Raw genomic sequence first — 56,036 nt, forward strand, 5'->3', positions numbered from 1 at the left:
AGCGGGATGCGAGCCTGATGGAGTGGCTGGATACCCTGTGAAATAATGCGAAGGTCGTGGTGACAAGTGCCCTTGCTTTGCGGGCCTACACCGCGTTCCTTCGCATTATCGCTTCCTCGCGATAAGCGCTCTTATGCGCAGCTGCGCATAAGATCGCCCACGCGTCCGCATAGGTGTCGTAGATCTCGATCTGCGCGGCGGTCAGCTCATGGCGCATAATGTCATATTCGACACCTGCGAAGCTCAGTGCGCGGGCCATGTAGAGGCCGGTGGCCTTGAGATCGCGCGCGACCAGCTCCATCGCGGCGATCCCGCCTTTGCTGATGCTGCTGATGAACTGCTCCCGGTCGGGGAAGGCGGTCCCTGGGCCCCAGAGCCCCAGTCGGACCGCATAAGCGAGGTTGTTGACGACAGAGGCGCCGGTGGCTGAAGCATAGAGGACGCGGGCCGCGGGCAATTGGTTCTGGAGGAGCACGCCGCAGATTCCCTGCTGGGATCCATCCTTGGTGCCGAGAGCGCCCTCCCCACCCGCAACGCCGCCCATCTCGTGGGCCTCGTCGAAGGCGATGACACCGTCAAAATCGGCCCCGGCCCAGTCAACCAGCTGCTTCAGGCGACCGTAGTCACCACGCATCGAACGCAGCGTCGGATAGCTGACGAACAGCACGCCCTGGTCGAGGCTGATCGGCTCATCGATCTTCCAGTTGGAGATGGGCTGAATGTCGCCGTTAAGGCCGCCAAGGGCCGTCCAGTCGCGTCGCGCGTCTTCGAGGAGCGGCGCATTCTTCGAGACCCAGATGTTGCGGCGGCGGCCCTGGAGCCAGTTGTCGAGGATGCAGGCCGCGATTTGACGACCCTTCCCCGCCCCCGTGCCGTCGCCCAGGAAGAAGCCCTTACGATAGGAATGGCCGTCTTCGGCCAGCACGAGGCCGACACCTTCCTTGTCGGGTCTGAAAGTGCCTGGGATCCACTGGGTCCAGGCATGCCCCGCGTAGACGACCGTCTCGAGTTGGGAGGCGGAGAGCAGCCGCTCGGCGACGGTGCGCTCGGGCAGCGCCGGCACATACTCTGGGACCGGCGCCGGGATCGAGCCCATGGCGACAGATTCGACGAGCGGCGTTGGATGCTCGCCAGCGCTCGCGAAGCTGATACGGCTCGGTCGATATGGAAGATAGACGCCGCTCTGCTCGAGCAGCGGCGCCGGCGTCTCAAGTTTCGCATATTCGACGGGGAGCACGTGGTTGCGTGCCGGGGCATGGTAGGCGCGGGGCGCCGGACGGCTGCTTTTGACGGCCCGGAAGAGCGAAACTCCACCTGAGCGCTTCGGCGCCGACGCTCCGCGATCGGGCTTCGCCGACGATCGTTCGGGGATGATCAGGATATCGAGCAGCTCGGCAACGGACGAACGCTGGATGAGCGCGGGGGGCGACCGGCCGGGGACCTTGTCGATGACAAACAACCGCACGGCGATCGAAGTCCCATGCTTCAGGTAGCACTTCTCGAGACGGACGGCCGCCAGGACGCTCACGTCGCGCAGGATCGTCTCATATTGCTCACGCATGCGTGCGCTCGGGCCAAACCAATCGGGCATGATGGCAACGAGCCGGCCGCCCGGTTGAAGACGGCGCAGCGCCGCTTGCAGATGACGGACTGCGGCATAGTCGTCGGCGCCGCGGCCGACCGACCTCGAAAAGGGCGGGTTCATCAGGATGAGGGTTGGTCGATCGACGCTTGCGAGGGTGGAATTGATGGTCGCACCATCGTGCCCGGTGATCGATGCTGAGGGGAAAGCCGCCTTCAATCGGCCACGGCGGAGCGGATCGAGCTCGTTCAGATGGAGCGATTCGACGTGACGGAGCTGCGCGACCAATAGGCCGTTACCCGCGCTCGGCTCGAGCACGATGTCGTCGGGCTGGACGTTGGCGAGAAGCGTCATAACCGCAGCGATGTCGACAGGTGTCGAGAATTGCTGCCATTCGATCTGATCCTCGCTGCGAACCGTCTGAGTGGGCAGGCGATCGGACAAATCGATCAGCGCGCGGACGTCGCCGAACGCCGCAATTTTTTGGGCGCTCGACTGAAGATGGATGGCAAGGGCATGCTCGAGGAGTTCAAAGCTGGCGCGTTGTGTCCAGCGACCGTCGGCATCAGAACCGCCGAAGGCCTTGGTCATCGCGTCGTTGAGGTGACGACGCTGAATGGCCTCGTCGGAGCGCAGACGGGGTAGAAGGAGGCGCACGGCCTCGCGCTCAGCCTGGGCGGCCGCTTCGAAGAGATCGGACATGGGTGTGGTCTCCAGAGTGGGCTGCACCCTCGGCAGCGACACCCTTTCGATCCCCCTCCCCTCTCCTCCGGCGCTTCGCGCCTAGACGCGGCTCTGCTGCGCTCGGGCATCGAGCGCCTTTGCCCAATCCTTGTAGATTGGCGGCGGGGGCGCGCGTTCGATGATGAGGCCCGACCGGGCGTAATGCGCTTGGGCACTTTCGGCTGCCCTGTGCCCTTCGGAATCGTTGTCCTCGGCGACCAGGAGCGTTGTGACCGTGGGCGGAATGACGAGCTGGTTGAGCCGACGTGCGCCGAGTGAAGCCCAGCACGGGAGGTTGCTCAGGCGCGCGAAAGCGTCGGCCGTCTCAAAGCCCTCGGCGATGGCAAGGGTGTTGCCCCCTGCCCCGCCCCGCCAAGCGCCGTGCCCCGGGGCGCCAAGCATGACCTTGCGCGTGTAATGGGCGGTGTCGGGGTTCAGGAATATGCGTTGAATTGCGACCAGACGGTTTCCCTCGCGCACCGCTACCAGGAGAGCGGGTTCGAAGATCGTCTTCGGCTTGGGCAGGTAAGGGCAACGCGGATGGAAGCGAAGATCGCGTGGTGGTGGGAGGAGGTTCCGGCACTGGAGGTAGCGCTCGGCAAGGGTGCCCGGAACGTCGACCGCCTCATTCCAGATTCTTTCGACGTTCATCGGCCGCGGCGAGTCCGCCAAGGCGGGTGGCGGATAATGGCGACCCGGGCGAACAAGGCGCAGTTCACGCAGGACGTCTTCGCGCGAGCATCCTGCGAAACAGGTGACGAGAATGCCGCGATCCCCTTGCCGAATCGACAAGCTTGGATCGCGATCGCTGTGTGCGGGACAGCGGCACATCGCGACATTGCCGCTCCACGTGCCGCCCAGGGCCCCGACAATGTCGACTATCTCCTGCGATGGCCGTCTGGCTGTAAGCGGCATAATTCTACCTCCTGCTTACACGCTCGGCCCCTCCTTTCCTCTTTTCGGTCGGTCTGAGACTTGGAGACAGATTCAGCCTGCGCTCGCCTCAACGCGAACGGCTCGGAGATCATCGGTTAGTCGTCGCTTCGATTCGCGCGGCGTTCAGCATAGGCGACGACGAACTTCTCCCAGATCCGCAGCCACTCTGAATCGGTGCGCGGCCGGCTAAAATCGGGGCATCCCTTGCGGAATGCAGCCGCCATGTCATCCACTGACCACGGATGGCCCTTGGTCAGCGCGATCTGGCGGAAGACGGCCTCACGCGTGCCGTATGAGAGAGACCCGGCGGGGAACGGAAGAGTCGGCGCATCGTCCTTCGCGGGCGCGGACTTCGCTGCATGGGCCGGTTTGACCGATGATCTCGGTGCCGTTTTCGGAGCCTCGCCCCCGACGAGTCGAAGGTGCGGCCCCACGAGCTTGCGCTCCAGCGGTGCCGGTGACGGATGAAGAATGACCTTCCGCCCGGAGAGATCGACATTTGCGTTGGGATAGACCGCCGACACGATCTGCATGGTTTCGCGGACGGTCTGTCGGAAGCGCTTGCTGTCGGCCTCGTTGCCAAGGTGCTTGGCGAGCTGGTCCCATGAGATAACCTGGCCCTTGTCGGATCCAATCCGCGGGAGTCGGTAGGCAAGGTAAGTGTAGAGATCGAGCGCCGTTGGCGTACCCTTGAGCTCGCGGATGGCGATCTCATTGAGTGGCACGGCATGGTCGATGAGGTGCGAGTAGAACGCCTCGGACATACGGATTTCGCGCGCGAATGAGCCGTTCTTGTCGAGCGAACCGGCATATTCGTTGGAAATCTTGACGTCCCGGACAGCGAAGGCGTTGTCTTCCGTGTCGGTGCCGTCCCAGCGGATCTGCCACTCGCACGCCAGCAGCCGATCCACCTGCTCTCGCATCAGGTTGGCCGTCCCGCGTGGTCCATAAGACACGGTCTGGTAGCCAAGGCGGCGCATCCACTCGGTGAAATTGCGGCCAAGATAAACGTCCCGCGATTGCTTCATGACCGCCTGAGAGAGGAGGTAGATCAGGGCAACGCGTGGATAGGCGCCATAAGGCACACCAAGGCTTCGCATGACGGACTTGCCGTCGACATTCTGAAGCACTGGCCTGGGATTGATGGCCAGCGCATATTTGCCGTCCTCACGGACGATGGGCTGAGTGTCGTCCTTGGGCCGCTTGGTTGGCAGCGACATCGCACAAAGCGCGGAGTGGAGGAAGGCAGGAACCGGTTCTTCGTCCTGGACGCGCAGGAATGCGTCCAAGGTGAGCTGGGTGCCGGCGGTGGTGGCGAGCTTGCGGACGCTCTCCTCGCCGCCGTTGAGCATGGCTAGTGCGTACTGATGCCCCAGCGGCCTATGCTGATCCCCATTCATGGTCTGCCCTTCCCCCCGAATCGACCGGGGGCTGTGATGGGCATGTCTCAACAGGTTTGAGGCGTGAAATCAACCCCGTTGGCAGTTTGGGAGGGGAAAAGGCCGCGAGAGTTGCAGAAACACCGATGATGTCGGTGCCGTTCTGCGCCCTCCCCCTGCCCTCCTTCACCCAAAATCGAAAAATCAAAACGATTCGCGAATCGGTTTTTTATAGGGTGATTCTAGTAATAGGTATGGGCTCTGAGATCATCGGTCGGCTCGCACCGAGATCATCGCTGATACGCACCGAGATCATCGCAAAGTACCGAGATCATCGGTGGTTATCCACAGGTAGCCGTTTGTCGCCACAATCCCAGCGCCAGACTTTGCAGCAACACGCAAAGGCACGGAGATCATCGGTCGCAGCCGCCGCCGATTGGCCAGAAAGCGCGCACATGCGCAAGGGGCTCGGAGATCATCGGTCAACTTGTAAGTCTGGTGGCCATTTCCTTGCTCGAAACTGCCAACGTGGCTATCATGGCGCATCAAACCCACAGAAGCGGACTGAGATGGCTACCGACCCCTCCCTAGCACAGCCGGACGACCTCATCGAAGGTGGTCTGGACGTGCTCCACAGAAAGTCGTTGACGATCCTCAAGCGCATTCGTGACAGCGCGGTTGATCCCGAAACCGGTCAGAAGAAGGGTCCGACCTTCCCGATTTCGAAAGCTGCTGCACTGGTCGGGCGGACGGCATCTGCTGTCCGGGAAGCGGAGCGCGACGGCCGCCTCCCCGCTCGAGGGCGGACGGGCTCCGGGCATAGGCTGCAGTATACGCTCGAAGAGCTTGATCATATGCGCGAGGTGTTTGGAACGCGTCCCTGGCGCGAGCCAACCGATACCCCGGCGATCATCTCGGTCTGCAACTTCAAGGGGGGCGTCGGCAAGTCGACGATCGCGCTGCATCTCGCCCAGCATTTTGCCATCAAGGGCTACCGGGTCCTGTTCATCGACTGCGACAGCCAGGCGTCTTCAACCATGATGTTCGGCTATCGCCCCGACGTGGACCTCGACGAGGAAGACACGCTTTACGGGCATTTTCACAATCCGGAGCTGCTTGGCGTTCGCAAGATTATCCGCAAGACGCACTTTCACAACCTCCACCTGATCCCGTCGAACCTGCGACTTTATAATCTCGAGTATGAGATCGCCGGGCACATGGCGCGAAATCAGAACATGGAGATCATCGACCTGATCGCGCAGGCCATTGATGAGGTGGTCGATGACTATGACGTCGTGATCATGGACCCGCCGCCGGCATTGGGCATGGTGTCGATGGCTGTGCTCCAGGCCGCTAACTGCATGGTCATTCCGGTGCCGCCGAGCCTTGTCGACTTCGCCTCGACGGTATCTTTCATCGACATGACGCGAACGACGATGAAGCAGCTCGAGCAACTCGCGGGGCGGGGAAGGCCGGCCTACAACTTCATCCGGCTGGTCGGCAGCCGCGTGGACGAGAGCAAGTCGATGCACCGGGAGATACTGTCGATGATGCGGCAGGTCTTCGGTGGCTCAATGACGCAGTCGGTGATGGTCACCAGCGCCGAAATCGACAATGCCAGCTCCAGGATGAAAACCGTTTTCGAACTCGACAAGCCCGTCACGTCGCACGAGGTCTACAACCGCTGCATGAAGCATCTCAGCGACGTTTGCCAGGATATTGAGCAGGACGTTCTGCGCACCTGGGCGAGCAGGGCAGGGGGCCGAATTTAGGGAGAGTTGCCACGTGGCAACTCCGATATTTCTCACGTCGGCGAGCACGGGCAATCGGGGAGTGAGACGAAGCCGGATCACCGAGTTGCCACGTGACAACAAAGTGGAAGAACCCAATAGAAGCAATATGTTAGGTAGGAATACCATGTCAGATCGCACACGGCAGGAACGTCAGTGCAAGCGCCTGGGGGCGGCGCAGTTGCCACGTGGCAACTCTGGCCTGTTGGCACCCGTCGGCGAGGGCAAGAGAGAAGGAGAAACGGGCCGATGAGCAAGGGCAACAAGGGCTTCGGCTCGATGTTCACAGAGGGGCTCGACGACGAGGAGAACCTCGATAAGGCGACCCCTGCGGACGGCATCATGGCAAGTCGCAGCCAGACGCTCGCGCGCATCGCGACGGGGAAAACGGTCGCCGACCGGACGGAGTGGGTCGATCCGGAGCGGTGCCGCCCATGGCGGATGCACAATCGCGATCTGGATCATTTGAACGAAGATAGCTGCCGCGATCTCATCGACTCCTTCCTCTCCGCCAAGAAGCAACGGATCCCCGCTATCGTTCGGCGTCTGAAAGATGACCCGAACTTCGACTTCGAGATCATCGCCGGCGTCCGCCGTTGGTGGACGGTGAAATGGCTGCGAGCGCATCACCACCCGGAGTTCGAGTATCTGGTGACGATCCAGAGTGTCACGGACGAGGAGGCGTTCCGGGTTTCAGATGTCGAGAACCGCTCGCGTAAGGACATCTCGGATTGGGAGCGGGCCAAGGAATATACGGTGGCGCTCGCGGAGTTCTACGAGGGCTCGCAGTCGCAGATGGCCGAGCATTTAAACCTTTCCAAGTCGTGGCTGAGCCGGCTTCTCGACGTTGCGCGCTTGCCCGAACCAGTTGTCGCGGCGTTCTCCGATACGCACGACATCACGGTACGCGTCGCGCGTGACATCAAGCCGCTTACCGGAGATCCGAAGGCGCTGGCGAAGATGCGCGAAGAGGCTGAACGCATCGAGGAAGAGCGCAGCCAGAAAGGCTTGAAGCTGAGCGGGCCGGAAGTCGCGAAGCGGCTCGTGAAGGCGACTGTCGCGCCAGCCGTGAAGGCTGCCGCCGAGAAGGAGATCACCGGCAAGGGGGGCAAGGTCATCCTGCGCTATACGAAGGCGCGGGGAGGGGGGCTGACGATCAAGGTGCCGCCGAAGGCTGAGGCGTCGCCCGCCGAGCTTTTGAAGGCGATCGAGGGGCTGCTGTCGTAGGGTGATGGAGCGCGGCGTCTGGCGAGGTCGCCGCCTTATATGGCGTCCCGCTTATATTTGTCGGCGGTGCTCTGCGTCACGGAGTGGCGGCTTCGCAGGCCGAAGTTCGCGCGGATGAAGTCGCCGGCTTGACGCGTCCTCGCGCCTACGAACGCCTGGGCATGTCCCACGGTCGACCGGTTCTGCCGCGTGATCAGTTCTCGCTCGGGTAGGCTCACGATCCGATTTGCCAGCGTAGTGGACCCGGCAGCAACGAAGAGGGTCTCCGGTCCGATCGGAAGAGTGACATAGGACGAGGCACTACCAAGCCAGGCGAAGCTGACCGGCACGTCGAGCGGCCAATCGGAGACGAACAATTCCCGGCGATTGTTCGTCTTGATTATGCGCCAGTCCATGTTGATGAACGCTCGTCCGCGATCCGCGTCGTCGATGACCAAGCGCAGGACTTCCATCTGAAGCGCGCTCACGGCCTCGGGCGGCAGCGCCCCATCTTCGCCGCGCAGCACGGACTTCGCGGCCTCTGCGCTTGCGAGAGCGCCGACGGCGTCCTTCATGCCGCGCATATCCAGCGGTGTCCGGAACCACAGCGACATGACGAACCGGCCCCAATCCGAGCATTGCGCGTCGCTGAGCGAGTTGACCTTGCCGTCGAGGAGCAGCGCGTGAACCTTAGCCGCAGCGTCATCGATCACCTGCATGAACAGGGTTTCCATCTGCTGGGCATGCTCGGGCGGGAACCCGATCGTCTTGTACAGGTCCCGCTCGAAGCAGACGCTCTTGGGTGATGCAGGACTGCTCTCGATCTCCCCGATCCGATTGCGCCGATAGCGCAGCAGGGTGTCGCCATCCTTCCACTGGTCGAGGAGGAACTGCGGGATGAAGTGATGCCGGGACGGAGGGTTCTGTGGCTTGGATTGCACGGTGTCTGTGGTTCAAGAGGGATGAGCAAGTGAGGCGAGTAGCTTGCGCGCGCCTTGCGGGGTGACCTTCAACAGGCGCGCGACAGCGGCCGGCTGAAGGCCCGGATAGGCAAGCTGCAGGCGGGCAAGGAGAGGGGCCTTGCTCCGCTTCGTGACGGCCAGATCGGTCTGGATGCGCGACGCCGCACGCTCGATCGCGTCGAGGTCGCGCAAGCCAGCATGCGCCGTCCGACCGATCGCCTGGGCCAAGGTCTCTGCCAGATCGGCGGGGGAGGGGGGCAGAAACTTGGACATCAGGATGAACGAGGGGATCACGCGGGTCGTGAAGCCAGCGCGGCACAGCATCCGCGGTACGGCGGCGGCGATCAGCCAGTTTCGATCGCGTCCACGGGGAGGCAGCTCGAGAGCGCGACCATCGACGCTGACGACATCCCAGCTGCCTGGTGCCGCTGGTTCGGTCAGCGCGAACAGCTGGAAAATGCGGTTGGCGACAGAGAGGAGGTCACCGGAAGGGAAGGGGGCGTCCGCCACGGTTCGCAGCTGTCGCCACATCGGCCCGAAGTGCGCCAAGTCTTCGGCCGCATAAACCTTCGCCTCGGTGCGGTCATCGAGTACCGTACGGAGCACGTTGAGCGTGGCGCGGCCGAGCGAATCCTTGAGATCCTCGTCGCGGCTGAGCGCAAGGTGGAAGACGGCGGCAACCGAGATCGGATCGTTGAGGCCTTCGGAAGCGCGGGGAGGGGGTGTGCGGCCGGCGATCCAGTCCTGCAGGTCGCGCACCGCGATCGGCACGCCGGCGAGGCCGGCCAGGACGGTGGCGCCTTCCAGGCGCGAGCGCGCGAGAAAGATGTCGGCGCATGGACTACCGTGCAATCGGCCATCGAGGCGCCCGAGCAGGAGCAGGCTGTCGTCGGCGCGCAGGTTGTCTGTCCGCGTCATAGGATGGCGACAATGCCATGGCGGGAAACCAAAGTCAGCAGTTCGTTTCTACATCCGTGACCTCCCGAAAGTGGACATTCGATAATTGCAGTTATCACATAAGCGGATTTGACCGTTCTTTATAAGGTGGGCTACAAGCGCGGCTGAGGAGCGAGGCGCGTCGTGAGCACCGAAACCGCCCGGGAAGGGCCAGAAATCCCCGTAGCGCCGCCTGAGGCTGTCCTGCCGGCCGTCAGGGCGCCGGCCGACCTTGCGTGGACGATCGTGCAGATGCGCGCCGGCGAGCGCATCACCGTCAACGAGGGCCTGATCGCCGCCTATCAGGCCGCTTCATCGCCCCATAGCATCCGTGCGCTCAAGTCCGACGTCGAGGCGTTCGATGCGTGGTGTAGGCGCAACAACCGGATTGCACTGCCGGCGACGGCCGAGACGGTGGCCGACTATCTCGACTCGCGGGCAGGCAAGGGGAGCCGCCCAGCCTCGCTATCCCGCTACAAGGCGTCGATCGCCAAGATCCATCAGTTGCTCGAACTCAAGGACCCAACCCCCGCGCCGCTGGTGAAGCTGCGGCTGCAAGCGGTGCGCCGTGAGAAGGGCGCAGCGCAGAAGCAGGCAAGGCCGCTGCGGTTCAAGGGGCCGGTGCGCGACGTGGAACGCGACAAGGCGCGTGGTCTCAACGTCCGGGCGCTGCTCGAGAGCTGCGGAAACGATCTGCCGGGGCTGCGCGATCGCGCGCTGCTGTCTGCCGCCTATGACACCGGCCTGCGTGCGTCCGAGTTGGTAGCCGTGGCCATCGAGCATATCGAAGAGGCGATCGATCCCGAGGCGCGGCTGCTGCAGATCCTGCGCAGCAAGGGCGATCAAGACGGGGAGGGGGCAACCGCCTATCTCAGCCCGCGTACCGTGTCGGCGATCGCGGCCTGGACCGAAGCGGCCGGGATCACGGCGGGGCCGCTGTTCCGGCGGGTGCAGGTGCGGCGCTACAAGGCGCGCGCCGCCGTGCGCGGTCGGCCGATCGACAGCATCTCGGGGCGGGAGACCTGGGATCTGCGCAAGACGCTGCCCAGGCCTGCGGTGAAGGCGCGGGTCGAATATGACATCGGCACCGTCGCGCTGCACCCGGGTTCGATCGGGCCGATCTTCCGCTCGATCATCCAGCGCGCGTTCGATCGTGGCGCTCTGCCCGACCTCACAGCCGAGGATCTGGCGCGGCTGCTCAAGGGCATCAGCGCGCACTCGACGCGGATCGGGCTGAACCAGGATCTGTTTGCGAGCGGAGAGGATCTGGCTGGGATCATGGATGCATTGCGGTGGAAGTCACCGCGAATGCCACTCGCCTATAATCGCAACCTTGCTGCAGAGCAGGGCGCAGCGGGCAGGCTGATGGCGAAGATCGGCTGATGGGGTCGCTGGTCGACTCGATTGCAGGAGGGCGTCGCTCCCCAAGCAACCTCATCGGACCGGCATGAGCTTATGGAGCTGGCCGGTGGCCCTTGCCAGCAGCGGCACAATGGTCCGTGTTTCAGGGAAGGGGGCTTGAGATCGCCTTGATGGCCTTCAATCCCGTTCCAAAACGAGCGATCGCGTCCCTGTTTCTCTCCAGCTCGCCATAGGGCAGATAGGCGAAGTCGAGATCGGCAATACGGCTGAAAGCCGGGCGACGGAGTTGCGCGCGAACGTCCTGCTCGCGCGCATTCGGTGCGACCAGGAATAGCCCGGCGGCAGCGTGCAGATCGCTCCCCGACAGCGCCAGATCGAGCATGCGCACGATCCCCGAGTAGATCGAGGTCGAATGTTCAACCTCGAACGCGGCGGCGACGCCGTCGCCACCCTTCGCCAGCCACAACACGTCGATGAGGCGGATCGAGTCCGCTCCGGGAGAGGTCGCAATGGCGTCTGGAAGGCGCTCGAGGCATCCCTGTCCAAGCGGGCAGCCAGCGTGAAGTCGACCGCGGTCATTGGCGGCGATCCACACATCGTAACCGAGGGCATGGCCGAGGTCGCGCAGCCAGGCCTGGATTTCGGCGTGCGTGCGATCGGTTTCGCCCTGCGCGGCGGCTGTCTTGTCGAGCCGGCTTGCCTCCGCTCTGGCATGTTCCAATCTGCCGAGCCAGTCGTCGGCCGCCGTTGCGTCATCCTCCAGCGGTGGCGCGGGATAGCGGCCCGAGCCAATGTCGAACAACAGTCCGCCGATCGCGCCGAGATCGTTGGAGAGCAACTCGCGGTAACGGTCGTTGAGGTCGAGGATGCCGGCGCGCATGGCGAGAAAATGATCCCATGACCCGAGCTTCACCTTGGCGCCGGTGACGGCATTGTAGCCCTTGACGATCGCGGTATTGAAGGGCGGCACCAGCGTCGGGTGAAGGAAATAGAGCAGGTTGGCCGCCGCCGGCCCCAGCCCCTTGATCTTGAGCGCGTCTATGCTGCGGATGTGGCTGATGATCTCCTCGGCGGTATCGCAGCACGAGCAATTGTCGAGCAGGCGACCGAACGCCCGCTGGTTGTCCGGGCTTTCGTAGATGTCTGGAATGCGCAGCTTGGGCTTCCACAGCCAGGCATGGTCGGCGCCCTTGAAAATCTGCCGCTGTTCGGCGATCGAGTGGACAACCGTTTCCAGTGACGAGCCGCGATAGGCGACGCCGAACCGCCCACTTTCGATTTCTGCGACCACCTGCTGCAGCCCGCGACGGATGGAGCGGAAGTTTTTCAGCCGTTCGTCCCACAGAAACCAGGAGCGATAGGTGGCGCCGGGATCGTCTCGCCAACGACGGACAAGCTCGCTCACGAGATCATGATGTGTCGCGGGTAACAAGGTCATACTGGCTGGGTCATCTAAACTGGGCTCCTTGCCGTTCAGGCTATCGCGAGCAAGGGCGGCTTGCACGTTCAATGTGCGATCCGCGAAGCGTGCTCAAATTGTCGGTGATCGCGCAGGGAAACGCCGCTGGCATTGGGCGTTGCCGGTCGCAACCGTCGACCGGGCGCACAGCCAGGCAGACGGCCGGCACGGGCGTCGCCGCCCGGGAGCGGCGACGCAACCAGCTTTTTCCGGTCGAACTTAGCGGATCACTGCTTTGCGATCGCGGTGACCTCGCCATCGCTGCCCTTGAGCGAGAGGTCGAAATCGACCTTGTCGCCGACCTTGACCGCATCGGTGATCGACGGCGCGGCCTTGAACGCCATCGTCATCGCGGGCCACTTGGCCTCCGGGATCGGACCATGATCGAGCGTGATCGTGCCTGCCGCCTTGTCGATCGCGGTGACGGTGCCATGGCCCTTGGCCTTGATCGCGGCGTTCGCGTCAGGCGCCATCGACATGTTGCCCATGTCGCCGCTCATGGTCGCGGCGGGCGCCGCCTCGTTGGTCTCAGTCGCAACGGGGGCCTCCGCCTTCTTGCCGCACGCGGCAGTCAGGGCGGCGAGGCCGAGGGCAATGGTCAGTCGTGCATGGTTCATCGTCTTCTCCTTCATGATGAAACGGGTTGAGGGATGGGATCGGTCTTGGGCCGGCGCAACAGCAGGTAGGCGGCGGGCAGGACGAACATTGAGAGCAAGGGCGCGGTCAGCATGCCGCCGATCATCGGCGCGGCAATCCGGCTCATGACCTCCGAACCCGCGCCTGATCCCAGCAGGATCGGCAGCAGGCCGGCCAGGATCACCGCCACCGTCATCGCCTTGGGACGGACGCGCAGCAGCGCGCCTTCGCGCACGGCGGCCTCGACCTCGGCAGCGTCCGGATGTGCGCCGCGCTCGGCCAGCGCGTTCTTGAGATAGATCAGCATCACCACCCCGAACTCGGCGGAGACGCCGGCGAGCGCGATGAACCCGACCCCGGTGGCGATCGACTGGTTGAACCCCAGCAGATAAAGCGTCCAGATGCCGCCGGTCAGCGCAAACGGCAGCGTCCCCATGATCAGCGCCGCCTCGTCGAAGCGGCCGAAGATGAGGTAGAGCAGCACGAAGATGATCAGCAGCGTCGCGGGCACGACCAGCTTCAAGCGGTCGACCGCGCGCTCGAGATATTCGAACTGGCCAGAGTAAGCGATGCTGACCCCAGGCGAGAGCCTGACCTGTTTCGCCACCGCACGCTGCAGATCGCCGACCACCGAGGCAAGATCGCGCCCGCGCACATCGACGTAGACCCAGGTCGAAGGCCGGGCATTCTCGGTCTTGAGCATCGGCGGTCCCTCGGCGATCGAGACGTTTGCCACGGTGCCCAAGGTGATCTGCTGGCCCGCGGGCGTCAGGATCGGTAGCGCCCGCAGCCTTTCGAGGCTGTCGCGCAATTCGCGCGGATAGCGCACGCTGATCGGATAGCGGGCGAGGCCCTCGACCGTCTCGCCGATCGTCTCGCCGCCGATCGCGCCGGAGACGATGGCCTGGACGTCGGCGATGTTGAGCCCGAACCGCGCGGCGGCGGCGCGGTCTATGTCGACATCGACATAGCGTCCGCCGGTCAGCCGCTCGGCGAGCGCCGAGCTGACGCCGGGCACGCTCCTGGCCACGGTCTCGACATCATGCGCGATGCGGTCGAGCTCGGCGAGGTCACTGCCCGACACCTTGACCCCGATCGGGCTCTTGATGCCCGTCGCGAGCATGTCGATGCGGTTGCGGATCGGCGGCACCCAGATATTGGCGAGACCCGGAAGCTTCACCCGGCGATCGAGCTCGTCGACAAGGCGTTCGGGCGTCATGCCCGACCGCCACTGGTCGCGGGGCTTGAATTGGATCGTCGTCTCGAACATTTCGAGCGGCGCGGGATCGGTCGCGGTCTCGGCGCGGCCGGCCTTGCCGAACACGCTTTCGACTTCGGGCACGGTCTTGATCAGGCGGTCGGTCTGCTGGAGCAGCTCACTCGCCTTGGCGGCCGAGAGGCCCGGCAGCGCCGAGGGCATGTAGAGCAGGTCGCCCTCGTCGAGATTGGGCATGAACTCGCCGCCGAGCCGGCTGAGCGGCCAGGCCGTGGTGGCGAACACCAGAGCCGCGATCAGCAGCACTGCCTTGGGCCGCTTCATCGTCCAGTCGATCGCGGGCCGGTAGATATTGGTGAGCCAGCGATTGACCGGATTGGCCTGCTCGGCCGGAATGCGGCCCCGGATCAGCCAGCCCATCAGGATCGGCACCAGGGTCACCGACAGGATCGCGGCCGCGCCCATCGCATAGGTCTTGGTGAAGGCGAGCGGCGCGAACAGCCGGCCTTCCTGCGCCTCCAGGGTGAAGACCGGAATGAACGACAGCGTGATGATCAGCAGGCTGAAGAACAGCGCCGGCCCGACCTCGGCCGCCGCCTCGGTGACGACGATCCAGCGCATCTCGCCATCGAGATGTCTGTCCGGGTGATCCTGCTCCCAGCGTTCGATCCTCTTGTGGGCGTTCTCGATCATGACGACCGCCGCATCCACCATCGCGCCGATGGCGATGGCGATGCCGCCCAGCGACATGATGTTGGCGTTCACCCCCTGGAACCGCATTACGACGAACGCGGCCAGCACACCGAGCGGCAAGGTCAGGATCGCGACCAGCGCCGAGCGGACGTGCCAGAGGAACAGGGCGCAGACCAATGCGACGACGATGAACTCCTCGACCAGCTTGCGGGTGAGGTTCTCGACCGCGCGATCGATCAGCTGCGAGCGGTCATAGACCGTGACCACCTCGACGCCCGGCGGCAGGCTTTTCCTGAGATCGGCGAGCTTGTCCTTGACCGCCGCGATGGTCTCACGGGCGTTCTTGCCTGACCGAAGAATAACGACGCCGCCGGCGACCTCGCCTTCGCCGTTCAGTTCGGCGATGCCGCGCCGCATCTCGGGGCCGACCTGGATCGTGGCGACATCGCCGAGCCGGACGGGCACGCCGCCCGCCGCAGTCTTGAGCGGGATTGCCCGGAAATCGTCGAGCGTTTTCAGATAGCCCGAGGCGCGGACCATATATTCGGCCTCGGCCATTTCCAGCACCGAGCCGCCGGCTTCCTGATTGGCTTGGCTGATCGCCTGCACTGCCTGGGCGTGGGTTACGCCGTAGGCCGCGAGCTTCACCGGATCGAGCAGCACCTGGTACTGCTTGACCATGCCGCCGATGCTGGCGACTTCGGCCACGCCGGTCACGGTCTTCAGCTCGTAGCGCAGGAACCAGTCCTGCAACCCGCGAAGCTGCGAGAGATCGTGCCGGCCGGTGCGGTCGACCAGCGCATATTCATAGACCCAGCCGACCCCGGTCGCGTCCGGCCCGAGCGCGCTGCGGGCGCTGGCCGGCAACCGACCCTGGACCTGGTTGAGATATTCGAGCACGCGGCTGCGCGCCCAGTAGAGATCGGTGCCGTCCTCGAAGATCACATAGACGAAGCTGTCGCCGAAGAAGCTATAGCCGCGCACCGTCTTGGCGCCGGGCACCGACAGCATGGTGGTGGTGAGCGGATAGGTGATCTGGTTCTCGACGATCTGCGGCGCCTGACCCGGATAGGAAGTGCGGATCACGACCTGCACGTCGGAAAGATCGGGCAGCGCGTCGATCGGGGTCGAGCGCACCGCCCACAGGCCCGCGCCGACCAGCGCGAGCATGCCGAGCACGACGAAGAAGCGGTTCCTCACCGACCAGCGGATGAGATGGGCGATCACTGGCCCGCCACCTTCGCCATATGCCGCAGCGTCGGTCCCGCCGGGGGCCGGTCGAACCCGAACCGGACCCGGTCACCCGCCTTGAAGCCGCGCGCGATGCCCGGATTGGCGAGCGCGAAGGTCATCGTCATCGCCGGCCAGTCGAGCGCGGGAACGGGCTCGTGGCTGAGCGTCACCGAATTGGCCGTGATCCGCTCGATCTTGCCCGTCGTCTCGTACAGCGTGGCTTTCGACGCCGGCGCGGCGATGGTCGCCGATGCCGCACCGCCGCCGATCGGCCGCGCCTCGATTCCCGACAGGCTCGCCTCGGAATCGATCAGGAACTGCCCCGAGACGACGACGTTCTCGCCGGGCGACAGGCCGGCAAGGATCTCGGTCTCGCCGCCTGCCTCGCGGCCGATGCGGACCTCGGCGGGATGATAGCGCCCGTCGCCTGCGGCCAGCATGACGAGCGTGCGCCTGCCCGTGCGGATCACCGCTTCGCTCGGCACCAGCAGCGCCGGCTTGGCATCGCCGCCAAGCGCGACGCTGGCGAACATGCCCGGCCGCAACCGGCCGTCCCGGTTGGGCAGCTCGATCCGCACGGTGAGCGTGCGGCTGTCGGCCTGCGTGGTCGGCAGGATCGCGATCACCCGGCCGGCGAAGCGCTCGCCGGGGAAGCCCGCCAGCGTGGTGCTGGCATTCTGGCCGACCCGGACATCGCCCGCGCGCGCTTCGGGCACCGCGGCATTGAGCCAGACGGTGCCGAGCCCGCTTACCTGGGCGAGCGTCTGGCCCATGGCGAGCGTCACGCCGGCACGGGCGTCGAGCGTCTGGATCGTGCCCGAGATCGGCGTCGTGATCGTCACCACGCCGTTCGGGCGTCCGCTCCGCTCGACGCTGGCGATGAGGCCGTCGGACATGCCCATCAGCCGCAGTCGCTGGCGCGCGGCCGCGGTGAGGTCGGGCTTGCCGAGCCGCCTGACGCTCAGATATTCGGTCTGCGCGCCGCCCCATTCGGGCAGGAGCAGGTCCGCGATCGGCGCGCCGGCGCGGACCACGTCCCCGGGCGCTCGCGCATAGACGCGGCTCACGAACCCGCCCGAACGCGCCTGGATGACGGCGACGTCGCGCTGGTTGAAGTCGATCGTGCCGGTGACCTCGAGGGCCGAGGCAAGGCTGCCCATCTTCGCCGCGACGACCCGCAATCCCAGGCTCTGCCGCGCGGCGGGATCGACGGCGACCGTGGGGGCCGCGCCGGCGCTTCCTCCGTCCGCGTATCGCGGCACGAGCTGCATATCCATGAAGGGCGACTTGCCGGGCTTGTCGAACTTCTGGTTGGGGAACATCGGATCGTACCAGTAAAGGACTTTGCCTGCCCCGGCGGGCGTGGTCGCCTCCGATTGCGGTGCCTGGCGATGGCCAGCCCAATAGCCTGTGCCGCCGGCCAGCAGCGCGACAGCCAGGATCGATGCGCCCCAGCGCAGCGCGGATTTATCGAGCGTCATGGCCGCTCCTCCCCATAGGTGATAGTGATGCGGACCGCGTCGCGCGCGACGTCGGCTTCGCGGTTAAGCGCCTCGACCTCGGCCTCCGCGAGCCCGAGCGTCGTGAGCAGCGCGGCGCCAAGGTCGAGCTTGCCGGCGCCATAGCTGTCGCGGTCGAGCTCGGCGCGGTGCCTGGCGAGTGGCACCAGCGTCTCGCGGGCATTGCGCAACCGGGAGAGATGCATGGCATGGTCTGCGAGATCGGCGTCGAGCTGCGCCACCAGCTCGCGGCGGATCGCCTCGCGGTCGAACCGACCCCCTTGCGCAAGGCTCTCGCTTGCAGCGATCCTGGGGTTCTGGCGCTTGCCGGCGAACAGCGGCAGGTCGATCGACACGCCGACCGAGGCCATGTCGCCGTACATGGGATCGCGCCGGCCATAGGTGACGCCGACCTTCCAGTCGGGGCGCTTGTCGGCGCGCGCGAGACGCACGTCCGCTTCGGCGACTGCGATCCGCGCGTCCTGCGCGCGCAGGGCGGGAAGCGCATCGATCCCGGCCCGCAGCCGGATCGGATCGACATCGAGCATCGGCGGGTCGCCCGTCGCCTGCGGGTCGGGGTCGCCGGTATAGCGCGCGAGCCGGGCCCGCGCCTGCGCCACCACCGCAGCCATCTCGGCGCGGCGATCGGCGAGGGCGGCGCGGAGCTGGTCGGGCTCGAGCGCCTGGCTCGGGCGCGCGCTGCCCGACGCCAGGCGTGCGGTCACGGTCTTCTGCAGGTCGTCGAGGCTGGCATCGAGCAGGTCGAGCTGCCGGAGCCGGCGTTCTCCATAATAGAGATCGACCCAGGCGAGGGCGGTCTCGAGCCGCACGTTGCGGCCTTCGACCAGCTCGCCCGCCTCGGCGATACCGATATCGGCCGCGGCGCGCGCGGCGCGTGCATGGCGCTTGGCGAGATTGGGGAAGGTCTGGCTGAACCCGATCGTCGCCATAGTGAAATCGTCGCGCGTGAAGCTGCCGGCATTGGGGCCGCTCACCGGGAAGTTCTGCAGGCCCAGGTCGAGCGTAGGATCGGGCAGGCGATCGGCCGCGACCGCCGAAGAGCGGGCGCCGGCTGTCGCCGCCGCGCGCGCCTTGAGGCTTGGCGCGTTGGCGGCAGCGAGCCTCACTGCCTGCTCGTAGGTGAGCGGGCCGGCCGACACCGGCACGGCCCAGGCGCTCGCAAGCGTCGCACCGAGAGAGAGCAACAGGCGTCGCACAGCGCGCCTCGGCATCATGATCATGGATATCATCCCCTCATGACAGAGGCGGCGCGCCAAGATGTGACGCGCCGCTCCGGAGCGGGTTTAGCCCTTGTCCGACCTGACTGCGCCGCGCATGCAGTCGGCGGCGCTTGCCTGCATCATCGCGCAATCGCAGCTGGCCATGTCCCGGCTGTCGGGCACCCATATGCGGACACGCGCAGGGCCAGTCGCCCGCGGACCATATTGCGGCGCCGACCGCCATTCCCAATGGCCTTGCGGCGTGCGGCTCGCGTCGGTTGCAAGCGCAGGCGCGGCGAGACTGAGGGCCGCCACAAGGGCGGCCGGAAGCAGTTTGATCATCACGAAAACCTTTGACTGAAAAGAAGGAAACCGGGCGCGCACGCATCGATCGATGCGCGCAGCCCGTGCTCGTTCAATCAGGCAAGGCTGGTGGGAGGATCCGGCTCGGGCGCAACCGCCTTGCCAGTCAATATCGTGTCGGTCGTCCAGAAGCTGGGCGCGTCGTAGAGACGCGCAGGCGCAACGCCGCCTGCCAGGTCCGCTGCGACCAGCGGGATCACGCACCCCATCGCGGCGATGCAATCGAGCGTCAGGCCCTTGCAGGGCTTTTCGCTGGGCGCAGGCTGCTGCTTGGCCATCATCGCCATGCAGTCCGCATCCATGCCCTTGGCCAGCGGCGCGCCTGCCGCCTGCGGCACGCTGTGCGCGGCCGCCATCTGGGCTCCGAAGAGACCGGACAGCGCTCCGATGACGAGCAGGAGGGCGAGCAGGCGTTTCACGGGCCTCGATATCTATCGGGTTTCGCGGGCGCAGCCAACCAAAGTCTCGCGCCGCGCGGATTTTGAAGTGCTGACGGCTGATTCCGTCAACTCCGCGTCAATAAAGATCCGGCCCGGGGAAGAAGATCGGCTGCGGCCTCTACGTATATCGAGGCTGGACCCGGGACCGTAGTCCCAAGCCTGAAGAGACGCTCTTCCCCTCGGCAAAGTCCGGGCGGTGGCTTACCATCCAAGGAGGTGAATATGGTCAGAAAAACTCTCATGGTCGCGCTTGCCGGCATTTCGATGCTTGCTGCCGTCCCCGCTATGGCCCAGGGCATCGGGCACAGCCTGTTCATGCGCGGCTCGATCGTCGACACGGGCAGCAACGGCACGGTCGTCTGCATCGGCAAGGCCGATGGCGCCGAGGTCGGCCAGAAGCTCGAGGTCTATCGCGTCGTGACCCATCCGGGTCCGTCCAAGGGCGTGGCGCCGACCTATCACCGCCAGCTCGTCGGCCATGTGACGATCGACCATATCTTTGACGATCACTTCGCGCACGTGTCCGTCGCCGACGGCACGCCTGCCAGGCACGACATCGTCGAGCTTCGCAAGAACTGACAAGCCGGTGGCCCGGCGGCACGGGCTGCCCTGCGACGCGTCGGGGCAGCGGGCCGCCGGCGACGAGGAGACCGTTCGGGGTCAAAGCGAAACCGCTTGACCCTGGACCATGGTCCAACCGGCATGATCGAGCGGATGACATGGGCAATTTCAAGATCGGCGAACTGGCCGCGGCCGCAGGCGTGGGGCGGGATACGATCCGCTATTATGAGCGGATGGGCCTGCTGCGCGAGCCCGCGCGCACGGCAGCGGGCTACAGGCTCTACGACGCGACCGACCTCGAGCGCGTCAATTTCATCCGCTCGGCGCAGGAGCTTGGTTTCACACTCGAACAGGCCCGGCAGCTGCTGGCGCTCAGGGCGTCGGACACCGCGCATGCCCAGGCCGTGCTCGATATCACGCTTGCCAAGATCGCGGACGCCGAAGCCCGGCTCGAGCGCCTGTCGGATATCCGCGACATGCTGCGGATGCTCGCCGACGAATGCCCGGGCGAAGTGCCGGTCTCCGATTGCCCGATCCTCGCCTTCCTGACGGCGCGGCGGAAAGACCAGCAGCATAACAAGAAACATCAGGCAGCGCAGGACGAACGATCACCACGAGCGAAAGGGGTTTTGTCATGAAGAAAATGCGTTTGATCGCCGTCCTCACGCCGGCGCTGCTTCTAGGCGCCTGTGTGACCACGCGGCCGACCTCGGCGCAGGTCGAGAGTTGCCGGGCGATGGAGGGCAATATGGGTCTCCAGACGCCGCATGATCATGGCGAGATGAAGGGGCAGGGGCGCAACCCGATGAACCTCTCGCACGACCGGTGTCTCCGGATTCTGCGCAGCGCGCAATGAGCCGGTCCGGACGCCCGGGATGGCGCCCGGACACAGTTTTCAAGCCAAGGAGCAAAGCCATGATCGACCATGCGAAGAAAGCCCTTCCACTTGTCGGCGGAAGCCTGTTGCTGGCGCTCGCGCTTTCGGGCTGCGACCGCCAGGCCGACCAGACGGTGCCGCCCGCGGCGAACAGCGTCGCCGCCACCCCGGTCCTGACCGACAGCGGCAACGCTGCAGACGCGGCGCCGATGGACGCGATGAGCAACCAGGCCGAGATGGAGCGGCATCACCGTCAGGCGATGGACCATGACGCGATGCGCGCCGGGGCCGGCAACCAGACCGCGCCGGCACCCGATCCCGCGCCGGGCAATGCGGCGATGCCGATGAAGGATATGTAGGCTCGCACACTAAGGGGATGAGGATGTCCAGGCGGATCAGCCTTCGACGCTTGAGCCTCGGCTGCGCAATCGCTCTCAGCCTGTCCGCGAGCGCGGGCGCGCAGGAGGGCGAGGATCATGCCGCGCATCATGGCGCAGGCATGCCGGCCGGCGGGGGCATGTCCGCACCGGCAGAGCCGGGGTCGTCGGACATGGCGAAGATGATGAACCCCATGATGGATCGCATGATCAATGGGGAAGGGGAGAATGAGCACGGCCACGAATCGCGCCGGACCGGCTTCATCTCGCAGCTGCTCGCCTTTCCCGCGCTTGACGAAGCGGCAAGGCAGCGGGTCGCTGCGCAGGCCGGCGAACGGGTAAGCACGGGTCTGGCGATGATCAACGCCGCCTCGGCCGACGGCGCGCGTGCGACCACGGTCTCGGCCCGGCTCGATGCGGCGCGGCGCCTGCGCGAGGGAACCGACCTGTTCCGCTCCGGCACCGCCGCGCAGGGCGCGATCGGGGGCTTGCAGCCGCCCCGGGAGGTCGGGCTTGCCTGGCTGCGCGATCAGCTCGACATCGACCAGGCCGCGCCCGGCCATGCCGATCACTGGTTCGGCATCTCGCCCTCGCACCTCCTTCTCATGCTGTTCCTGGGGCTGGTGAGCGCCACGCTTATCGCGCTGCAGATCTTCCGCCTACGGCGGATCGGGGCGATCGCCGGCGGTGTCGCCACCGCCAAGGTTCCAGCAAAGCCGGAGCCGAAGGCTGCCCCTCCCGCTACCAGGGTTGCGCCCGCGCCTGCACCCGTTGCCGACAGCGCCGGGCTCGCGCCGAGCAATGCGGCCGCACCCGCTGGGGCGTCGCTGCGCAAGCCCAAAAGCTGGGCGGGGCAGCTGCGCGTGGTCCAGATCGTGCGAGAGACGCCGAGCGTGCTGACCTTCCGGCTCGCGGACCCGACCGCCGACCGGCTGCCGTTCGACTTCCTGCCGGGCCAGTTCCTGCAGGTCGAGGTAGAGCCCGAAGCGGGCAAGACCGCGCGCCGTTCCTACACGATCGCCTCTTCGCCGACCCAGCGGGCCTATGTCGAACTGACGGTCAAGCGCGAGGAGCAGGGCGTGGTCTCGCGACACCTGCACGACAAGGTCGTCGCCGACGATCTGCTGAAGGTCAGCGGACCGTTCGGCGCCTTCACCTTCACGGGAACGGATGCGCAGAGCATCGTGCTGATCGCGGGCGGGGTCGGCATCACCCCGATGATGTCGGTGCTGCGCTATCTCACCGACACCGCGTGGAAGGGCGATATCTTCTTCTTCTACGGCGCTCGGTCGACCGAGGAATTCGTGTTCCGCGACGAGCTCGAGCGGCTCGAACGCCGTTTTCCCAACCTCCATGTCGTCGCCGCGATGCAGCGCGCGCCCGGCACCGTCTGGATGGGCCCCGAAGGGCCGATCACCCGCGAGATGATCCTGGCCGCGGTGCCGGAGATCGCGAGCCGGCGGATCCATATGTGCGGCCCGCCGGCGATGATGGGCGCGATGCGCGGCGTGCTGGCGGAACTTGGCGTCCCCGAAGCGCAGCTGCACACCGAGGCGTTCGGTCCGGCCTCGCTGCCGGCCGACCACGAGGATCTCGAGGTCAAACCCGCGCCCGCGCCAGCGGATAAGCCGGCCCCGAGCGCCGAGGTGGCGCCGAGCACGGTGACCTTCTCCGTGTCGGGGGTGTCGGCGGCCTTGCCCGCGGACGAGACCGTGCTCGAGGCGGCCGAGGGCGCGGGCGTCGAGATCTCCTATGCCTGCCGTGCGGGCACATGCGGCGCCTGCGTGGTCAAGCTGCTGCAGGGCGAGGTAACGATGGAGGTCGAGTCCGGCCTCGCGCCCGCCGACAAGGCGCAGGGCTATGTGCTCGCGTGCCAGGCGAAGGGCACGGGCACGCCGCTCGTGGTCGAAGCCTGATGCGCGAACGCAGCGACATCGCCGTCGGCCTGCTGGTCGCATTCCTGCTGCTGTTCCCGTTCGGCTACCTCGTGCATGTGTCACCGCGCTTTCCGGGCAGCCTCGCTGGCGGGATCATCGGGATCGCAGCGCTCGTGCTGATGCTGCTGACGCTTCCCTATGTCGCGGCCAAGCACATCGCCTGGGTCGACAAAGTGCTCTCCCGGCTCGTCAGCAAGCCTACCCTGCTCGCCATCCACATCTATGCCGGCGTGCTGGCGCCGATCCTGGGTCTGGTCCACGCCGCGCACAAGCTCGAAAGCCCGGTCGGACTGCTTCTGACCGTCCTCCTGCTGATGACGGTCATCACCGGCTTCATCGGCCGCTACCTGCTTGCCCAGCTTGGTCGGGCGCTGCGCGGACGCAGGTCGGAACTGGCCTCGCTTCGCGCCGCCTTCCTTGAGGAGCCGGCGGCGCCGGCGCAGGCCGATACCGCAGCCGCGCCGCTGTCGGGCTGGAGGCGCTATCTGTTCGTCGCCGGGGATGCGCCCGCGGGCCAGCACCCCCAGAACAGGGCGGGGATCGCCGCGGCGCTGGCCGATACCGAATTCGCGATCCGCGCCGAAGAGGCGACCAACACCCTGTTCGCGCGATGGCGGTTCCTGCACATCCTGCTGGGCTGTCTCATCTTCGCGCTGCTCGCGCTCCACGTCGGCGCGGCGATCTATTACGGGCTGCGCTGGCTATGAGCTGGCAGCGTCTTTCCTATGCCGTCTTCATCGCAGCCCTGCTGGTGATGGTCGCCGCGGTCGCGATCCGGATGCGATCGGACGCGCCGAGGGATGCCGGCTTGGTGGCGCAGCTCGTCTCGCCCGGCCCGCTCTCGAGCGCGCACCAGTCCTTCGCCGGCCAATGCACGGCCTGCCACACGCCGGGCAAGGGAGTCGAAACCCGAACCTGTCTCACCTGCCATGCAGGCACGGATTTCGGGACGAAGCAGTCGACGCAGTTCCACGCGAAAGCGACGCAGTGCACCTCCTGCCACGTCGAACATGAGGGAGAGCGCGGCATCATCCGCATGGATCACGCCGCGTTGCTCGACATGGCAAAGTGGCGGCAGCCTTTGGCGGGCATGTCGACAAACACTCGAAGCCTGACCCCCGAGACCGCGCTCAATTGCGCGAGCTGCCATGCGTTCCGCGATCCGCACCAGGGCCTGTTCGGCACCGACTGCGCGAGTTGTCACAAGACCGACAGCTGGAAGATCGCCAATTATCGCCATCCATCGGTCAATTCGACGCAGTGCGCCGAGTGCCACAAGGCGCCGCCGAGTCACTTCATGGAGCATTTCAGCATGGTCTCGCAGCGCGCAGCCGGATCGAAGGCGCGCGTCGATCAATGCTATGCCTGTCATGCCACCGACAGCTTCAACAATATCCGCAAGCGAGGCTGGTATGATCACCATTGAGGCCGACTGGCTGAGCGCCTTCTTCCGGCTCGCGGTGATCGGCCTGGAACTGGCGGGCACGCTGACCATCCTGGTCGGCGCGGGGCTCGCAACCTTTCTGTTTGCGCGGCGGGCGAGGGCGGGCGACCGAACCGAGGCCTATAGCGCGTTCCGCTCGGCGCTCGGCCGCAGCATCCTGCTCGGCCTGGAATTTCTGGTCGCCGGCGACATCGTCAAGTCGCTGGTGATCAACCCAACGCTCGACGATCTCATCGTTCTGGCCGGGCTGGTGCTGGTGCGGACCTTCCTGAGCATCTCGCTCGGGGTCGAGATCAACGGCCACTGGCCCTGGGAGGAAACCCGGATGGCGCGGGAGAAGGCGCGTGCGGCGTCGGATGGGTCGCCTGCGACGGCTGAGGCCGCCGGATGCGGCACAGCGCTCAAGGGATAGCAGATGGGAGGTGCATGATGATCGAGAGACGCGAATTGCTGATGGCCGGCGCCGGCCTTGCCGCCGCCGGAACGCTGGCTGTGCCGGCGGCGGCGCAGCAGCATCGAATGGAAGGGATGGCGATGTCGATGACGGACTGCATCGACGATTGCGTGGCTTCGCACCGCATGTGCCTGGAAACCGCCGCTTGGCTGACGAAGCAAGGCGGCGCGTCAGCTACGGCGTCGCTGATCGCCATGCTGAACGACTGTGCGGAACTGTGCCAGGCGACCGCCAACTCGATGCTGCGGGAATCTGCCCTGCACCGCATCGTCTGCCGCGCCTGCGCCGACGCTTGCGAGCGCTGCGCCGAGGAATGCGGACGCCATAGCGCGGACCAGCGGATCGCGCGTTGCTCGGCCACCTGCAAGAAATGCGCGGCGAGCTGCCGAACGATGGCGGACATGTCGAGCTGAGCGGCGCGCTTCGCACGTGCCCCACATAGTCACGTTCAGGCCAGAGCCCCCGGTCACAGCTTGTGTGTCCGACAACTACGCCAGGACAGCGATCATGGCACGTGGCACAAAGTCCGAGTATCCGGCAACGGCGGAAATCATCGCACCCGCCATCGCCGGAGCCTTCCGTGCCGCCACCCGATAGTCGGGTAATGCCGAGCACCATCTTTACGATTGCGTGAACGCTCCACGGTCGATCTGTATTGGAGAAGTCAGTGTCAACCGCCGAATTTGTCAACCGGCTACCCGAATTGCTCCGCCCCAATCCAGCAAGGGTAGTGATCAGACCCTATATGCCGTCGACGGAAACCTATAAATATGCGGTACCGGATCAGCCACGTGCGCAGCGCATCGCCGACCGCGTCCTGGCGCTCGACCCAGCATCGCTCCACGATGAGTTGCAACGCATTCTTGATGATTTCTCGGGAAGGCATCGTGAGGTTCCGTCCCTGTTTTTGCGGCGGTTCCACGAGGTTGATGGCATCATCGTCTGTGATTGCGAGGTCACCCATGAACAGGCGCTCTTGATCGGTGCCCATTTTTGCAACGAATATTCCTATGAGGCAGCAGCGCTTTTCAATCCGAGCATCGTCCTGCATCCTGACCAGTCTGCTGTACCTGAAAACTCTCTCCGATTCATTCTTTCCCTGCGAGGCGTGGGCGAGGGGCATATCTCCTCCGTCACCTTTCGCACCGGGTTTTGCGCCGCGGACGGAACCATAGCAATCAATCCTCCGAGCCCCATGCCGCTCGTGCTGGAGACTGAAAACATCTCCGGCGAGGACGGGCCGGACGCGGGCATTCGGATCAAGTGCGATGGCAGCCACGATCTCTCGGAGATCGTGATCTTTCCGACAACCCCCAGCCAGCGTGGTGGCATCGAAGACCTTCGCTTGGTCCGCTTCCTGGACGACGATGGCCGAGCCACCTATTTCGGTACATATACGGCATTTAGCGGCCAGTCCGTCCGGCAGGAGTTGTTGTCCACGCCGGACTTCCGGACATTCGAACTCAGACCGCTGCGTGGGGATGCCACCGGTAGCAAGGGCATGGCGCTTTTCCCCCGACGCATTGCCGGGCACTTTGCCATGCTTGGGCGCGAGGATAACGAAAATATCTGGTTCCTGACGTCCGCGGACATTCACGACTGGAGTGGCGGAGCGAAAGCCATCGAACCTCGCTGGCCTTGGGAGTTTGTCCAGATCGGTAATTGCGGATCGCCGATCGAGATCGACGAAGGCTGGCTGGTCGTAACTCATGGAGTCGGCGCCGTTCGGAACTATTGCATCGGGGCGTGCCTGCTGGACCGTGACGATCCCTCGAAGCTGCTGGCGCGGACGAAGCTACCGCTTTTGCGGTCGGACATGGATGAGCGCGAAGGTTATGTGCCAAACGTAGCCTACAGCTGCGGCGCGATGGTACATAATCGGGTGCTGGTACTGCCTTATGCCATTGCTGACAGCTTCACCACTTTTGCCACTATTCCTCTCGAGCGTCTGCTGGCCGCCATGGATTAGTCACTGTTGCCGACCTGTCCTGCTCTCGAGTCCGAACCATAGTTACACATCGGCACAACAACGATGCCAGTGCGATAATTTATGGCCATCTCAGAGACGGACTTCGCACATTACGTATACAGCAAGGCGGAAGGTGACACCATTTCACGGGCAAGCTCCGGAAGGGGCGACAATCGACCGGGCATATGCTCGATCGAACGGGAAACCCAGACTTGAAGGAATGGATACTTGCGCAAGAAGACGGCAATGATCGCTTCGCTCGCAGCTCTCGGCTTCCTCGCCGTCAGTGCCGGACCGGTGCAGGCGGACGGGATGCCGCCGGGCATGCCCGATCTTGAGGAGACCCTCAAGGCCAGGCCGGCGCCTGCCCAGCCCGATCCTGCCCACATGCAGGGCATGGCTCACGGTAAGGAGCAGATGCACGGCCAGATGATGCAGGGCCATCGAATGGCGATGCGGGATTCGCAGGACCAGGACGGCGCCTCCGGCATGTCACACAGGTCGGACGGTGGTTGCTGACCCTGCCATCATTCCATCAGACGACAAGGTTGACGGACAAGATCATGGCCGCTTTCAACCGAAGCCTTGGTCCGCCGTTCCCACGGCGGGCCAATCGCTTTTCTGGCCGGTCTCAGGACGAGAAAACCAGGCCGGGTCACATTTTTGATCGATCCCGGATCATCATTTTACGCGCCTGCTCCAGCAGGCACACGGCCGATCGGATTTCGATTCGTAACTTACGTATACAGACAGCGTCTCGCTAGCAGCATTGAAGCTTCGGAATTGCCGGGATCGGAACGTCGATCGGGCAACAGGAAGAACACTCGGAGACCCTCAATGCGACAGACGACATTTCTCGCGGCGCCCGTCAGCCTCTTCGCGACGCTAACCTTCGCCGCCGGCACCGCTCTCGCCCAGTCGACGCCCGCGCCCGCGCAGGCTGCGCCGGCCCATGCCCACCAGCAGGGCATGGATCATGGCGGGCAGCAGATGCACGATCAGATGATGAAGGATCATCAGGCCGGCGCGCAGAAGCAGCAGGGGCAACCGGCCCAGCAGGATCAACAGGGCATGTCGGGGATGGCCGGCATGTCCGGCGGCTCGCCTGCATCGAACGGCTCGGGCATGGCCGGTAAGGCGAAGAGTGGCTGCTGCAAGATGCCGATGAAGAAGGCCAAGCCGGCGGCGAAGAAGAAGACCGCCAAGCCCATGGCCGACAAGCCGATGAGCGACATGTGAGGTTTCCAGCCCCGAGAACAGACCCCAGGGGCTGAGGGCCCGCCGTTCCCCCGCGGCGGGCCAGTTCTTTGACGATGCCCAGCGTCGCCCCGTGCTCCCAGCTTTCAAAACCGGGTCCGAGCGTCTGACTTGACAGAGGAAACAGCGATGCGAAAACATCTTGGCGTCGGTGCTGCTGTTGGCTTTCTGCTCTTTGGCAGCACGCCGCTCCTCGCACAGGGTATCGGCCATAGCTTGTTCATGCGCGGCAAGATCGTCCGTATGGATGCGGGCGGCACAGTGGCCTGCCTGGGTAAGGCCGATGGCGCGCACATCGGGCAGATACTCGAAGTCTATCACGCAACGCCGCGCCACCGCCGTCTTGTCGGTCATGTCGAAGTCGACCAGATTTTCGACGACCATTATGCTCATTTCCGCGTGAGGGACGGGACGCTTCAGAAAGGCGATTGGGTGAGCCTAAAGCGCGTCCGGGCGTAACGCCAGAATTGGAATGCCAAGCGCCGCCCTCGCCAAAAGAAGACTCGGCCGAGTAACGCCTGTCTCGGCATAATTCCGATCAGGCGTGCGCGAATACGTTCAGGAGTCGATGAATAGTCATCGGCTCTGTTGGCGTGTCTGACCCTCAAGCCCGCGACCCCGATACCAGACTACCTTCTGCGGAACTTACTTATAGGCCACCCGGGCAAAGAGATTACTCCGTCAGGCCATCGATAGAGATGGAGTCAGGTTATGTTCGAGAAGGCGATCGGGACCATTAACGCGGCGGCCTCCTTCCGACACCGCTATGATAATTTCATCGGAGGCCGCTGGAGCGCTCCTGCGGGCGGCGAGTATTTCGCCGACACGAGCCCGATCAATGGCGCCCAGATCGCAGAGTTCGCGCTGTCGACGCCGGAAGATGTCGAGCGCGCGCTCGATGCGGCGCACGCCGCCAAGGATCAATGGGCAAGGATCGCGCCCGCCGAACGCGCCAGGATTCTCAATCGCGTCGCCGACCGGCTCGAAGACAATCTGGAGTTGCTGGCACTTGCCGAGACGATCGACAATGGCAAGCCGATCCGCGAGACGCGCGCTGCCGACGTGCCGCTCGCGATCGACCATTTCCGCTACTTCGCCGGCTGCATCCGGGCGGAGGAAGGCGGCATCTCGACGATCGATGCGGACACCATCGCCTATCATTTCCGCGAGCCGCTCGGCGTCGTCGGCCAGATCATCCCGTGGAACTTCCCGCTGCTGATGGCGGCGTGGAAGATCGCCCCGGCGCTGGCGGCGGGCAACTGCACCGTCATCAAACCCGCATCCCAGACGCCGCTCACCTTGCTGATGTTCGCCGAGCTCACCGCCGACATCCTGCCGCCCGGCGTGCTCAATGTCGTTACCGGCCCGGGACGGACCGTTGGCCAGGCGATCGCCGCCAATCCGCGCATCGCCAAGGTCTCGTTCACCGGCGAGACCGTCACCGGCAAGCAGATCATGCACGCCGCGGCGGACCATCTGATCCCCCAGACGATGGAGCTTGGCGGCAAGTCGCCCAACATCTTCATGGCGGACGTGCTCGACGAGGACGATGCCTTCTTCGACAAGGCGCTCGAAGGCTTTACTTTGTTCGCCTTCAACAAGGGCGAGGTCTGTACCTGCCCGTCGCGCGCCCTGATCCATGAGTCGATCTTCGACCGCTTCATCGAGCGTGCCGTGGCGCGCGTCGCCGCGATCCGCCAGGGCGATCCGCTCGACCCGTCGGTCCAGGTCGGCGCGCAGGCGTCGGAGGACCAGCTCCACAAGATCCTGGGCTATATCGATATCGGCAAGGCCGAGGGCGCGCAGTGTCTGGTCGGTGGCGCCAGGGCGCTGCCGGGCGGTGCGCTCGACCAGGGCTATTTCGTGCAGCCGACCGTGTTCGTGGGTCAGAACCACATGCGCATCTTCCAGGAGGAGATCTTCGGTCCCGTCCTGTCGGTCACCACGTTCAAGACGGTCGAGGAGGCGATCGCACTTGCCAATGACACCGCCTACGGTCTTGGCGCGGGCGTCTGGACCCGGAGCGGCAACACCGCCTACCGGCTCGGCCGCGCGATCGAGGCCGGGCGGGTCTGGACCAACTGCTATCATCAGTACCCCGCCCATGCCGCCTTCGGCGGATACAAGGCATCGGGCTTCGGGCGTGAAAACCACCGGATGATGCTCGATCATTATCAGCAGACCAAGAATCTGCTCGTCTCCTATGACGAGCACGCGCTCGGCCTGTTCTGACCCCTCGCTCAAAGGAGAAACGGACATGGCGAAAACCATGAAGGCGGCGGTCGTCCGCGAATTCGGCAAGCCCCTGGTCATCGAGGAGGCGCCGATCCCGGCGGTCGGCCCCGGGCAGATCCTGGTCAAGATTGCGGCAACCGGCGTGTGCCATACCGACCTGCACGCGGCAGAAGGAGACTGGCCGGTCAAGCCCAACCCGCCCTTCATTCCTGGCCATGAAGGCGTCGGGCATGTCGCCGCCGTCGGTGCAGGCGTCACCCATGTGAAGGAAGGCGACCGGGTCGGTGTGCCCTGGCTCTACACCGCCTGCGGGCACTGCGTGCATTGCCTGGGTGGCTGGGAGACGCTTTGCCACGAACAGCAGAACACCGGCTATTCGGTCAATGGCAGCTTTGCCGAATATGTCCTCGCCGATCCCAACTATGTTGGTCACCTTCCCGACAATGTCGACTTCCTCGACATTGCGCCGATCCTCTGCGCGGGCGTCACCGTCTACAAGGGATTGAAGGCCACCGAGGCCCGACCCGGCGAGTGGGTGGTCGTCTCCGGCATTGGCGGGCTCGGCCACATGGCGGTGCAATATGCCCGAGCCATGGGTCTCAATGTGGCCGCGGTCGACATCGACGATAGCAAGCTCGACCTCGCTACACGCCTTGGCGCCACACTGACGGTCAACGCGCGCAACGAGGACCCTTCGGCAGCGCTCAAGAAAGCCATTGGCGGCGCGCACGGGGCGCTGGTGACCGCCGTTTCGCCCAAGGCGTTCCAGCAGGCGCTCGGCATGGTCCGGCGCGGCGGCACGGTCGCGCTCAACGGCCTGCCGCCGGGCGACTTCCCGTTGTCGATCTTCGACACCGTGCTGAACGGCATTACCGTGCGCGGCTCGATCGTTGGCACGCGGCTCGATCTGCTCGAGGCACTGGCGTTCGCCGGCGAGGGCAAGGTCAAGGCCACGGTCCATGCGGACAGGCTCGAGAACATCAACGACGTCTTCTCCCGCATGCATCATGGCGACATCGAGGGCCGGATCGTCCTCGACCTCGCCTGAAGCCGACTTCGCGAAAGTACAGTTCATGTCTCCCTTACATATCCGGCCGATCGCGCGGCGCCGTTTCGTCCAGGGGCTGGCGATCGGCGGCGCGGTCGCCGGTTTCGCCCCGGCGCTTCTCGCGCGATCCGCACCAACCTTGCCCGCTGAGCTGAGCGGGACCGAGTTCGACCTCGAGATCGCCGAGCTGCCGGTCAACTTCACCGGCAAACGCCGTATCGCGACCGCCGTGAACGGCAGCGTGCCCGCGCCGGTCCTGCGCCTGCGCGAAGGCGACACGGTCACGCTGCGCGTACGCAACGGCCTCAAGGAGATGTCGAGCATCCATTGGCACGGCATCATCGTGCCGGCGGAGATGGACGGCGTGCCCGGCATCAGCTTTGCCGGCATCGCGCCGGGCGAGACCTTCACCTATCGCTTCGAGGTCCGCCAGAGCGGAACCTACTGGTATCACGCTCACACGCTCGCCGAGCAGACGGGACTCTATGGAGCGATCATCGTGGAGCCAAAACAGGTGCCGACGGCGCGGGCGCCCGATCGCGACTATTGCATCGTGCTCAGCGACTGGTCGGACGAGCCGCCGTTGCAGATCTTCCTCAATCTCAAGAAGCAGAGCAGCTACTATAATTTTGCGCAGCCGACCGCCGGCGATTTCCTCAAGGATGTCGGCACCATGGGCTTGGGCAAGGCGCTCGAGCGGCGGCGGATGTGGAACAGCTCGCGGATGAACCCGACCGACTACAGCGATGTCTCTGCCGCGACCTACACCTATCTGATGAACGGCGCGCCGCCCGCCGGCAACTGGACCGGTATCGCCGCGCCCGGCGAGCGCGTGCGCCTGCGCTTCGTCGGCGCGGGGACGGCGACGTTCTTCGACGTGCGGATCCCCGGGGTCGAGCTGACGGTCGTATCGACCGACGGGCAGCCGGTCGAGCCGGTCACGGTCGAGGAATTCCGGATCGGCCCGGGCGAGACCTACGACGTCGAGTTCACCATGCCCGAGGGCGGCGCCCGCACCATCTTCGCGCAGGCGATCGATCGGAGCGGCTATGCGCGTGGCACGATCGCACCGGCCCCGGGCATGGCGGCAGCCGTGCCGCCGCTCGATGCCCGGACCTGGCTCGAGCCGGTCGACATGATGGGCGCGATGGCGACGATGGGCGCAATGGGAGGCGACGCGCATGCCGGGCACGGCATGACCGAGATGCCGGCCAGGGCACGGCACGCCCGCACCGAATATGGCGCCAATACCGACATGCGCGTCGACTATCCGCGCACCAATCTCGACGATCCCGGCGCCGGGCTGCGCGGGCGCGGCTGGCGCGTGCTGACGCTGGCCGATCTGCGCACGCCGGGCGGCGATCCCGACCCGCGCGAGCCCGAGCGCGACATCGAGCTGCATCTGACGGGCAATATGGAACGGTTCATCTGGTCGCTCGACGGCATCAAGCTCAACGATTCCAGGCCGCTTCATTTCAAGCCAAACGAGCGGCTGCGCGTCACCTTCGTCAACGACACGATGATGGCGCATCCGATGCATCTGCACGGCATGTGGAGCGATGTCGAAGGCCCGGACGGCGCCTTCCAGGTCCGCAAGCATACGGTCGTGGTCCAGCCCGCCCAGCGGGTGAGCTTCCGCGTCACCGCCGACGCCATGGGCCGATGGGCCTTCCACTGCCATCTGCTCTATCACATGGCGGCCGGCATGTTCCGGGAGGTGGTGGTCGCATGATCCGGATTTTCCCCTCGCGCGGCATCGCTCTTGGCGCTGCCCTCTTCCTGGCGCCGGCGATCACGGCTCCCGCCCTCGCGCAGGATGCCTCGCCCCCGTCGCCCGCCGCCACCCCTGCCCAAACGGCCACTCCCGCTCAGCACACCCCTTCCGCGCAAGGCTCTCAGGACCATGCGGGCATGGACATGCCGGGCATGGATATGACCGACACGAAGGCGTCCGGTAACGGCGCCACGATGGACATGGGCTCGATGCAGGGTGGCAAGGCCCCGCCGGACGCGCGCAACTCGGACGATTATGCCGACGGCTATCGCAACTCGACGCTGCCGGGCTATGAGATGGCCGACAAGCTCTCGATCCCCAAGATACTTGTCGATGAGCTCGAATTCGCCAGCGGCAACGAGGGTCAGGGCGTGGGTTGGACCGTGCTCGTCACCAAGGGTCAGGACAATGACAAGCTCTGGCTGCGCAGCCAGGGCCTCAAGAACTCCCGCGACCAACGTCTCGATCCGGAGAGCAGCGTCGAGGCGCTGTGGTGGCACAGCAAGAACCCGTTCTGGGGCACGCTGCTCGGGGTCAGGCAGGATCTCGGCAAGGGCGCGACGACATGGCTGGCCGCCGGCGTCGAGGGACTGGCGCCTTATTGGTTCGACGTCCAGCTCACCGGCTATGTAGGGACCGATGGGCGTCTCGCGGCGCGCGCCAAGGCCTCCTATGAGGTCCTGTTCACCAATCGGTTGATCCTCACACCGCAGGTAGAGACCAATATCTATTCGAAGCGGTCGAGAGATCGGCAGCTTGGCAGCGGCTTCAGCAATGTCGAGCTGAGCGGACGGTTGCGCTACGAGGTGTCGCGCAAGTTCGCGCCCTATATCGGCTTCGTCTGGGAGCGTGCGTTCGATGGCACGGCGGGCTTCCGACGCCTGCGGGGCGAGGGGTCATCCGAACACCGGCTGGTGATCGGCTTGCGCGCTTGGTGGTGATACCGGCTCTCCGACGAACCGCTGACCCGCTTGTTCCCCAAGGCGAATCACACGATGGCAAGCGTGGTCAATCCTCCTTCATTGTGTTGCTGCTCGCGGCGGTGTCGGCCTCGGCAGGGCAGACGGCCATTCTCGCTTTCCTTCCGACCCTGGTCGACCCAAATCCCGGCGGGCTTTCCTCGGCGCATGATTTTCATGTCGCGAGCTTGACCGCCGTCCACCCGCTGGCAGCACTGGTGGCGGCACCGCTTTGGGGCTGGATTGCCGACCGGGTCGACTACCGCGTCATGTTGCGCACAGCGCTCATTATCCTCGCGATGGTGACTGCACCAGTTGGCCTCGTAGCTCTGCCGACTCTCTACGTTTTGCGCACGGTCGCGGGGATGGCGGCCGCCGCCATCATACCGCTTGCGCTGCTCAGTGCGAGTTTCGCCGCGGTCAGCCGTGGGGAGCAGGCGCGGCGTTTCACCTGGTTGACGGGGTCTGTATTTTTGGGAGACCTCGGCGGACCGCTTTTGGCGGAAGCCTCCGTTGCGATCATGCCCGGCGCGCCGCTCATGATCGTTGCTGCCAGCATCGGCACCGTCGCGGGGTCGCTTTGCCTTGTAAGCCTGCCAGGCCGCTGTGCGCACTGCCTCGACTCAGGAGATCCGCCGCCGCCGACAGTCTGCGCCACGGGAGTCCTATTACTCATCACGATCGCTGCGGGGGCCGGGCTTGCCGCTATGCACGTCAATCTCCTGATGACGCGCAGTGCGGTCTCGCTGAGCCGCGAGCAGATCGCCTGGATGCTCAGTCTTTGCGGATTCGGCATGCTGGCGGCGCAGATCTTTCATGCAAGGCTCGATTGGTTAGTGAAGGTTCCCGGGCGTCTTGCCGGATTGACGCTCGGTTTGCTGGCAGCGGCGCTCGTTGCCTTTCCACTCGCATCAAGCATAGCCGATATGAGCGTGTTCATCCTGGTCGCCGGTTGGAGCTCGGCGAGCCTGCGATTGGTCACAAGCTTCTGGATCAGCGGTTCTGCGGCGGCCTCAGGGGTGAGGCTTGGCCTCCAGCATTCGGCTGCCAGCATCGGGCAGGCACTGGCGCCCGTGGCGCTCGCTTTCGCCGCACCCGGCGCTCAGCCTCTCGTCCTCTGGAGCATTGCCGGCCTGTCGCTCCTGCTGCTTGTGGTCCTGCCACTAGCTTGGAAACGGCCCTCTTCAGGTGCTAATTCGTCAGGCGGATAAGGGGAGCGCGTAAATCGATATGAAGCGTACCGTCCACCACTATCCAAGATGTGTTGCTGTGACAAATGAGCCCAGCCGCGGGCAAGGCCCTTGGGCGCAGCTGGGTTGGTTTCCTCTGGAAAAACGACGTGCTCGTGTCCCCACCTGGCCTCTTTAGCGTTGGCGGTCGGACGCGGTCCATTTACTCATTCGACGAGAGGCGTCTGTGACGGCCGATTGCCTCGAGGAGTAGACGGCTCCTTAGTGGTTTAGTGATCATGTGATCAAAGCCCGCGTCGGCAGCGCGGCGGGCGAGAACCTCGTCATGGAAGCCCGAAATCATGATGGAGCATCCGGACCAGCCCAGCGATCGGAGTTGGCGCAGGATCGAAAAGCCATCAATGTCCGGCATGCGATAATCAACAATCAGGCAATTGGCTCGCTTGGCACGCGAATCGGCCAAAAGCGCGCTACCACTTGTATAGCTACAGACGCAGTAGCCACGGGATCTAAGGAGAAGCTGAAGGGCACGCCGAACACCCGGGTCGTCGTCGGAGACGAGGATGGTGTAGCGCCCATCACCTTGTGTGTCAGAAAACGAAGACATCTCGCGCGACATGAGGACCTGTTGCATCACGGCAATGGCTCGCACGATGCGGCATCCTCGTCGCTACGTAGAGGGCGCAGTTATCACGTCTTGCGACCGAACCCGGCAGCAAAGGCGATCCTCAACGCCTCAGAGAGATTGCGGACCTCGAGCTTGGCCATGAGGCTGGCGCGGTGAACCTCGACCGTCCGGGATGAGCAACCCAGATCATAGGCGATCGTCTTGTTGGGCAAGCCGTTCGCCAATCCTTCCAGCACTTCCTGCTCGCGGGGGGTCAAGGCAGCAACCCGCACCTCGGCTTCCGACGATTCCAGCGCGCGAAGGTCGACATCGTCGAGACGAGCGAAAGCGCGCCTCACGGCCTCGAGCAGGGCAGCCTTCTCGAAGGGCTTTTCGAGAAAGTCAATCGCGCCGCCTTTCATAGCCTGCACAGCTACCGACACATCGCCGTGGCCGGTCAGGACGATGACCGGCATGTTGATCCCACGCGCAGCCATAGTGGTCTGGACTTGGAGACCGTCCATTTCAGGCATCCGCACATCCAAGATAACGCAGCCTACTTCGGCGGACTTCGCTGTCCTGAGAAATTCCACTCCGGAGGTGTAGGCGATGACATCATAGCCCGCGGTTTTGAGCGCGAAGCTTGCCGCCTTGCGGATGCTCTCCTCGTCGTCGACCAGATGAATGATGCGTCTATCCCCCATGTTCCTCCTCCGCCCGCGCGTGGATCAGCGTGAAGTGAAAGCACGTGCCGCCTCGGTCGGAGCGCTCCATCCAGATGCGGCCGCCATGTGCTTCGATGATCGTCCGGCAGATCGAGAGGCCAAGGCCCATGCCGTCGGCCTTCGTCGATGTGAACGCCATGAACAGTTGTTCGCGAATTTCTTCCGCGATCCCGGGGCCGGTATCCTCCACCGTAACCTCGACAAGGCCGTCGGCACGCAAACTCGTCGCGACTTTGAGGTCGCGGATCGATGATTCTGCCATGGCCTCAACGGCGTTGCGCATCAGGTTTACGAGCACCTGCTGGATCTGCACCCTGTCGATGAGGACCGGCGTGGCTGCGGGGTCGATTGCGAAGAAGCTACGGATGCCCCGCTCGCGCGCGCCGACCAGTGCCAGTTGGCTTGCCTCGGTGATGACTTGCGGCAGGTCGTGCAAACTCTTGTCGACCTCACCGCGTGCGACGAAGTCGCGGAGGCGCCGGACGATGTGGCCAGCGCGCAGCGTCTCCTGAGCGGCATCGTCCATTACGGACCGAAGAGAGACGAATGGCTCATCATCCTGGACAGCGAGCATGTCCCGAATGGTTTCGAGATAGAGCGCCACTGCGGCGAGCGGCTGATTGAGTTCATGAGCAAGCGTGGAGGCCATCGTACCCATCGCGCTCAACCGCGAGACATGAACCAACTCCGCTTGCAGTTCCTTGAGCCTGAGCTCATCCTGCTCCTTGGCGGTGAGATCCCGGATGAACCCTGTGAAAAGCCGCTGGCCCTCTTCACCGGCCTCGCCGACCGACAACTGCATCGGGAAGGTCGAGCCGTCGCGGCGCTGACCCACAACGACGCGGCCCAGACCGATGATCCGGCGCTCGCCCGTCTGCAGATAATGCGCGATGTATTCGTCGTGCCGGTCGCGGTCGGGCTGAGGCATAAGACAGGAGACATTTTGCCCGACGAGCTCGGCTTCCGAATAGCCGAACATGCGCTGGGCAGCAGCGCTGAACGAGGTGATGACGCCGGCCTCGTCGATTATTATCATTGCATCAGGTACGGTCGCCAGGATCGATTGCAGATGCTGCTCGCGCGTTTCGTTTGAAGCCCGGACCGCCGCCTCGTCGGTGACATCCCGGCTGATGCAGGCAAAGCCTCGATGGGCGTCGTCTTCGAACAGCGCAGTGATGGTCAATCGCGCAAGGTATTCCGAGCCGTTCTCGCAGACTCGCCAGGCTTCACGCTCCAGAGTGCCTTCGCGCAGAGCGGCGTCCAAGTCGGCGCGGGGCCGTCCTGCCGTTATCTCGTCTGGCGGGTAGAACAGGTGGTGCGGCTGTGCCAGAACACGGTCGAGCGGCCAACATTCGGCACGCTCGCCCTCTTCGTTGTAGCTCAACACTATCCCGCCGGCATTCAGCAGAGTTAGGACATGCCCGCCAGCCTGTCGGAGGAAAAGCGGCGCGAGCCGCGCCACTTCCCTCTCCATATCTTCCGCCGTGCGCCCGGTGTCGACCATCGGTCCAACTCACATCATTGGCCGAGCGCACAAGGGCAGGCGAAGCCCGCGCTTTACGCTCAGCGGCGCGCGAGAATGGCCTTCATTTCGTCGATTTCTTGACGTTGCGACCGTTTGATTGAGTCGCAGAGCTGGATGACCTCCGGATCGCTCAGCTGTGCTTCCCGGCACATCAGGATCGCACCGGAATGATGCGGGATCATCGAGCGCAGGAATGCCGTATCGCCGATCGTGGTCTGGGTGCGGATGAGTGCAAAGCTGCCGAAGAAGGCGACCAGCGACGCGGCGATCAGCGCGATGTTGGCGGCCTTCGACGCGAACATGTGCCCCATGGCGAGGATCATCAGCACCACCATCGGCGCGACCATCATCAGCGTCATGTAGAGCATGTTGAGGTTGTTGTAGAAGCTGTCGAGCCCGTCGATCATGACGAACATCACCAGATACATGATGACGCCGCTGATGACGGTCTGAACGGCAAGGCTCCAATAGGCGCCCATCTTCCGGGTGTTCATGTGGGACGAATGGTCCATGGCGTATCTCCTTCGCTCGGCGCCGGCCGACCTGGGTATGAGTGTAACGCCCCGCTCTCTTGTTCGCCCCCGCCATCAGCCGTCCTGATGCTAAAACCAGAAGCGAACGCCGGCGACGAAGCTGGTGGCATGGACGTCCTCGCCCGCAAGCCTCGACAGCCGCGCCGTGTCTCCGGCTTTGCGCAGATAGGAAACGCCGATGTAAGGCGCGAACTGGCGGCTGAATTCGTAGCGCAGGCGCGCGCCGAGCTCTATGTTGACCAGCCCCGAACCGATGTCGTTCTCCGGAATATCCTGTGCGGCGAAATTGACCTCGGCGCGCGGCTGGAGGATCAGGCGCTGGGTGATGCGCTGGTCGTAATAGCCCTCGACCCGGCCCAGAACATCGCCCTTGGTCGAGAGGAACAGCGCGCCTTCGACCTCGAACATGCCAGGAGCCAGGCCCTCGACGCCGATCGTCGCGTAGGTGCGGTCGGGCCCGCGGCCGAAGTCCTGGCGGATACCGCCCTGAAGATTGAAATAGGGGTCGATGGCCCGGCTGTAGAGCACCTGCACCTCGGCGCTGTCGATGCCGCGGCCGAACTCGCCTTCGCCCTCGCTCTTGAGCCAGAGCCGGTTGATGTCGCCGCCGTAAAAGCCTTCGCCATCCCAGCGATAGCCATCGCGGCCGCTATGCGCCTGATACTCGAACAGGTTGAGCAGCACCTGCCCGAAATTGTTGCCGCCGCTATCCTTCATCATGATGTCGCGCGAGCGCGCCATCTCGCCGCCGGGAAAATCACGATCGGCGAAGTGGTCGCTTGGGGGAGGCGGCGGGGGCGCATTGCCGGCCGGAAGCGCCGTGCCGGTCATTTGCATGCCGGGCATGGCGGGCATTCCCGGCATCGTTGTCTGGCCATGCTGCGAATGGTCCATACCCGGCATCTCCGGCATCTCCGGCATCGCGGGAGACGCGGGTTGCGGCTGACCGGCCGCATCTCCCTGCGGCGCAGGACTGGCCTGGTGCTGCGAATGGTCCATCGCCGAGGTGGCGTCCGGCGCTGGTGTCTGAGCGCGCGGCCTGGCGGCGGCCTTGTCCTTCTTCTTCTCCTGCGCCGGCGCCACTTCGCCCGGCGGCGCCATGCCGGGCATGCCGTGCATCGAATGATCCTGGGCAAAGGCGGGCGCGGCGGAGAGAAGGGCGATCGCGCTCACCAGCGGCGTGAGGATGCGGGTCATTACGCGTCTCCCTTCGGACGGACGCTCACGACCCGCATCATCCCTGCATGCATGTGGTAGAGGAGATGACAGTGGAAGGCCCAGTCGCCGACCGCGTCGGCGGTGAAGTCCCAGGTCACCTTGCCGCCGGGCTGGACGATCACCGTATGCTTGCGCGGCGCATGATCGCCATGCCCCGTCACCAGCTCGAAAAAATGCCCGTGAATATGGATCGGATGCCCCATCATCGTGTCGTTGATGAGATTGACGCGCACCCGCTCGCCTTCGATGAAGGGGATCGGCTCGTGATGGTCCGACATTTTTTCGCCGTCGAACGACCACATGAACCGCTCCATGTTGCCGGTGAGGTGAATGTCGATGCTGCGGCTCGGCGCGCGCACGTCCGGATTGCGATCGAGCGCCATCAGGTCCCTGTAGACAAGCACCTTGTGGCCGACGTCGGCGAGGCCCTGGCCGGGCTCGCCGGTGCGGTCTACGGGCATCGGCGAGATGGTCTGGACGCTCGGGTCGCGCTTCACCTGCGGCGCGTTCGAGAAGTCGCGCATCTTCATCGAGCCCATCGCGTGCCCGCCATGATCCATGCCCGCCATCTGGCCATCGGCGCCCATCGCGCCGTGGTCCATGCCGGCCATCGATCCATGATCCATCCCCGAATGATCCATGCCTGCCATGGCGCTATTGTCCATGGTCGCCATCGCTGCCGCCGCGCCGGTCGCGAGGCGCGCGGACGCGTTCTTCTCGGCCGTCGGATCGACGCCCCGCATAGCGCCGCCCGACATGTCCATGCCTTCCATGCCCGGCATCGAGGACATGTCCATGCCCATGTCCTTCATGTCGGCGAGCGGCCGTTTGCGTAAGGGGGGAACCTCGCCGGCCATGCCGGCCCTCGGCGCGAGCGTGGCACGCGCCATGCCCGAGCGGTCGATCGCCTCGCCGACAAGGGTGTAGGCCTTGTCATCGCCTGGGCTGACAACGACGTCGTAGGTCTCGGCAACACCAATCTGGAACTCGTCGACGGTGACCGGCACCACATTCTGCCCGTCGGCCTGAACGATGGTCAGCGGCAGGCCGGGGATGCGGACGTTGAAGGTGGTCATCGCCGACGCATTGATGACCCGCAGCCGCACCCGTTCGCCCGGGGTGAAGAGCGCGGTCCAGTTGTCCATCGGACCATGGCCGTTGACGAGATAGGTGTAGGTGGATCCGGTCACATCGGAGATGTCGGCCGGGTCCATCCGCATCTGGCCCCAGTCGAGCCGGTCCTTGAGCGGCTGATCCTTGCCCGACAGGAGCCCGGCCAGGGTCTGGCGCTGGAAATTGAAATGGCCGGGGTTGACCTTGAGGCGCCGGAAGATCGCCTGCGGCGAGAGCGCGCTGTGATCGGCGAGCACGATGACATGCTCGCGGTCATAGGCGACCGGATCGGCACCGGCGGGATCGATGATGATCGGGCCGTAATGGCCTTCCTGCTCCTGCAGGCCCGAATGACTGTGGTACCAGTAGGTGCCGCTCTGCATCACCGGAAAATCATAGAGATAGCTGCCGCCAGGCTTGATGCCGGGGAAAGAGACGCCTGGCACACCGTCATGCTTGGCTGGCACCAGCAGCCCGTGCCAGTGGATTGAGCTGTCCTCCTCGAGCTGATTGACGACGTTGAGCCGCACGCGCTGGCCTTCGCGCAGCCGGATGAGTGGCGCAGGGACCGTGCCGTTGACGCCGATTGCCCGGAACTGGCGACCGTCGATGCTCATCGACTGCCGTGCGATCGTCAGCGTGATGTCTTCGCCCGATACGGTCGGCAGCGTCGGCCGCATCCCCGGCGAGATCGTCTGCGCCCAGGCCGGCAGCCAGGCTGACAAGGCGGCGCCGCCACCGGCGAGGGCCGCGCCGCGAAGGAGCTGGCGGCGGTCGAGAGCAGAAATCATTCGGTTGTCTCAGCTTTAAGAAAGAGGGCGGACCTATTGGAAATACGCAGCGCGGCCTCATCCCCCTCAAACTTTCTTCAACATTTCCGCGAGGCGTGCGCGGGCGCGGTAGAGGCGGGTCTCGACTGCCTTCTGGCTGATGCCGAGAATCTCGGCGGTTTCGGCTTCCGATTTCTCGTCGATCGTCCGCAGGATGAGCGTGTCTTTGAGAGAGGCGGGCAGGGCGGCGATCGCTTTCATCGCCTCTGCCAGTTGCTGCTCGGCGCCGATTGCCTGGTCGGGTAGCGGCGCCTCATCGGCGACGTCATCCGCCTCGCCCAGCGGCAGGGCCATGGAGAAGAAGTTCCGGACCGCGCGCCGGCGCCGCCAGTCATGGCATTTGTTGATGACGATCCGGGACATCCAGACCTGGAAGGGTCGCGCAGCGTCATAGCGGTTGAGTGCGGCGAAGGCGGCGACGAAGCTTGCCTGCGTGACGTCCAGCGCCTCCTCTCCGTCACCTATATGGCTGCGCACGAGCCGAAATACCCAGCCTTGGTGTCGCCGCACAAGTTCGGCGAAAGCGGCCTGCCGGCCGACGAGTGCAAGAGCGGCAAGCTCCCCGTCCGAGCAGTCGGGGAGAATTATGGTCATTCGGACTTTGCCGTCAGCGCTTTCACTACGGCGTCGTCGAACTTCTGCGTCTGATCGGGGCGAAGTACGGCACGCATTGCAAAGATGTGCTCGAGCGTTTCCTTCTGCAGCGCGCCCATGGCTTGGTGCGAGCGGTCCACTGCCGCCGCGACTTTAGGGCCATAGCCATGTTCCGCCTCAATCGCCTCTGCTAGGCGAGCATTGTCGGCGCGCAGCTCGGCTTCAAGTGCCTGACGCCGAATGGCATAATTCTTCTCGATGAACTCCAGCCGGGCGTGCTGAGCCGTATCCAGTTTGAGATCCCGATGGAGCAGCTCGTGCAGTTCGTTTTCCACGGGCGGTGCCGAGACCACATAGATCCGCCCGATCACCACCCCGGCGATCGCCGCGGTAAAGGTCAACAGTAGGAGGAGCAGGAGCCGGCGGCGGTCCCGCATCATTGCGAGCCCAGCAGCGTCGAGGGCGCGAGCGCCAACTGCGCATCGAAGGGCGATATCGGGCTCGCGTCCGCCGACCCGATTGGAACCGCGGAGCCCGCGATGCCGATGAAAAGCGCGACTGCGGCGGCTAGACCAAACGTCGTTGCGCCCAAGCGCGGCATGGCCTGGACCCTAGCGATTTCCGTCAGGACGCGGCTGTCCAGGCCGGCAAGCCTGGGGTCAATTGGGGCATCGCGCAATTTCGCGAGCATTTCGTCAAGGTGGTCCATGGTGTTTCTCCGTCTTCTCTTCACAATACGCATTCTGGCCCACGACCCCTTGGCTCGGAACAGAAAAGAAATTTGAGAGGGGTGCAGGCTGCAGCTGCGTATTCTCTCATGTCAATGACTGGAGAATTCCCGAATGCGCTTCCTTTCGCCTTTCGCAGCTGTCGCCGCCGTCAGCCTGAGCGTTTCGGCTCCGGCCTATGCACATCCCAAGCTCGTGTCTTCAACGCCCGCCGCCAACGCCAGAGTCTCGGCACCGTCGCGTATCACTCTGACGTTCAGTGAAGGCCTGATGGCCAGACTATCTGGTGCCGAGATCGTGATGACCGGTATGCCCGGCATGCCAAACCATCGCATGGCGGTGACCGGCTTCAAGACCGCGGTCGAGGGCGGTAACAAGACGTTGGCGCTGACACTGGCCAAGCCGCTTGGCGCTGGTACCTATCAGGTCACCTGGCATGTCGTCTCGATGGACACGCACCGCATCCAGGGCAATCTCGCCTTCATCGTGCGATAGGCCAATGAGTGAGGTAGCAGGCATCGCGATCCGCTGGGCGCTGTACGCCGATCTCGGCCTCTTGTTCGGCCTGCCGCTGTTCGCGCTCTATGCCCCAGGTGGCGGCCGGACGGTGCAGCGGCATCTGCCGATGGGGGCGATGGTGGCCTGTCTTGCCTGCTTCGGGCTGCTGCTATCTGCGTTGGGCTTTGCGGTGCAGGCTGCGGCCATGTCCGGACTGCCGCTCACACAGCCTGATTTCGCCCTGCTGGGTGATCTCATCAATGAGACGGCCATGGGGGCGGCGTTGAAGGCGCGCCTTGTCGCGCTCCTTGTCCTCCTATTCTGCGTCCTCTTGTATCGACGGCAATCACGTCCCGCCTTCATCGCCTCTACTCTCGCAGGCGCGCTCGCGCTCGCGACCCTCGCCTGGAGCGGACATGGCGCGGCTGGCGAAGGCTAGTCGACCTCATGGCGCAGCACGACCGCGACGAACCGGTCGCGATCCTGCGGCCGCGCGGCCGTCAGCCAATGCGCCACCGACACATCCTGAATCCAGGTCACCCAGACCGCATTGTTGACATGGCCGAGTTCGTCGATGTCGGCGTCCCGGGCGCGGAAGCGGATATGGAAGCGCCGATGCTCATCCACCTCGCCGACGAGTGGGTGTCCGTGCTCATCGCAGCCGATGCGTCGACGATCTGACACGATCCCGCTCACGAATACGCCTGCTCCTCATGCGACGAACCCAGTCCTGCCATGGCGCGGAAGAAGCCGACGAGCATCTCGTCGCGCGGCATGGCGCCTTCGACATCGCCCTGCACCGCCAGTCCCATCCAGACCGCGTAAAGACCGATACCGGTCTGCATCGGCGGCAAGGCCGGTCGAAGTGCGAAGCGTTGCGTTAGATCGGCAACGAGTTCACCGAACATCCGATAGCAGGCCGCCTTGCCCTCCCGGTGCCGCTCGGCGAAAGCCGGATCGCGCCGCGCGTGAAGCTGCAATTCGATCGAGAGGAGCGACCATTGCGCTTCACCGGCCAGCTTCGCGAGCCGGGCGGCCAGCACCTGGAGCGTTGCCTCGATATCATCGCCGGAGCAGTGCGCGACCAGGTCGCGAAGCAGTGTGACCTCATCCTGGATATGGCTCTGCAGGATCTCGACCAGCAGATCGTCCTTGCTGGCGAAGTTCGAGTAGAAGGCACCCTGCGAATGGCCGGCCGCGCTGCAGATGTTGCGGATCGACATGGCGGCGACCCCCTCCTCGATGATCGAGGTATGTGCGGCGGCGATCAGCCGGTCCCGCGTCTGGCGCTGCGTGTCCTTGCGCGTAAGCGGCATGGGTTCGTTCTCCAACCAACGGGCGAGACGTGCGAAACCTTTTCGGCGGTTCCGCGTTCTCAGTAAAAACCAGATATCAACTGATATCCGAAATCAACGGCGATTTCGACCCGAAATCGTCCGCAGTATCGAAATTAAAACGCGAAGGAGTGCCCTTGGCTGAAACCTACATTGGCTATTCCCCGGACGTGGAGGTTCTCGGCGAAGACGAGGAGCGGCTGCTCGACCTGGCCTTGAGCGGTAGCGACCTTCACGCGACCGCGGGACTGTTCCTCGTCGCGCCCGACGCGCGCGAGGCGGACGTTCGTGCGCAATTGCAGCGGCCCGCGTTCAGCCGCGTCGCCGACCTCGACATATCCTACCTCCCTTACGGCGAGCTGGAGAGGAACCGCGAGGCCATCGCGCGGTTCGGATCGGGGCTGAAGGCGATCAAGGCCGTATCCAGCAAGCTCGCCTGACACGCCCCGCGCGAGGGCTGGCGCGGGGAGCCACGTATCCTCTAGCATGTAGAGGAGAGCTGCCATGACGATGCCTTCCCCGGCCCCCTGGCTCGACGCCGTGTTGATCGGATGGTTCGTGCTGACCGCGATATCGGTCGCTTACGTCGCGTGGGATGCCTTCACCCGCAACCCCGAGTTGCGGGTGATGAAATGGGGGTGGCTGCTGGTCACGCTCTACGGCGGCCCGATCATGGCCGCGGCCTATGTCCTGTCCTGCCAGGAACCGGCGAACGAGCGGCACGAGGACTTCGTTCGGCCGCTCTGGAAGCAGGCGTTCGGGTCGGCCATTCATTGCATGGCGGGTGACGCGACCGGCGTCATCGCCGCGGCCGCGATCACCACGGCACTCGGCCTGCCGATGTGGCAGGACGTGATTGCGGAATATGTGTTCGGCTTCGCGTTCGGGCTGCTGATTTTCCAGGCGCTGTTCATGCGCGACATGGCGGGCGGTTCCTATTGGGGGGCGCTTCGCATGTCGTTCATCCCCGAATGGCTTTCGATGAATGCCGTTATGGCCGGCATGATCCCGACGATGGTGGTGTTGATGAGCCGGGACATGGCTGCGATGCACGCCAACTCGCTTCGCTTTTGGGGCGTCATGTCGCTTGCGACGCTTGTCGGCTTCGCCGTTGCCTACCCTATCAACCTTTGGCTTGTCGGCGTCCGGTTGAAGCACGGCATGGGCACGGTGCGCGTACTCGGGCATGGCGGGCACGAGGTCGCCGCGGACCGGCAATCGGCTACGCCGATGCCGGACATGAAGCACGATGCGATGGCAGGGATGAGCGGCATGGGGACGGGCCCGCGCGTGACCGGACCGCAGATCGTCGCGATGACGGCGCTGACGCTCCTAATGCTTGGCGCGGGCATCATAGTTGCAACGCTGTTCGGCCGATGGGCGATGTAGCATCGCCTCGATCGACGGAGATCGCGACAAGGGGTGATTCCGCGGCGCGCGTATCAGGGGCAGGCGGGGACTCACACGGAGGTAGAGAGATGCACCAGATCAACCCCGACATGAAGGCGTGCATGGACGCCCTGCCACGAATGCCATGTGCCCTGCCTTCACATGGCGATGAACCATTGCCTTAAATGGGTGGCCAGCACGCCGTGCGGCAATTTGTCATTGGCGGTGCCAATTGGCAGGGAGGCCGAGGCTGTCCCGGGAGACCGAAACGCGATTGAAGACGCCGTAGCCAATCGACAGGAACTGGACCGGGCGACACGTGCCATCGCCGTGTTGCCAACGACCTTGAAGGAATCGCTGGTCCTCCGGACTATCGAGGGCATCAGCCAAGTCGAAACCGCACTGATACTCGACATAAGCGAGAAGGCGGCCGAAACGCGTCTCTATCGCGCCCGCCAACGGGCAGCATCGCTGTCGTAACAGCTTGGCCCCACCCTGTTCGGCAAAAAAGAAGGCACGAGTTTGAGGGGTAAGCGATCTGCCGTCGTATCGTATGCATGGGGGATACAACGGATGCGCGCCGCGGAGACGGCTTTTCGACCAAATCTGGGCAAGACATGGAGCGCGGCGACCAGAAGTCGGGTCAGGGCGCTTTTGCGGTTATGGATGCCATGCGCTGTGTCCTGGCAGTCGTAGTCGCGTTCGCACATGCTTGGTATCTCCTCATCGAAGATTATTGCGGGCAAGCCTCGGTCGCGGCTTCGGCCGGCTATTTTTTGGCTGGTTATGCGCATGCAAGCGTCATTCTTTTCTTCGTGCTCAGCGGCTTCTGGATCGCGCGCAGTATCGACAGACGGATCGGGGATTGGCATTGGTCAAGCTACCTGATCGACCGCCTTGCGCGATTGCTGGTCGTGCTAGTGCCGGCATTGGTGATCGGTGGAGCGCTCGACGCGGTGGGCCTCTACGCCCTCGAGTCATCGACCCATCTCGGCACGACCGAGACTTACGTGCTGCGCAAGGATGTCGTCGGCGCGCTCGAGTGGCATGTGCTGCTAGGCAACATTCTCTTCTTGCAGGGCATCGTGGTTGCGCCGTTCGGCACTAACGGACCACTTTGGAGCCTCGCTTATGAATTCTGGTTTTACATCTGGTTTCCGGCCATTGTCGTCAGTTGGAGGCAACGTCGCCCGTCAATCTTCTTAATTTTTATCGGTCTGGCCTGGATTACGCCATTCATGCTGATCGGCTTTGCTTGTTGGCTTTGTGGTGCTGCGCTTCATGGTATGACCAAAACGCATCTGACGAATTTTCCCCGATCACCGATTGGCCGCACCTGGCTGATCATTGCGAGCAGCATATTACCGGCAATACTTATCGTTGTGCGGGTTGTCGGACTGGAGGGCCTTGAACTGGCACTGGCGGGCGCATTCGCACTTTTTCTATATATATTGCTACGAGCGAATCCGCCAACGCCGCGCTGGTTGCGACCGTTCGCCGGTTATGGAGCAAAAGCCAGCTTTTCACTCTATGCCATGCACTTTCCAATCATGGCATTCGCCGCAGCGTTGTTAGTGGGCTCTGAGCGCTTACCACCAACGGCGGGCAACATCGCACTTGTTGGCGCTACGCTCGCACTTGCAGTTTTTGCCTGTGGTCTGTTTGCGACTCTCACCGAACGGCACACCGCGCGGGTACGCACCTTCTTCTACGCCAAGCTGTTGACCGTCCAGAAAGCGTGCGCGGGCCGTTTGGTATCCTAGAACTGCAGCAAGGCTTGTCGAATCGGTGAGGGGTGGATGGATTACGCACGTATCATCCACTGACTGTTATGGATGCGCTAGCCTGTCCGGCGACGCGCGACACGGCGCGGCGCACTTATGCGGGCGGGCGGCATCAACACGGGAGAGTAGCGATGATGAAGAACGCATATGTGAGCTTGGCGGTGCAGACCGTCGTCAGCGGCATCATCATGTATTTCGTTATGTTCGTGATGATCGACAGTTTAGGCAGCTTCTACAACAACCTGAATATGTTCTATATGACGCTGATGATGGTCGCGCCGATGGTAGTCGCGATGATCCTCGCCATGCGCCATATGTTTCCTTCCAGGGCGGCGAACAGCGCACTAATTATCGGCTCGATCGCGGTCTTCCTCGGCAGCTACGCGCTGATCCGGACGCAGACGACGATCGGAGACCGGGCGTTCACGCGGTCGATGATTCCGCATCACTCGGGCGCGATCCTGATGTGCCAAGAGGCGTCGCTCCGTGATCCCGAGTTGAAAGCGCTATGCGGCGAAATCATCAAGGGGCAGCGCCGCGAGATCGATCAGATGAAGGCCATTCTTCCCCGGCTTTGAACCGAAGCGCGACTGATAGGACAAGCCACCCAACGATTATCGCTTCGGCGGATGAGGGGGGCGCGCTTCCGGCGCGTAGAAAATTGACACGACCCGAGGAGATCGAGCTGCGTATTGTACCCGTGCTGGCGACCCTTGCCTTGCTCGCTACCCCGGCCCTAGCCCAGCAGGCGGGGCATCAGGGCATGAACCATCAAGGCATGGATCATTCCAAGATGATGCAGCCAACCGCGGCCAACCCCTACGGCCCGGCCGAGATGGACATGCACCAGAAGATGATGGCGGCGAAGGGAGCCGATGCCGGCGAGACGTGGATTCGCAAAATGATCGAGCATCACCGCGGTGCGGTCGCGATGTCGCAGATCGCGCTTCGCAGTTCCCAGAATGCAGAGGTCCGGGGCGAGGCGCAGAAAGCCATCACAAGCCAGAACCGCGAAATCGCGACCCTGAATGCGATGCTCCGCAAAATGGGCAAGCCTGCTCAATAACCGCATGGTCCCGCTCCAATCGGACGGGACCGCCAACGATGCTTCGACCAAGATCTGTATGCGCTACCTGATCGCCGCGCTGGCGCTGGGCGTTCGTCGGACGACCTTGGCGGCGACGTGACGGTGAAGGCCGAGCGGGGGACACGCCAGTTCGCGACCGGCGACCGCATCATGTTCCTTCGCAACGAACGGGGCATGGGGGTCAAGAACGGCACGCTCGCCCGATCGAGCGGGTATCGCCCGAGGGCATGGCGGTGCGCCTCGATGACGGGCGCGGTGTCGCGTTCGACACCAAGGATTATGCCCATGTCGATCATGGCTATGCCGCCACCATCCATAAATCGCAGGGGGTGACGGTCGATCGCGCCCCTGTCCTCGCCACCCCCGGCATGGACCGGCACAGCGCCTATGTCGGCATGTCGCGGCATCGCGACGACGTGCATCTCCATTACGGCCGCGCGACTTCGCCGACCAGCGCCAGCTCGTCCGCGCCCTGTCGCGCGACCGGGGCAAGGGACATGGCGGGCGACCATGCCCGGCCCGAGCAGGACCAGGCCCGCGCGTTCGACCGGTTGCGTGCCGCGATAGAAGGTCAGGACCGTGAGCTGGCATTGCTACGCCGTGCCGTGGAGGGCTTGGCGGCCGAGCGCGCCGCGCGATCAACGTGCCCGACTACAGCAAGGCGCTTGGCGTGCTTCAGCAGGGCGTGGACACGGCGACCGGCCGCATCGACCATGTTGTCCATATTCTTTCCAAAGCCCCGGTCATGGCGATGACGCCCAAGCAGATGGCGCAGCGCATCGCGGCGTGAACGCTCGGCCTACCACGTTGGGAAGCAGGGCAGCGCCTAATGCAGAGCGCCAGCCCGACCGCGTTCCGTGGGATCGTCGCGGCCGACAGAATCGTGACGGTTAATCGCGAAGCGATTGAAAGGTGCGTAGAAGCTGCTGCGAAAGCCCGTGAGACGGTGCGATGCACCGTCAAGGTCGCGCCCGCCCCATAAAGTAACAACGCGGACTTTTGAGGCTTCAGCCGGTGTCATGACCGTTTCAGGCCGGTGCACTTATGATCGCGAGGCGGGCGCGTGCGGATCAACGCACAATCCTTTTACGCGCCCGCCCCGAAAGCCCTCAGGCAAAATAGGGCTCTCTATTGCGTCACCGCGAAGCCGGCCTTCTCTATGGCCCGCTTGAGTTGCTGTACATCGGCCGTCGAGTTTACCGAAACGGTCTTGCTCGCCAAGTCGACGTTGACGACGGCCTTGGCATCGACGCGCTGAAGCGCGCTGGTCACACCGCGCGCACAGCCTCCGCAGGTCATTCCCTGAACTTTGAAATCGATCATCTTCGTTCTTCCATGAGGTGGATGAAGCAGATGTGGGGTTTGACACTGTGTCAGGGTCAAGGGGTGTATTTAGCTGTTGACCTTGACACGATGTGAGGGACGATAAGGCCATCGACTCAGTAGTGGAGACGACCATGAGCGCCCCGGCGCAGCTGCCAATGCAGACACAGGCGAGAAGCGAAGACAGGCTGTCGCTGGCCATCGATGGCATGACCTGCGCGACGTGTGTCGGGCGGGTGGAGCGCGCCATCGCCGGGGTGCCGGGCGTCGCCGGCGTCTCGGTCAATCTCGCGACGGAGCGCGCGAACGTCGAGTTCGTCGATGGACGATCCGATGTCGCTGCCGTAGCCGATGCGGTTCTTGCGGCGGGCTACACCCCGTTGACGCAAACGACCGAGTTGACGATCACGGGCATGACCTGCGCCTCATGTGTCGGCCGGGTCGAGAAGGCGCTGCTGAAAGTGCCCGGCGTCCGCTCCGCGAGTGTCAACCTGGCAGCCGAGACGGCGCGGATCGAAACGGTGGGTGGCGTCCCCACTTATGTCTTGGTCGAGGCCGTCGAAAGCGCTGGTTACACCGCATTCGCGCGCACCGGATCGGCGGAGGCGGAACGAAGCGCCGAGGACGCCCGCCGCGACGCAGCCGCAACAAGAGAGCTCCGCCACGTGCTGATCGCCGCGGCGCTGTCGCTGCCGCTGGTCGTTCCGATGCTGCTGGCCCCGTTCGGTATCGAGGTGGCGGTGCCGGGCTGGATCCAGCTGCTGCTCGCGACGCCCGTGCAGTTCTGGCTGGGCGCGCGCTTCTATCGCGCGGGTTGGAAGGCCGCGCGCGCCCGAACCGGCAACATGGACCTGTTGGTCGCGATCGGCACATCGGCCGCCTACGGGCTCAGCCTCTACCAGCTGCTGTTCGCGCCGATGCACGGCATGGATGCGCATTATTACTTCGAGGCTTCGGCCGTCGTCATCACCCTTATCCTGCTCGGCAAATGGCTCGAAGGCCGCGCCAAGCGTCAGACCGGAGAGGCGATCCGCGCGCTGATGGCGCTGCGGCCCGACCAGGCTCGCGTTGTCGGCACCGACGGCAGCGAACGAGAGATTGCCCTGGCGGAGGTGCGCTCGGGTGACCGCGTCCGCGTCCGGCCCGGGGAGCGCATCCCCGTCGATGGACGACTGATCGAGGGAGCGACCCATGTCGATGAATCCATGCTCACCGGAGAGAGCCTTCCGGTCGCCAAGGCCGCTGGAGACCCAGTGACCGGCGGATCGATCAACGCGGACGGGCTCATCCTGGTCGAGACGACGGCGGTGGGGGCTGAGACCACCCTCGCCCGCATCGTGCGCCTGGTCGAAAGCGCGCAAGGCGCCAAGGCTCCGATCCAGCGGCTCGTCGACAAGGTCAGCGCCGTGTTCGTGCCAATCGTCCTCGTCATAGCCGCGCTTACCCTCGCCGGATGGCTGATCGCCGGCGCCGGAGTGGAAGTCGCGATCCTGAACGCGGTCGCGGTGCTCGTCATCGCCTGTCCGTGCGCGCTCGGCCTGGCCACGCCGACCGCGATCATGGCCGGCACGGGCGTTGCCGCGCGGGCCGGTGTCCTCATCAAGGACGCGGAGGCGCTGGAGACCGCGCACCGCATCAACATCGTCGCGTTCGACAAGACCGGCACGCTGACCGAGGGCAAGCCCTCGCTGCTGGCCGCACTGCCGGCCGAGGGGGCCGAACGCGCCGAGCTGATCGCGCTCGCCGCGGCGCTTCAGGCTGGAAGCGAGCATCCGCTCGCCCGGGCCGTCTTGGCGTGGGCCAGCTCGGAAGGCGTCGAACCCGCCCGCGCCAACGGGATGCGCGGCCTGCCCGGCCGCGGGGTTGCTGCAGACGTCAACGGCCGCAACCTGATCCTCGGCAGCACGCGCTTGATGGACGACGAAGCTATCGTGATGACACCGCTGGCGAGTGAGGCGGCCAGGCTGGAAGCCGAGGGACGGACGGTCTCCTGGGTCGCGGAACGCGCGCCCGAACGCCGCCTTCTCGGCCTTCTGGCGTTCGGCGACGAGGTCAAGGCTTCCGCCGCTGCTGCCGTGGCGGCGCTGCATGGCCGTGGCATACGCAGCGTGATGCTGACCGGAGACAATGCGGGAAGCGCCCGCGCAGCGGCGGCCAAGCTCGGCATCGACGATTTCGTTGCCAATGTCCTGCCGGAAGGAAAGTCGGATGCGGTAGCAGCATTGCGGGGCGGGGACCGCACGGTCGCGATGGTCGGGGACGGCGTCAACGACGCCCCTGCCCTCGCTGCAGCAGATGTCGGCATCGCCATGTCAACCGGAACAGACGTTGCGATGCACGCAGCGGGCATCACGCTGATGCGGGGCGATCCGCGCCTGGTCGCGGACGCGATCGACATCTCCAAACGGACATATTCCAAGATCCGCCAGGGGCTGTTCTGGGCGTTCATCTACAACCTGGTCGGCATCCCGCTGGCAGCGTTCGGGTATCTAAGCCCGGTGATCGCCGGCGCGGCGATGGCGCTGTCGAGTGTCAGCGTCGTCGCCAATGCTCTGACGCTTCGCCGTTGGCGTCCGACAGCGGCTTGAGGAGGCGATACGTGAATATAGGACAGGCGGCCAAAGCTTCGGGCGTCAGCCAGCGGATGATCCGCCATTATGAGGCGATCGGCCTCATTCCGAAGGCCACGCGGCGTGATTCCGGCTACCGCGACTATGACGAACGCGAAGTCCACATGTTGCGCTTCATCGGCCGCGCACGCGATCTGGGCTTTCCAATTTCGGAGATCGGCCAGCTCGTCGCGCTGTGGCAGGACGGCGATCGGGCGAGTGGTGAGGTCAAGGCCCTCGCGCTTGCACGAGCCGCGGAGATGGAGCGCAAGGAGCACGAGCTCCGAGCGATGCGCAAGTCGCTCGAAGATCTGGCGCGTCGCTGCGCGGGCGGAGATCGACCGGATTGCCCGATCTTGCGATCGGAGTGGAACATGTGAGTCTGCGTTGCGCTAAAGAAAAGGGTTGACCTTGGACGATGGTCCGAGCCGTAAGGACGGTGAAGTCCAAACCGCGGCGAGGGATAGCGCCAAGTACCGCGTATATACAAGGGGAGGGGGGCGCATATGGAAGGAAAGACAATGCATCAGATCGATCCCGAGATGAAGGCGTGCATCGACGCCTGCCATGAATGCCACATCACCTGCCTTCACATGGCGATGAATCACTGCCTGGAGGCGGGCGGGCGACACGCCGAGCCTCAGCACATGAAGCTGATGCTGGACTGTGCTCAGATTTGCAGTGTCGCGATCGACTTCATGGCGCGCAAGTCCGAGCACCACCGGCATATCTGCCGCGAGTGCGCCGAGATTTGCCGGGCGTGCGCGTCGAGCTGCGAAGGGCTGGACGGCATGGAGGATTGCGTCGCCGCGTGTCGCAAGTGCGCCGACGCTTGCGACAAGATGGCCGCGTAAATGGCCCGAGGGCGGCGCTTTCCCCGCCGCCCTCCCGTTACATTGCGAGCCAAGGCGCGTGAGACGGTGCTATGCACGGTCAGGGTTGGCAGCAACGCTTTAGAGAGGGGCGTCACCTGCCCTGCCGCTAGGCTAGCGGCCCGCCCGTCCGCGGCTTGGCGCGGCGGTTCCAGGCGAACCCGATCATGATCGCGGCAAGCATCAGGAGTTGTGCCAGCACCGACTGAAATGTCGGGAACAGGCCCAACATCGAGATACGTGGCACGCTGGCGAGCGGCGCTATGTCGATGATCCCCGCCTCTTGGAGAGCAGCGACTCCCTTACCGGCCAGCACGACCGTCAGAGCGGCCATCAGCCATGAGCTGTAGCGGAAGAACTGCGTAATCGGCAGCGTCCGGCTGTAGCGGAGCATTGCCCAGGCGATGACGGCGAGAAGGCTGATCGCTGCGCCGGCCCCGGCCAGCAGCATCGCGGTGTTCCCCTGTGTCGAGAGCGCGGCGTAGAAAAGGATCGTCTCGAATACCTCCCGATAGACAACCAGGAATGCGAGCCCGAACAGGAACCATCCCGACCCGCCCGATAGCGCCCGTGACATTTTCTCGCGGATATAGCGTTGCCATTGATCAGCTTGTGCCTTGCCGTGCATCCAGATTCCGACCGAGAGCAGGACCACGGCCGCGAACAGCGAGCCGAACCCTTCCGTCAGTTCCCGGCTCGCGCCGCTTATACCGATCGCATAGGTGGCAACCGCCCAGGTAATCCCGCCGGCGACGAGCGCGCCGACCCAGCCACCATGCACATAGCGCATGGCTTCCGGCCGCTCCGCTTTGCGGAGGAACGCAATCATGGCCACCACGATCAAGAGAGCTTCCAGCCCTTCGCGCAGCAGGATCGTGAAGGCTCCCAAGAAGGTGGACGCCTGCGTCGCGGCGTCGGGCGCGAGCGCGGCCTCGGCATCATCGAACAGGCCGCCCAGCACTGCCACTCGTTCGGTCACGTCATCGGCTGACGTGCTGCTCTCCACAGCGGCGCGATATTCTCCCATCGCGCCTTCGATCCGGGACATGAGGTTCGGGTCGCGCGCCGAGAGCGTCGGTTCGATCGGCTCGAACCCGTCGAGGTAGGCGGACAGCGCCAGTTCCTTTGCAGCGCGCCGGTCGCCGCGCTGGAACGCGGCGAGGCTTTGCGCAAGCTTGGCGCGCGCCACGGCGAGCGGGCTTGGGGCTTGTTGCATCACCTGATCGGGGTGGCGACGCAGATAGGCGAGCACCGCGTCGGCTTTCACCTGCCCGATGCTGCCCGCAAGCGCGGCGGGGGTGAGCGCGACCAGGGTTTTCAGGTCGGGAATTCGTGCCCGCAAGCTCGCGTCCGACTTCCACAGCCGCTCACCCTCGACCGCTTGTGCGTCGGTGGAGGCGAAGCTGCCGGAGCGGAACGCGAGCGCCCAGCGCTGATCGCTAGACAGATCGACGAAGCTCTGCATCGCGGTTCCGTCGATGCCTTGGCTTATCACCTGATAGAGCGCGAACACGCTGCGCTGGCGCGCTCGCTCGGCATCAGTAAAGGCG

Annotated in this window: 57 protein-coding genes and 2 pseudogenes (1 of these 59 running past the window's edge); 34 read left to right on the plus strand and 25 right to left on the minus strand. The window is 64.6% G+C overall.

Features of this window, described 5'->3' with window-relative positions; translation table 11 throughout:
- Window positions 1-85: 85 nt before the first annotated feature.
- The 3 genes from S2M10_RS08610 to S2M10_RS08620 all read right to left on the minus strand — a co-directional run bounded on the left by S2M10_RS08610 (window position 86) and on the right by S2M10_RS08620 (window position 4,641).
- Entirely contained in the window at window positions 86-2,284 is a 2,199-nt protein-coding gene (locus S2M10_RS08610; protein ID WP_247650715.1) for a strawberry notch-like NTP hydrolase domain-containing protein, read from the minus strand.
- Window positions 2,285-2,365: 81 nt separating this feature from the next.
- Window positions 2,366-3,220 (minus strand): toprim domain-containing protein, encoded by an 855-nt coding sequence (locus S2M10_RS08615; RefSeq protein ID WP_037569604.1) that lies wholly within the window; start codon window positions 3,218-3,220, stop codon window positions 2,366-2,368.
- Between the two features lie 116 nt (window positions 3,221-3,336).
- Window positions 3,337-4,641 (minus strand): replication protein RepA, encoded by a 1,305-nt coding sequence (locus tag S2M10_RS08620; RefSeq protein ID WP_037456189.1) that lies wholly within the window; start codon window positions 4,639-4,641, stop codon window positions 3,337-3,339.
- Window positions 4,642-5,189: 548 nt separating this feature from the next.
- Between S2M10_RS08620 and S2M10_RS08625 the strand changes: the two genes are divergently transcribed.
- Together S2M10_RS08625 and S2M10_RS08630 are read left to right on the plus strand one after the other, a co-directional pair.
- A complete protein-coding gene (locus S2M10_RS08625; RefSeq protein WP_037456192.1) occupies window positions 5,190-6,392 on the plus strand; it encodes an AAA family ATPase in 1,203 nt (400 codons plus the stop codon).
- A gap of 267 nt (window positions 6,393-6,659) precedes the next feature.
- Entirely contained in the window at window positions 6,660-7,637 is a 978-nt protein-coding gene (locus tag S2M10_RS08630; RefSeq protein ID WP_007406427.1) for a ParB/RepB/Spo0J family partition protein, read from the plus strand.
- Window positions 7,638-7,672: 35 nt separating this feature from the next.
- On the opposite strand, the gene S2M10_RS08635 is transcribed toward S2M10_RS08630, so the two are convergent.
- Complete coding sequence (locus S2M10_RS08635) at window positions 7,673-8,557, minus strand: DUF4238 domain-containing protein (RefSeq protein ID WP_037456194.1); 885 nt, start codon at window positions 8,555-8,557, stop codon at window positions 7,673-7,675.
- A 12-nt stretch (window positions 8,558-8,569) separates the two neighbouring features.
- Window positions 8,570-9,496 carry a hypothetical protein gene (locus S2M10_RS08640; RefSeq protein WP_007406383.1) on the minus strand — a complete coding sequence of 309 codons (927 nt, stop codon included), beginning with the start codon at window positions 9,494-9,496 and terminating at the stop codon, window positions 8,570-8,572.
- Between the two features lie 162 nt (window positions 9,497-9,658).
- Here S2M10_RS08640 and S2M10_RS08645 point away from each other — a divergent pair, with 162 nt between their 5' ends.
- Window positions 9,659-10,897, plus strand: a complete 1,239-nt coding sequence (locus S2M10_RS08645) for a hypothetical protein (protein WP_004212862.1) — start codon at window positions 9,659-9,661, stop codon at window positions 10,895-10,897.
- Between the two features lie 121 nt (window positions 10,898-11,018).
- On the opposite strand, the gene S2M10_RS08650 is transcribed toward S2M10_RS08645, so the two are convergent.
- The 7 genes from S2M10_RS08650 to S2M10_RS08680 form a co-directional block, all read right to left on the minus strand.
- Entirely contained in the window at window positions 11,019-12,314 is a 1,296-nt protein-coding gene (locus S2M10_RS08650) for a hypothetical protein (RefSeq protein WP_013039108.1), read from the minus strand.
- A gap of 248 nt (window positions 12,315-12,562) precedes the next feature.
- Complete coding sequence (locus S2M10_RS08655) at window positions 12,563-12,952, minus strand: copper-binding protein (RefSeq protein ID WP_007683329.1); 390 nt, start codon at window positions 12,950-12,952, stop codon at window positions 12,563-12,565.
- An 11-nt stretch (window positions 12,953-12,963) separates the two neighbouring features.
- The gene (locus tag S2M10_RS08660; RefSeq protein WP_007406408.1) at window positions 12,964-16,107 is read right to left on the minus strand and encodes an efflux RND transporter permease subunit; all 3,144 of its coding nucleotides are present in this window, start codon (window positions 16,105-16,107) and stop codon (window positions 12,964-12,966) included.
- Window positions 16,104-17,594: an efflux RND transporter periplasmic adaptor subunit gene (locus S2M10_RS08665; protein ID WP_007406384.1), complete on the minus strand. Its 1,491-nt coding sequence runs from the start codon at window positions 17,592-17,594 to the stop codon at window positions 16,104-16,106. The genes S2M10_RS08660 and S2M10_RS08665 overlap by 4 nt, the downstream gene beginning before the upstream one ends.
- Window positions 17,591-18,853: a TolC family protein gene (locus tag S2M10_RS08670; protein WP_168845729.1), complete on the minus strand. Its 1,263-nt coding sequence runs from the start codon at window positions 18,851-18,853 to the stop codon at window positions 17,591-17,593. The genes S2M10_RS08665 and S2M10_RS08670 overlap by 4 nt, the downstream gene beginning before the upstream one ends.
- 63 nt (window positions 18,854-18,916) lie before the next feature.
- The gene (locus S2M10_RS08675) at window positions 18,917-19,174 is read right to left on the minus strand and encodes a hypothetical protein (RefSeq protein WP_007683334.1); all 258 of its coding nucleotides are present in this window, start codon (window positions 19,172-19,174) and stop codon (window positions 18,917-18,919) included.
- 77 nt (window positions 19,175-19,251) lie between these two features.
- Window positions 19,252-19,614: a hypothetical protein gene (locus S2M10_RS08680; protein WP_007406428.1), complete on the minus strand. Its 363-nt coding sequence runs from the start codon at window positions 19,612-19,614 to the stop codon at window positions 19,252-19,254.
- A gap of 243 nt (window positions 19,615-19,857) precedes the next feature.
- On the opposite strand from S2M10_RS08680, the gene S2M10_RS08685 reads away from it, so the two are divergent.
- The 18 genes from S2M10_RS08685 to S2M10_RS08770 all read left to right on the plus strand — a co-directional run bounded on the left by S2M10_RS08685 (window position 19,858) and on the right by S2M10_RS08770 (window position 35,738).
- Window positions 19,858-20,214 carry a hypothetical protein gene (locus tag S2M10_RS08685; RefSeq protein WP_004212653.1) on the plus strand — a complete coding sequence of 119 codons (357 nt, stop codon included), beginning with the start codon at window positions 19,858-19,860 and terminating at the stop codon, window positions 20,212-20,214.
- Window positions 20,215-20,354: 140 nt separating this feature from the next.
- Complete coding sequence (locus S2M10_RS08690; RefSeq protein WP_007406417.1) at window positions 20,355-20,834, plus strand: heavy metal-responsive transcriptional regulator; 480 nt, start codon at window positions 20,355-20,357, stop codon at window positions 20,832-20,834.
- On the plus strand, window positions 20,831-21,052 hold the full coding sequence (locus tag S2M10_RS08695; protein ID WP_007406426.1) for a hypothetical protein: 222 nt from the start codon (window positions 20,831-20,833) through the stop codon (window positions 21,050-21,052). Before S2M10_RS08690 ends, S2M10_RS08695 begins: the two co-directional genes overlap by 4 nt.
- Window positions 21,053-21,111: 59 nt before the next feature.
- Window positions 21,112-21,432: a hypothetical protein gene (locus tag S2M10_RS08700; protein ID WP_007406382.1), complete on the plus strand. Its 321-nt coding sequence runs from the start codon at window positions 21,112-21,114 to the stop codon at window positions 21,430-21,432.
- 23 nt (window positions 21,433-21,455) lie between these two features.
- Complete coding sequence (locus S2M10_RS08705; RefSeq protein WP_168845730.1) at window positions 21,456-23,366, plus strand: 2Fe-2S iron-sulfur cluster-binding protein; 1,911 nt, start codon at window positions 21,456-21,458, stop codon at window positions 23,364-23,366.
- Window positions 23,366-24,094 (plus strand): hypothetical protein, encoded by a 729-nt coding sequence (locus tag S2M10_RS08710; RefSeq protein ID WP_009824015.1) that lies wholly within the window; start codon window positions 23,366-23,368, stop codon window positions 24,092-24,094. The genes S2M10_RS08705 and S2M10_RS08710 overlap by 1 nt, the downstream gene beginning before the upstream one ends.
- Entirely contained in the window at window positions 24,091-24,813 is a 723-nt protein-coding gene (locus S2M10_RS08715; RefSeq protein ID WP_007406380.1) for a hypothetical protein, read from the plus strand. Before S2M10_RS08710 ends, S2M10_RS08715 begins: the two co-directional genes overlap by 4 nt.
- A complete protein-coding gene (locus S2M10_RS08720) occupies window positions 24,800-25,243 on the plus strand; it encodes a DUF1622 domain-containing protein (RefSeq protein ID WP_007406411.1) in 444 nt (147 codons plus the stop codon). Before S2M10_RS08715 ends, S2M10_RS08720 begins: the two co-directional genes overlap by 14 nt.
- 14 nt (window positions 25,244-25,257) lie before the next feature.
- Window positions 25,258-25,698, plus strand: a complete 441-nt coding sequence (locus S2M10_RS08725) for a four-helix bundle copper-binding protein (RefSeq protein ID WP_015449267.1) — start codon at window positions 25,258-25,260, stop codon at window positions 25,696-25,698.
- A gap of 332 nt (window positions 25,699-26,030) precedes the next feature.
- Window positions 26,031-27,254, plus strand: coding sequence for a glycoside hydrolase family 130 protein (locus S2M10_RS08730; RefSeq protein ID WP_016743863.1), 1,224 nt, complete (start codon window positions 26,031-26,033; stop codon window positions 27,252-27,254).
- Between the two features lie 228 nt (window positions 27,255-27,482).
- On the plus strand, window positions 27,483-27,773 hold the full coding sequence (locus S2M10_RS08735; protein WP_168845731.1) for a hypothetical protein: 291 nt from the start codon (window positions 27,483-27,485) through the stop codon (window positions 27,771-27,773).
- A gap of 318 nt (window positions 27,774-28,091) precedes the next feature.
- Window positions 28,092-28,493: a hypothetical protein gene (locus tag S2M10_RS22395; protein WP_015449265.1), complete on the plus strand. Its 402-nt coding sequence runs from the start codon at window positions 28,092-28,094 to the stop codon at window positions 28,491-28,493.
- Between the two features lie 147 nt (window positions 28,494-28,640).
- Window positions 28,641-28,970, plus strand: a complete 330-nt coding sequence (locus S2M10_RS08745) for a hypothetical protein (RefSeq protein WP_004212674.1) — start codon at window positions 28,641-28,643, stop codon at window positions 28,968-28,970.
- Window positions 28,971-29,222: 252 nt separating this feature from the next.
- Window positions 29,223-30,743: an aldehyde dehydrogenase family protein gene (locus tag S2M10_RS08750; protein WP_015449264.1), complete on the plus strand. Its 1,521-nt coding sequence runs from the start codon at window positions 29,223-29,225 to the stop codon at window positions 30,741-30,743.
- A 25-nt stretch (window positions 30,744-30,768) separates the two neighbouring features.
- On the plus strand, window positions 30,769-31,794 hold the full coding sequence (gene adhP, locus S2M10_RS08755; RefSeq protein ID WP_037569599.1) for an alcohol dehydrogenase AdhP: 1,026 nt from the start codon (window positions 30,769-30,771) through the stop codon (window positions 31,792-31,794).
- Window positions 31,795-31,819: 25 nt separating this feature from the next.
- On the plus strand, window positions 31,820-33,526 hold the full coding sequence (locus tag S2M10_RS08760; RefSeq protein ID WP_015449263.1) for a copper resistance system multicopper oxidase: 1,707 nt from the start codon (window positions 31,820-31,822) through the stop codon (window positions 33,524-33,526).
- A complete protein-coding gene (locus tag S2M10_RS08765) occupies window positions 33,523-34,509 on the plus strand; it encodes a copper resistance protein B (protein WP_170172290.1) in 987 nt (328 codons plus the stop codon). Before S2M10_RS08760 ends, S2M10_RS08765 begins: the two co-directional genes overlap by 4 nt.
- A gap of 83 nt (window positions 34,510-34,592) precedes the next feature.
- Window positions 34,593-35,738 (plus strand): MFS transporter, encoded by a 1,146-nt coding sequence (locus S2M10_RS08770; RefSeq protein ID WP_231735490.1) that lies wholly within the window; start codon window positions 34,593-34,595, stop codon window positions 35,736-35,738.
- 181 nt (window positions 35,739-35,919) lie between these two features.
- Here the strand turns inward: S2M10_RS08770 and S2M10_RS08775 are convergent, their stop codons facing one another.
- From S2M10_RS08775 to S2M10_RS08815, 9 genes are all read right to left on the minus strand, one after another.
- The gene (locus S2M10_RS08775; protein WP_037486787.1) at window positions 35,920-36,324 is read right to left on the minus strand and encodes a response regulator; all 405 of its coding nucleotides are present in this window, start codon (window positions 36,322-36,324) and stop codon (window positions 35,920-35,922) included.
- Window positions 36,325-36,407: 83 nt separating this feature from the next.
- A complete protein-coding gene (locus S2M10_RS08780; protein ID WP_037486757.1) occupies window positions 36,408-37,028 on the minus strand; it encodes a response regulator in 621 nt (206 codons plus the stop codon).
- On the minus strand, window positions 37,018-38,553 hold the full coding sequence (locus S2M10_RS08785) for a PAS domain S-box protein (protein ID WP_168845732.1): 1,536 nt from the start codon (window positions 38,551-38,553) through the stop codon (window positions 37,018-37,020). Before S2M10_RS08785 ends, S2M10_RS08780 begins: the two co-directional genes overlap by 11 nt.
- 59 nt (window positions 38,554-38,612) lie before the next feature.
- Window positions 38,613-39,086 (minus strand): DUF305 domain-containing protein, encoded by a 474-nt coding sequence (locus tag S2M10_RS08790; RefSeq protein WP_168845733.1) that lies wholly within the window; start codon window positions 39,084-39,086, stop codon window positions 38,613-38,615.
- 90 nt (window positions 39,087-39,176) lie between these two features.
- On the minus strand, window positions 39,177-40,304 hold the full coding sequence (locus tag S2M10_RS08795; RefSeq protein ID WP_007406369.1) for a copper resistance protein B: 1,128 nt from the start codon (window positions 40,302-40,304) through the stop codon (window positions 39,177-39,179).
- Complete coding sequence (locus S2M10_RS08800; protein ID WP_007406393.1) at window positions 40,304-42,229, minus strand: copper resistance system multicopper oxidase; 1,926 nt, start codon at window positions 42,227-42,229, stop codon at window positions 40,304-40,306. Before S2M10_RS08800 ends, S2M10_RS08795 begins: the two co-directional genes overlap by 1 nt.
- A gap of 66 nt (window positions 42,230-42,295) precedes the next feature.
- Window positions 42,296-42,862, minus strand: a complete 567-nt coding sequence (locus S2M10_RS08805) for an RNA polymerase sigma factor (protein ID WP_037486755.1) — start codon at window positions 42,860-42,862, stop codon at window positions 42,296-42,298.
- On the minus strand, window positions 42,859-43,299 hold the full coding sequence (locus tag S2M10_RS08810; RefSeq protein WP_037486783.1) for a periplasmic heavy metal sensor: 441 nt from the start codon (window positions 43,297-43,299) through the stop codon (window positions 42,859-42,861). The genes S2M10_RS08805 and S2M10_RS08810 overlap by 4 nt, the downstream gene beginning before the upstream one ends.
- Window positions 43,299-43,571, minus strand: coding sequence for a hypothetical protein (locus S2M10_RS08815; protein ID WP_007406377.1), 273 nt, complete (start codon window positions 43,569-43,571; stop codon window positions 43,299-43,301). Before S2M10_RS08815 ends, S2M10_RS08810 begins: the two co-directional genes overlap by 1 nt.
- Before the next feature lie 133 nt (window positions 43,572-43,704).
- Between S2M10_RS08815 and copC the strand changes: the two genes are divergently transcribed.
- Both copC and S2M10_RS08825 read left to right on the plus strand, forming a co-directional pair.
- Window positions 43,705-44,085: a copper homeostasis periplasmic binding protein CopC gene (gene copC, locus S2M10_RS08820; protein WP_037486754.1), complete on the plus strand. Its 381-nt coding sequence runs from the start codon at window positions 43,705-43,707 to the stop codon at window positions 44,083-44,085.
- Window positions 44,086-44,089: 4 nt separating this feature from the next.
- Window positions 44,090-44,527: a hypothetical protein gene (locus S2M10_RS08825; RefSeq protein ID WP_247650716.1), complete on the plus strand. Its 438-nt coding sequence runs from the start codon at window positions 44,090-44,092 to the stop codon at window positions 44,525-44,527.
- Here the strand turns inward: S2M10_RS08825 and S2M10_RS23100 are convergent.
- Together S2M10_RS23100 and S2M10_RS08835 are read right to left on the minus strand one after the other, a co-directional pair.
- Window positions 44,524-44,784 (minus strand): hypothetical protein, encoded by a 261-nt coding sequence (locus S2M10_RS23100; RefSeq protein ID WP_348770556.1) that lies wholly within the window; start codon window positions 44,782-44,784, stop codon window positions 44,524-44,526. The two genes, S2M10_RS08825 and S2M10_RS23100, sit on opposite strands and share 4 nt — an antisense overlap.
- Complete coding sequence (locus tag S2M10_RS08835) at window positions 44,781-45,404, minus strand: TetR/AcrR family transcriptional regulator (RefSeq protein ID WP_037486739.1); 624 nt, start codon at window positions 45,402-45,404, stop codon at window positions 44,781-44,783. Before S2M10_RS08835 ends, S2M10_RS23100 begins: the two co-directional genes overlap by 4 nt.
- Before the next feature lie 215 nt (window positions 45,405-45,619).
- On the opposite strand from S2M10_RS08835, the pseudogene S2M10_RS08840 reads away from it, so the two are divergent.
- From S2M10_RS08840 to S2M10_RS22640, 8 genes and pseudogenes are all read left to right on the plus strand, one after another.
- Window positions 45,620-45,862 (plus strand): annotated as a pseudogene (locus S2M10_RS08840) (type II restriction endonuclease); the annotation flags it as partial.
- A 64-nt stretch (window positions 45,863-45,926) separates the two neighbouring features.
- Window positions 45,927-46,811, plus strand: coding sequence for a DUF4396 domain-containing protein (locus tag S2M10_RS08845; protein ID WP_046407119.1), 885 nt, complete (start codon window positions 45,927-45,929; stop codon window positions 46,809-46,811).
- A 162-nt stretch (window positions 46,812-46,973) separates the two neighbouring features.
- Window positions 46,974-47,291 carry a sigma factor-like helix-turn-helix DNA-binding protein gene (locus tag S2M10_RS08850; RefSeq protein ID WP_017183481.1) on the plus strand — a complete coding sequence of 106 codons (318 nt, stop codon included), beginning with the start codon at window positions 46,974-46,976 and terminating at the stop codon, window positions 47,289-47,291.
- Between the two features lie 77 nt (window positions 47,292-47,368).
- Entirely contained in the window at window positions 47,369-48,574 is a 1,206-nt protein-coding gene (locus tag S2M10_RS08855; protein WP_168845734.1) for an acyltransferase, read from the plus strand.
- A gap of 152 nt (window positions 48,575-48,726) precedes the next feature.
- Window positions 48,727-49,173 carry a DUF305 domain-containing protein gene (locus S2M10_RS08860; RefSeq protein WP_081796470.1) on the plus strand — a complete coding sequence of 149 codons (447 nt, stop codon included), beginning with the start codon at window positions 48,727-48,729 and terminating at the stop codon, window positions 49,171-49,173.
- Window positions 49,174-49,295: 122 nt separating this feature from the next.
- Complete coding sequence (locus S2M10_RS08865; protein ID WP_037487153.1) at window positions 49,296-49,661, plus strand: DUF305 domain-containing protein; 366 nt, start codon at window positions 49,296-49,298, stop codon at window positions 49,659-49,661.
- A 90-nt stretch (window positions 49,662-49,751) separates the two neighbouring features.
- Window positions 49,752-50,227: pseudogene (locus S2M10_RS22635) on the plus strand (Ti-type conjugative transfer relaxase TraA); the annotation flags it as partial.
- A gap of 284 nt (window positions 50,228-50,511) precedes the next feature.
- Window positions 50,512-50,664 carry a DUF6118 family protein gene (locus tag S2M10_RS22640; protein ID WP_007407005.1) on the plus strand — a complete coding sequence of 51 codons (153 nt, stop codon included), beginning with the start codon at window positions 50,512-50,514 and terminating at the stop codon, window positions 50,662-50,664.
- A gap of 146 nt (window positions 50,665-50,810) precedes the next feature.
- Here S2M10_RS22640 and S2M10_RS08880 read toward each other — a convergent pair whose 3' ends face one another.
- Window positions 50,811-51,005 carry a heavy-metal-associated domain-containing protein gene (locus S2M10_RS08880; RefSeq protein ID WP_007407007.1) on the minus strand — a complete coding sequence of 65 codons (195 nt, stop codon included), beginning with the start codon at window positions 51,003-51,005 and terminating at the stop codon, window positions 50,811-50,813.
- Window positions 51,006-51,139: 134 nt separating this feature from the next.
- Between S2M10_RS08880 and S2M10_RS08885 the strand changes: the two genes are divergently transcribed.
- From S2M10_RS08885 to S2M10_RS08895, 3 genes are all read left to right on the plus strand, one after another.
- The gene (locus S2M10_RS08885) at window positions 51,140-53,593 is read left to right on the plus strand and encodes a heavy metal translocating P-type ATPase (RefSeq protein ID WP_269430554.1); all 2,454 of its coding nucleotides are present in this window, start codon (window positions 51,140-51,142) and stop codon (window positions 53,591-53,593) included.
- An 11-nt stretch (window positions 53,594-53,604) separates the two neighbouring features.
- Window positions 53,605-53,994, plus strand: a complete 390-nt coding sequence (gene cueR / locus S2M10_RS08890; RefSeq protein WP_066520824.1) for a Cu(I)-responsive transcriptional regulator — start codon at window positions 53,605-53,607, stop codon at window positions 53,992-53,994.
- Window positions 53,995-54,135: 141 nt separating this feature from the next.
- Complete coding sequence (locus S2M10_RS08895) at window positions 54,136-54,468, plus strand: four-helix bundle copper-binding protein (RefSeq protein WP_066520822.1); 333 nt, start codon at window positions 54,136-54,138, stop codon at window positions 54,466-54,468.
- Between the two features lie 127 nt (window positions 54,469-54,595).
- On the opposite strand, the gene S2M10_RS08900 is transcribed toward S2M10_RS08895, so the two are convergent.
- On the minus strand, window positions 54,596-56,036 hold the 3' portion of the coding sequence (locus S2M10_RS08900; RefSeq protein WP_046407128.1) for a cytochrome c/FTR1 family iron permease. It continues 512 nt past the right edge of the window; 1,441 of the gene's 1,953 nt are visible here — the last part of the coding sequence; the start codon falls outside the window, past its right edge; its stop codon occupies window positions 54,596-54,598.

The sequence above is a fragment of the Sphingomonas sp. S2M10 genome, assembly GCF_012650175.1.
In the GTDB taxonomy this organism is placed as follows: Bacteria; Pseudomonadota; Alphaproteobacteria; order Sphingomonadales; family Sphingomonadaceae; genus Sphingomonas.

Bases quoted from the DNA above. Each gene is read 5' to 3' on its own strand.
- S2M10_RS08855 (WP_168845734.1), top strand. From the start codon at position 47,369: ATGGGGGATACAACGGATGCGCGCCGCGGAGACGGCTTTTCGACCAAA.
- S2M10_RS08690 (WP_007406417.1), top strand. From the start codon at position 20,355: ATGGGCAATTTCAAGATCGGCGAACTGGCCGCGGCCGCAGGCGTGGGG.
- S2M10_RS08710 (WP_009824015.1), top strand. From the start codon at position 23,366: ATGCGCGAACGCAGCGACATCGCCGTCGGCCTGCTGGTCGCATTCCTG.
- S2M10_RS08795 (WP_007406369.1), bottom strand. From the start codon at position 40,304: ATGACCCGCATCCTCACGCCGCTGGTGAGCGCGATCGCCCTTCTCTCC.
- S2M10_RS08620 (WP_037456189.1), bottom strand. From the start codon at position 4,641: ATGAATGGGGATCAGCATAGGCCGCTGGGGCATCAGTACGCACTAGCC.
- S2M10_RS08845 (WP_046407119.1), top strand. From the start codon at position 45,927: ATGACGATGCCTTCCCCGGCCCCCTGGCTCGACGCCGTGTTGATCGGA.
- S2M10_RS08780 (WP_037486757.1), bottom strand. From the start codon at position 37,028: ATGGGGGATAGACGCATCATTCATCTGGTCGACGACGAGGAGAGCATC.
- S2M10_RS08825 (WP_247650716.1), top strand. From the start codon at position 44,090: ATGAGTGAGGTAGCAGGCATCGCGATCCGCTGGGCGCTGTACGCCGAT.
- S2M10_RS08715 (WP_007406380.1), top strand. From the start codon at position 24,091: ATGAGCTGGCAGCGTCTTTCCTATGCCGTCTTCATCGCAGCCCTGCTG.
- S2M10_RS08895 (WP_066520822.1), top strand. From the start codon at position 54,136: ATGCATCAGATCGATCCCGAGATGAAGGCGTGCATCGACGCCTGCCAT.
- S2M10_RS08665 (WP_007406384.1), bottom strand. From the start codon at position 17,594: ATGACGCTCGATAAATCCGCGCTGCGCTGGGGCGCATCGATCCTGGCT.
- S2M10_RS08655 (WP_007683329.1), bottom strand. From the start codon at position 12,952: ATGAACCATGCACGACTGACCATTGCCCTCGGCCTCGCCGCCCTGACT.
- S2M10_RS08640 (WP_007406383.1), bottom strand. From the start codon at position 9,496: ATGACGCGGACAGACAACCTGCGCGCCGACGACAGCCTGCTCCTGCTC.
- S2M10_RS08725 (WP_015449267.1), top strand. From the start codon at position 25,258: ATGATGATCGAGAGACGCGAATTGCTGATGGCCGGCGCCGGCCTTGCC.
- S2M10_RS08760 (WP_015449263.1), top strand. From the start codon at position 31,820: ATGTCTCCCTTACATATCCGGCCGATCGCGCGGCGCCGTTTCGTCCAG.
- S2M10_RS08700 (WP_007406382.1), top strand. From the start codon at position 21,112: ATGATCGACCATGCGAAGAAAGCCCTTCCACTTGTCGGCGGAAGCCTG.
- S2M10_RS08785 (WP_168845732.1), bottom strand. From the start codon at position 38,553: ATGGTCGACACCGGGCGCACGGCGGAAGATATGGAGAGGGAAGTGGCG.
- S2M10_RS08765 (WP_170172290.1), top strand. From the start codon at position 33,523: ATGATCCGGATTTTCCCCTCGCGCGGCATCGCTCTTGGCGCTGCCCTC.
- S2M10_RS08775 (WP_037486787.1), bottom strand. From the start codon at position 36,324: ATGTCTTCGTTTTCTGACACACAAGGTGATGGGCGCTACACCATCCTC.
- S2M10_RS08685 (WP_004212653.1), top strand. From the start codon at position 19,858: ATGGTCAGAAAAACTCTCATGGTCGCGCTTGCCGGCATTTCGATGCTT.
- S2M10_RS08705 (WP_168845730.1), top strand. From the start codon at position 21,456: ATGTCCAGGCGGATCAGCCTTCGACGCTTGAGCCTCGGCTGCGCAATC.
- adhP (WP_037569599.1), top strand. From the start codon at position 30,769: ATGGCGAAAACCATGAAGGCGGCGGTCGTCCGCGAATTCGGCAAGCCC.
- S2M10_RS08810 (WP_037486783.1), bottom strand. From the start codon at position 43,299: ATGCGGGACCGCCGCCGGCTCCTGCTCCTCCTACTGTTGACCTTTACC.
- S2M10_RS08815 (WP_007406377.1), bottom strand. From the start codon at position 43,571: ATGGACCACCTTGACGAAATGCTCGCGAAATTGCGCGATGCCCCAATT.
- S2M10_RS08695 (WP_007406426.1), top strand. From the start codon at position 20,831: ATGAAGAAAATGCGTTTGATCGCCGTCCTCACGCCGGCGCTGCTTCTA.
- S2M10_RS08850 (WP_017183481.1), top strand. From the start codon at position 46,974: ATGGCGATGAACCATTGCCTTAAATGGGTGGCCAGCACGCCGTGCGGC.
- S2M10_RS22395 (WP_015449265.1), top strand. From the start codon at position 28,092: ATGCGACAGACGACATTTCTCGCGGCGCCCGTCAGCCTCTTCGCGACG.
- S2M10_RS08790 (WP_168845733.1), bottom strand. From the start codon at position 39,086: ATGGACCATTCGTCCCACATGAACACCCGGAAGATGGGCGCCTATTGG.
- S2M10_RS08720 (WP_007406411.1), top strand. From the start codon at position 24,800: ATGATCACCATTGAGGCCGACTGGCTGAGCGCCTTCTTCCGGCTCGCG.
- S2M10_RS08630 (WP_007406427.1), top strand. From the start codon at position 6,660: ATGAGCAAGGGCAACAAGGGCTTCGGCTCGATGTTCACAGAGGGGCTC.
- S2M10_RS08625 (WP_037456192.1), top strand. From the start codon at position 5,190: ATGGCTACCGACCCCTCCCTAGCACAGCCGGACGACCTCATCGAAGGT.
- S2M10_RS08730 (WP_016743863.1), top strand. From the start codon at position 26,031: ATGCCGTCGACGGAAACCTATAAATATGCGGTACCGGATCAGCCACGT.
- S2M10_RS08750 (WP_015449264.1), top strand. From the start codon at position 29,223: ATGTTCGAGAAGGCGATCGGGACCATTAACGCGGCGGCCTCCTTCCGA.
- S2M10_RS08675 (WP_007683334.1), bottom strand. From the start codon at position 19,174: ATGATCAAACTGCTTCCGGCCGCCCTTGTGGCGGCCCTCAGTCTCGCC.
- S2M10_RS08880 (WP_007407007.1), bottom strand. From the start codon at position 51,005: ATGATCGATTTCAAAGTTCAGGGAATGACCTGCGGAGGCTGTGCGCGC.
- S2M10_RS08650 (WP_013039108.1), bottom strand. From the start codon at position 12,314: ATGACCTTGTTACCCGCGACACATCATGATCTCGTGAGCGAGCTTGTC.
- S2M10_RS08860 (WP_081796470.1), top strand. From the start codon at position 48,727: ATGATGAAGAACGCATATGTGAGCTTGGCGGTGCAGACCGTCGTCAGC.
- S2M10_RS22640 (WP_007407005.1), top strand. From the start codon at position 50,512: ATGCAGAGCGCCAGCCCGACCGCGTTCCGTGGGATCGTCGCGGCCGAC.
- copC (WP_037486754.1), top strand. From the start codon at position 43,705: ATGCGCTTCCTTTCGCCTTTCGCAGCTGTCGCCGCCGTCAGCCTGAGC.
- S2M10_RS08670 (WP_168845729.1), bottom strand. From the start codon at position 18,853: ATGATCATGATGCCGAGGCGCGCTGTGCGACGCCTGTTGCTCTCTCTC.
- S2M10_RS08805 (WP_037486755.1), bottom strand. From the start codon at position 42,862: ATGACCATAATTCTCCCCGACTGCTCGGACGGGGAGCTTGCCGCTCTT.
- S2M10_RS08610 (WP_247650715.1), bottom strand. From the start codon at position 2,284: ATGTCCGATCTCTTCGAAGCGGCCGCCCAGGCTGAGCGCGAGGCCGTG.
- S2M10_RS08835 (WP_037486739.1), bottom strand. From the start codon at position 45,404: ATGCCGCTTACGCGCAAGGACACGCAGCGCCAGACGCGGGACCGGCTG.
- S2M10_RS08800 (WP_007406393.1), bottom strand. From the start codon at position 42,229: ATGATTTCTGCTCTCGACCGCCGCCAGCTCCTTCGCGGCGCGGCCCTC.
- S2M10_RS08885 (WP_269430554.1), top strand. From the start codon at position 51,140: ATGAGCGCCCCGGCGCAGCTGCCAATGCAGACACAGGCGAGAAGCGAA.
- S2M10_RS08615 (WP_037569604.1), bottom strand. From the start codon at position 3,220: ATGCCGCTTACAGCCAGACGGCCATCGCAGGAGATAGTCGACATTGTC.
- S2M10_RS08745 (WP_004212674.1), top strand. From the start codon at position 28,641: ATGCGAAAACATCTTGGCGTCGGTGCTGCTGTTGGCTTTCTGCTCTTT.